We start from the raw sequence: 45,888 nt of genomic DNA on the forward strand, positions 1-45,888 counted from the left end.
GCCTGTCCTACAGGTTCAATTTTTACTACCCTCTTTTTAACTGATACTGACTTTTTTGCCATAACTTAACAATTATTTAGTCGCTTTTTTCTTGTTAGCAACTGTTTTTCTCTTACCTTTTCTAGTACGTGAGTTGTTTTTGGTTCTCTGACCACGTACTGGCAAACCAATACGGTGACGAATACCACGGTAACAACCAATATCCATCAAACGCTTAATATTCAGTTGATTTAAAGAACGTAATTCTCCCTCAACTTTTAAATTAGCATTAATCGCTTGACGAATACGACCAGACTCATCATCAGTCCAATCCTTTACTTGCTTATCGTGAGAAACTCCTGCTTCGTCTAAAATCTGACGAGCAGCACTTCTACCGATACCGTAGATATAAGTCAAGCTAATTATCCCTCTTTTATTTTGAGGCAAATCAACTCCAACAATTCTAGCCATAAATTAAAATATTTATCTATTACAATAGTTTACAAATTATCCTTGACGTTGCTTGAACTTAGGATTCTTTTTATTAATCACATACAAACGTCCTTTTCTTCTAACGATTTTGCAATCTTCGGAACGTTTCTTTACAGATGCTCTTACTTTCATTATTATTAAATTTAATTTTTGTATCTAAAAGTAATGCGCCCTTTTGTAAGATCATAAGGGGACATTTCCACCTTTACCTTATCACCAGGTAAAATCTTAATGTAGTGCATTCTCATTTTACCGGAAATGTGAGCTGTAATCACATGTCCATTTTCAAGTTCTACACGAAACATTGCATTAGATAATGCCTCGGTAATTGTACCATCTTGTTCTATTGAAGGCTGTTTAGCCATAAGCTCATTAAATTTTATTAGTTTATATCTTCAATAAATTCAAAATTGGATAAGATCTGAGCCTTTCCCTTTCGAACTACCACGGTATGTTCAAAATGTGCTGCAGGTTTTCCGTCAGCAGTAACAATTGCCCATCCATCAGCATCTTGGTAAATATCTCTTTTACCTAGATTCAACATCGGTTCAATTGCCAGGACTAGTCCTTCTCTCAATTTCAATCCACGTCCACTTTTTCCAAAATTTGGAACTTGTGGATCTTCATGAAGATTTCTCCCAATTCCGTGCCCTACCATTTCTCGAACAACAGAAAAAGAATTCTGTTCTGCATGTTTTTGAATGGCAAAACCTATGTCGCCTAAATGATTACCTTCGATAGCTTGTTCTATTCCAAGAAACAATGCTTCTTTAGTAATCTTCAACAGTCGCTGAACCTCAGTGTTAACAGTTCCCACGCTAAAGGTATATGATGAATCGCCATAAAAACCATTCATTAAAACACCGCAATCGCAGGAAACAATATCTCCTTGTTTCAGCTCATAGCTAGATGGAATTCCGTGAACCACTTGTTTGTTTATAGAAACACACAAGGTATTCGGGAATCCATCGTAACCCAGAAACCCTGGTTTACCGCCATTGTCTCTTATGTACTCCTCTGCAATTTTATCCAAGCGTAAAGTTGATACACCAGGGGCAATTTCTCTTGATAAAATACCTAAAGTCTTAGCCACCAGCTCATTGCTTAATTTAAGCAATTCTATCTCCTCTTCGGTTTTGTAAAAAATCACTGCAAAGAAAGCAAAAATATTTTAATAAGCCGCAGCTCCTCCCGGAGTTTTACCTTTTATTCTTCCAGACTTCATCAATCCATCGTAGTGACGCATCAAAAGATGACTTTCAATTTGTTGTAAAGTATCCAATACAACACCTACTAAAATCAATAAAGAAGTACCGCCATAAAAATGTGCAAATTGATTATTCACTCCAGCTATCATAGCAAAGGCAGGCAAAATTGCAACTAGACCTAAAAATATTGATCCTGGCAAAGTAATGCGAGACATAACAGTATCTAAAAAGTCGATAGTCTTTTTTCCAGGCTTTATACCAGGAATAAAACCGCCATTCTTTTTCATATCCTCAGCCATTTGCGTTGGATTAACTGTAATTGCTGTATAAAAATAAGTGAATAATACAATCATTACAAAGAAAAGAGCATTGTACCAAAATCCAGTGAAATTGGATAAAGCTGCTGCTACTCCAGTTAACGCATCGGAACTAGCATAGTTAACAAACGCCATTGGCAAAAACATAATTGCTTGCGCAAAAATGATCGGCATTACACCAGCAGCATTCACTTTTAAAGGAATGTACTGGCGAACCCCACCATATTGTTTGTTTCCTACGATTCTTTTTGCATACTGTACAGGTATCTTTCTGGTTCCCTGAACTAACAAGATTGTAGCTGCAAAAACTAGGAATAAAACAATGATTTCTAAAACCAATAGAATTAGTCCTCCTCCTTGCCCTTCAATTTTTGAAAGTAATTCTGCGAAGAATGAGAATGGTAATCTTGCAATAATACCGATCATGATGATAATTGAAATACCATTACCGATTCCTTTATCGGTAATTTTTTCCCCTAACCACATGATAAACATCGATCCTGCTGCAAGAATCATCACAGATGATACTGTAAATAGAGTGCCTTTAAGAATAAAGGCTGCTTCAGGTAGTTGTGAATGCAAGTTTAATAGATAACCAGGTGCTTGAAGTACAAGTATAATTACTGTTAGATACCTTGTAATTTGATTGATTTTTCGACGACCACTTTCGCCCTCACGTTGCAATTTTTGAAAATATGGAACCGCAATTCCCATTAACTGAATTACAATAGAAGCAGAGATATAAGGCATGATTCCTAATGCGAAGATTGATGCATTCGAAAATGCTCCTCCGGAAAACATATCTAATAATCCCAAAACTCCGTCTTGAGTTTGCGTTTTTAACGCGCCTAACTGTGCAGGGTCTACCCCTGGCAAAACAACCATAGTACCTAAACGATACACTAACACAAGACCGAAAGTTGTTAAGATTCTAGATCTTAAATCTTCAATCTTCCAGATGTTCTTCAATGTTTCTATTAAACCTTTCATATCTAAACTTACAATTTAACAACTGTTCCTTCGGCTGCTTCAATTGCTGCAATAGCCGATTTTGAGAATGCGTGAGCTTTAACTTCTAGCTTCGCAGTAATAGTTCCATTTCCTAAAATCTTAACATTGTCATTTTTTGACATCATACCAGCTGCTATCAAAACTTCTTTGTCGATTGTAGTAATGTTATTCTTTTCTGCTAAGGCTTGTAAAACTTCAACATTAATAGCTTTATATTCTTTTCTATTAATGTTCTTAAATCCAAACTTAGGAACTCTTCGTTGTAAAGGCATTTGACCACCTTCGAAACCAACTTTTTTAGAGTATCCAGATCTTGACTTCGCACCTTTATGTCCTCTGGTTGAAGTACCACCTCTACCAGATCCTTGTCCGCGACCTATTCTTTTCGAATTCTTAACAGATCCTTGTGCGGGTTTTAAGTTACTTAAGTCCATATCTATTTAATACTAAATATTAACAATGATTATTCTTCAACGGAAACAAGGTGTTGCACCTTAACTACCATCCCCTTAATTTGAGGAGTAGCTTCATGTTCAACAGTTGCATTGATCTTGTTTAATCCCAATGCTTCCAAGGTTTTCTTTTGGCGATCAGTGCTTCCAATTTTGCTCTTTACCTGAGTAATTTTAATCTTAGCCATTTCCTTATTTGTTAACCGTTAAACACTTTATCTAATGAAACACCTCTGTGTTCGGCAACGGTATGAGCATCTCTTAATTCAGCTAATGCTCCAATAGTTGCTTTCACAAGGTTATGTGGGTTTGATGAACCTTTTGACTTTGCCAAAACATCAGTTACTCCAACACTCTCTAATACTGCACGCATCGCACCACCAGCTTTTACTCCGGTACCATGAGAAGCAGGCTTAAGGAAAACTTCAGCTCCACCAAATCTTGAAAGTTGTTCATGAGGTATTGTTCCCTTATAAACTGGAACTTTGATCAAGTTTTTCTTCGCTGCGTCAACACCTTTAGAAATAGCTGTAGTTACTTCGTTTGCTTTACCAAGTCCCCAACCTACTAATCCTTTTTCGTCTCCTACCACAACAATTGCAGAAAAACTAAAAGTTCTACCACCTTTTGTTACTTTAGTAACTCGATTAATAGCAACAAGCCTATCTTTAAGATCTGCATCGCTAGTTTTTATATTCTTATTATCTGCCATAATTATTAAAATTTAAGGCCACTATTACGAGCAGCGTCCGCTAAAGATTTAATTCTACCATGGTATAGATAACCATTTCTATCGAATACAACACTAGTAATACCGGCAGCAACAGCTTTTTCAGCAATTGCTTGACCTACTAGCTCAGCTTGTTCAAGCTTAGTTGTTGTTTTCTCAGCGATATCTTTAATCAAAGAGGAAGCAGCAACTATAGTCTTTCCTGATAAATCATCAATAATTTGTACTGAAATCTGCTTGTTAGAGCGAAAAACTGACATTCTAGGTCTTTCAGCAGTTCCAGCAATTGACTTACGAATTCTTCTTTTAATTCTAAGTCTTCTATCTTGCTTAGTTAAAGCCATAATTTACTGTTTTAAGAAATTATTTACCCGCAGATTTACCAGCTTTTCTTCTAAGCTGTTCACCAACAAATTTAACACCTTTACCTTTATATGGCTCAGGTTTTCTGAATGATCTGATTTTAGCAGCAACCTGACCGATAAGTTGTTTGTCACAACTTTCTAATGTAATGATCGGGTTAGCACGCTTTTCTGTTACCGCAGTTACATTCACCTCAGGAGCAATCTCCAAGTGAATAAGGTGAGAGTAACCTAAAGCTAACTCCAAAAGTTGTCCTTTTGAAGTGGCACGGAAACCTACACCAACTAGTTCTTGCTGTAATTTATATCCTTCAGTAACACCAAATACCATGTTGTTCATCAACGAGCGATACAAACCATGCATGGCTTTGTGTCTTTTTTGCTCTGATGGACGTTCCAACACAACTGTATTATCTTCTACAGATACTTTGATGTCAACATCAATTTGTTGAGTTAATTCACCCTTAGGTCCTTTAACAGTTACTGAATTATCTTTATTCACCGTTACGCTTACTCCGGCAGGCAAATCGATAGGTAATTTTCCAATTCGTGACATTTCTATCCTCCTTTATTAATAAACGTAACACATTATTTCGCCACCAACGTTTTTCTGACGAGCTTCCTTATCAGTCATTACTCCCTGAGAAGTAGAGAGAATTGCAATTCCCAAACCGTTTAGTACACGTGGTAATTCAGATGCTCCACAATATTTTCTTAATCCAGGTTTACTAACCCTTTTAAGATTTTTAATTGCAGAAATTTTTGTTTCTGGATTGAATTTCAAGGCAATTTTAATAGTTCCTTGAATGCCATCATCAACAAATTTGTAATTAAGGATATAACCTTTATCCTTAAGAATTTTTGTCATTTCTTTTTTCACGTTAGATGCAGGAATGTCTACCACTTTGTGCTTAGCCATAATCCCATTTCTTAGACGTGTAAGAAAATCTGCTATTGGATCTGTCATTTTAAATAAATTAAATTGATCCCGATTGCTCGGGACAATATTTAACAAAACTTGTTTTTACAAACTAATCTGGTTACCAACTTGCCTTCTTTACACCAGGAATTAATCCAGAAGAAGCCATTTCACGAAAAGTGATACGACTAATACCGAATTGTCTCATGTATCCTTTAGGACGACCAGTTAGTTTACATCTGTTGTGCAATCTTACTGGAGAAGAGTTTTTTGGCAAACGACTAAGAGCGATATAATCGCCTTCCTCTTTAAGTTGAGCTCTCTTTGCTGCGTATTTTGCAACTAGTTTTTGACGCTTTACTTCGCGAGCTTTCATTGATTCTTTAGCCATCGTCTTATTTTTTTAGATTTTTAAATGGTAACCCAAATTCCTTTAATAAAGCAAATGCTTCCTCATCGGTATTCGCAGTTGTAACGAAGGTAATATTCATTCCCATAATTTTGTTTATTTCATCCAAAACAATCTCTGGGAAGATAATTTGCTCTTCGATACCTAAAGTATAGTTTCCTCTACCGTCAAGTTTTCCATTGATACCTTTAAAGTCACGAATACGTGGCAAAGCAACACGAACCAATTTCTCAAGAAATTCGTACATGCGCTCACGACGCAAGGTAACAGTTGTACCAACTGGCATACCTTTACGAAGTTTAAAGTTAGAAATATCTTTCGAAGAAAGAGTTTGAACTGCTTTTTGACCAGTAATTGAAGTCATTTCGTTTACCGAAAATTCTAAAATTTTCTTGTCAGCAATTGCCGAACCAACACCTTGATTAATTACTATCTTCGTTAATTTTGGTGCTTGCATCACAGTTTTGTAGCTGAATTCCTTCATTAAAGTAGGAACAACTTCTTCTGTGTATTGTTTTTTAAGAGTCGGTATATAGCTCATTACTTAATCTCCTCCCCTGACTTTTTAGAGTATCTAACTAATTTATTGTTGTCACCCAAACGTCTACCAATTCTGGTAGCCTTTCCGGTTGAAGCGTCTTTCACATTCAAATTAGAAATGTGAATTCCTGCTTCTTTCTTAACAATACCGCCCTGAGGATTTTCAGCATTAGGTTTAGTATGCTTAGAAATCATATTAGCTCCTTCAACAATTGCTCGTTGCTTTTCTACTAATACTTCTAATACTTTACCTTCCATACCTTTAGATTCCCCTGAGTTTACAATAACGGTATCACCTTTTTTAATATGTAACTTTTTTCGCATTGTTCTAGGTTTTCAAAGATTATAAAACTTCTGGTGCCAGAGAAACGATCTTCATATCAGAATCTCGCAATTCTCTTGCAACAGGTCCAAAAATACGGGTTCCTCTCATTTCACCAGTTGTATTCAATAATACACATGCGTTATCATCGAAGCGAATATAGGATCCGTCTGGTCTTCTAATCTCTTTTTTGGTGCGAACAACAACCGCTTTTGTTACTGTTCCCTTTTTCATGTCGGAACCGGCTATAGCATTTTTTACGGTAACAACGATTTTATCGCCGATAGAAGCATAACGCTTTTTTGTACCGCCCAACACTCGAATACAAAGAACTTCTTTGGCTCCGCTGTTATCAGCTACATTTAGTCTACTTTCTGTTTGTATCATGTTTACTTAGCTCTTTCTATTATTTCAACTAATCTCCAACTCTTGTTTTTACTAATAGGTCGGGTTTCCATGATTTTTACGGTATCACCTTCATTGCAGGTGTTTTCTTCGTCGTGAGCAGTGAATTTCTTCGACTTATTCACAAACTTGCCGTAAATTGGGTGCTTTTCTTTGGTATGCACAACAATAGTTATGGATTTCTCCATTTTATTGCTTACCACAACCCCGATACGTTCTTTTCTAAGATTTCTTTCCATCACTTGTTTACTTTTCAGTTAATTGCCTGTGACGCAACTCAGTTACAAGTCTAGCAATGTTACGTCGGGTTACCTTAATTTGCAAAGGATTTTCCAAAGGTGAAATAGCGTGATTTAGCTTGAATCGAGTTAATGTAGATTTTTCTGAACCTACCCTTTCTACTATTTCCTGTGTTGTTAACTCTTTAATTTCTGAATTCTTCATGATTAATCATTTGAATTTTCAACATAATCACGTCTTACGACAAACTTGGTAGTAACAGGTAACTTTTGAGCTGCTAAGCGCAATGCTTCTTTAGCAACTTCGAAAGGTACTCCTTCGCATTCGAATAACATTCTTCCTGGTGAAACAGGAGCAACGAATCCTTCTGGTGAACCTTTACCTTTACCCATACGAACCTCTGCAGGTTTCTTAGTGATTGGCTTATCTGGAAAAATTCTGATCCAGATTTGACCTTGTCTTTGCATATATCGGGTTACTGCCACACGAGCAGCTTCAATTTGACGACCAGTGATCCACTTAGTTTCAAGTGATTTGATCCCAAAAGATCCAAATGCTAGTTCTGTACCACGACCGGCATTCCCTTTGATTCGTCCCTTTTGTTGTCTCCTAAATTTTGTCCTTTTTGGTTGTAACATCGTACTAATTCTTTAAAATTTAAAGACTACTTCTTTTTTCTTCTATTAAAACCACCTTTTCCTTTTGGACCTCTGCCATCACGTAATCCGGCATTAGGGGTTAAGTCACGTTTACCGTAAACTTCACCTTTACAGATCCAAACTTTGATACCAAGAAGACCGTAAGTTGTTAACGCTTCGGCCAAACAATAATCGATATCAGCTCTTAAGGTATGTAGTGGAGTACGTCCTTCCTTGTACATTTCAGAACGAGCCATTTCAGCTCCATTCAAACGACCAGAAATTTGGATTTTAACTCCCTCTGCACCCATTCTCATAGTAGAAGCAACAGCCATCTTAATTGCACGACGATAGGCGATACGACCTTCGATTTGACGAGCAATATTATTAGCAACGATTACAGCATCCATTTCGGGACGCTTAATTTCAAAGATGTTAATTTGTACTTCTTTGTCAGTAATCTTTTTTAACTCTTCTTTCAATTTGTCAACCTCTTGACCACCTTTTCCGATAATAATACCAGGACGAGCAGTGTTTACAGTGATTGTAATCAACTTTAGAGTTCTCTCGATAATGATTTTAGAAATACTTGCCTTCGCTAAACGAGCATTTAGGTATTTTCTTATTTTGGTATCTTCAACAAGCTTATCGCCGTAGTTTTTTCCGCCAAACCAGTTAGAATCCCATCCTTTGATGATTCCTAGTCTATTTCCAATTGGATTTACTTTTTGTCCCATTCTAACTATTCTTTAGTACTATCGGCTTCAGCTACTTTGCTGCCCAACAATATAGTTACATGATTTGATCTCTTTTTAATTCTATGTGCTCTTCCCTGAGGAGCTGGTCTAAGACGCTTAAGGATTCTCGCTGAATCTACGCTAATTTCTTTAACGTACAATGCGCTTTCCTCAATTCTTTGGCCCTCATTCTTAGCTTGCCAATTGGCAATAGCTGAAAGCAATAGTTTTTCTACGCGATTTGATGCTTCCTTCGGACTGAAACGAAGTACATCTAAAGCTCGGTTCACCTCCATACCTCGTACCATATCGGTAACCAGTCTCATTTTGCGAGGTGAAGTAGGAACATTTTTCAAGCTAGCAAATGCTTTGCTCTTATTTTCCTCCTTTATTTGGTTTGCTCTTATTCTTTTTCTTGCACCCATTTTTACAAATTCAAAATGTTAATTAAAACCAATGACATGCTTATCGTTTTTTCTTATCTGCATGTCCTCTAAAAGTACGAGTTGGTGCAAATTCACCTAATTTATGTCCTACCATGTTTTCAGTAACATAAACAGGAATGAATTTGTTTCCGTTGTGAACGGCGATCGTATGACCTACGAAATCTGGAGAGATCATTGAACGTCTTGACCAGGTTTTAACAACAGTTTTTTTCCCTGATTCGTTTTGTCCCAATACTCGTCTTTCCAGTTTGAAATCGATAAAAGGTCCTTTTTTTAATGAACGACTCATAACAATTTAATTATCAAATTATTTTTTCCTTCTTTCAACAATATACCTATTAGAAGCATTCTTTTTAGCTCTGGTTTTGAAACCTTTAGCTAGAACACCTGTTCTAGAACGTGGATGTCCTCCTGAAGATTTACCTTCACCACCACCCATTGGGTGATCAACTGGATTCATAACCACACCACGAACTCTTGGTCTTCTTCCTAACCATCGAGTACGACCAGCTTTACCACTTCTTTCTAACGCATGGTCAGCATTCGAAACAACTCCAATAGTAGCCTTACAGGTTACAAGAATCATTCGAACCTCACCAGAAGGTAATTTGATAGATGCATATTTGCCTTCTCGTGCTACGAGTTGAGCATATGCACCAGCGCTACGAGCCATTACTGCACCTTGAGAGGGTCTTAATTCAATATTATGAACTATGGTACCTAATGGGATATCAGATAATGGCATTGAATTTCCGATTTCAGGAGCTACTTTATCGCCAGAAAGCAAAGTTTGACCTACTTCCAGTCCGTTTGGTGCGACGATGTAACGCTTCTCACCGTCAGCATACACTAGCAAAGCTATGCGTGCAGTACGGTTTGGATCGTACTCAATCGAAACCACATTGGCTGGAACGCCATCTTTGTCTCTTTTGAAATCAATAACTCGATATCTTCTTTTGTGACCACCACCTATATATCTCATTGTCATCTTACCGGAGTTATTTCTACCACCAGTTTTTTTCATTGGTCTTAACAATGATTTTTCAGGTTTGTCTGTAGTAACCTGCTCAAAGGTATTAAGAATCTTATGTCTTTGACCAGGGGTTACAGGTCTTAATTTACGTACAGCCATTTTCTAATTAAATATTGCTATAAAAATCTATTTTATCACCTTCAACTAAAGTTATGATCGCTTTCTTAAAAGAAGCAGTTCTTCCTTCAATTGCACCAGCCTTAGTAAAACGACTTTTCTTTTTACCTTGATAATTCATGGTATTAACAGCCGCTACTTTAACGTTGTACATTGACTCTACCGCCTTTTTAATTTCGATCTTCTTTGCTCTGCGATCCACAACAAAACCAAAGCAATTTAACTTTTCGCTTTGGGCTGTCATTTTCTCAGTAACGATCGGCTTGATTAAAATTTCCATCTTTTAAACTTAATTTAGTTTAAACATTTCATCGAGCCCTTTTACTGAGCTCTCTACAAATAACAAAGTTGAAGCTTTCATAATATCGTAAGTTGCAAGGTCAGAAACACGTACAACTTCAACATTCTTCAAATTACGAGAAGACAAATATATGTTTTTATTGTCTTCAGTTAGCACTAAAAGTACTTTTTTATCAGATACTTTCAAGTTATTTTGAAGTTCAACAAAACTTTTTGTCTTTATAGCGTCAAAACTGAAATCTTCAATAACCAACAAGCCGTCATTTTTAGCTTTTAATGACAAAGCTGATTTACGTGCTAATTGTTTTAATTTTTTATTCAATTTGAAACTATAGTTTCTTGGACGTGGACCGAATACTCGTCCTCCCCCTCTGAATACAGGCGATTTAATGCTACCCGCACGAGCTGTACCAGTACCTTTTTGCTTCTTAATTTTCTTAGTACTACCTGAGATCTCAGCTCTTTCTTTCGATTTGTGAGTTCCCTGGCGTTGGTTCGCTAAGTATTGCTTAACGTCTAAGTAAATTGCATGATCGTTTGGCTCTATTGCAAAAACCGAGTCATTCAACTCAATTTTTCTGCCCGTATCTTCTCCAGATGTATTTAAAATTGCTAATTCCATTACTTTTCAATAATTACATATGAACCTTTAGACCCTGGAAGAGATCCTTTAACTAATAATAAATTGTTCTCAGGAATTACCTTAAGAACCTGAAGGTTTTCAACCTTCACAGTGTCTCCGCCTGTACGTCCGGCCATTCTCATGCCTTTAAATACTCTGGCTGGATACGATGCAGCACCAATAGAACCAGGAGCACGCAAACGGTTATGTTGACCGTGAGTTTGTCCACCTACTCCGCCAAAACCATGACGTTTCACTACCCCTTGAAATCCTTTACCTTTAGATATTCCTGTTACATCTACAAAAGCAGATTCTTTCATAATATCAACGGTAATAACATCTCCTAATTTGTATTCAGCATCAAAATCGCTGAATTCAACTAGTTTTTTCTTAGGGCTGGTATTTGCCTTTTTAAAGTGCCCATCTAGCGCCTTCGTTGTTCGCTTTTCTTTCTTTTCGTCAAAAGCCAACTGAAGTGCTTCATAACCATCAGTATCAACTGTTTTGATCTGGGTTACAACACATGGACCTGCCTCAATGACAGTGCATGGAATATTTTTTCCCTCGGCACTGTAAACGGAAGTCATTCCGATTTTTTTTCCAATTAATCCTGGCATTTTCTTTATTTTTTTAAAAATAAATCTAACAGTTTATCAAACTTTAATCTCTACTTCTACTCCACTAGGCAACTCTAGTTTCATAAGTGCATCAATTGTATTTGCAGTAGAACTGTAAATATCAATTAAGCGTTTGAAAGAAGAAAGCTGAAACTGCTCTCTTGATTTCTTGTTCACAAAAGTTGAACGAAGAACGGTAAAAATTCTTTTGTGAGTTGGAAGTGGAATAGGACCACTAACCACTGCACCTGTAGCCTTAACTGTCTTTACGATTTTCTCAGCTGAGTTATCAACTAAGTTGTGATCGTAAGATTTCAGTTTTATTCTAATTTTTTGGCTCATATTTTCTAATATTATACGATATAAACTATAGTAATTCAACTTTACCCTTGGCTTTCTCAACCACTTCTTTTGCAATACCTTTTGGCACCTCAGCAAAGTGATCAAATTCCATAGAAGAATTTGCACGACCAGAGGATAAGGTTCTCAAAATAGTAACATATCCGAATTGTTCTGACAATGGAACCATAGCATCAACAACACGAGCACCGTGTTTAGACTCCATGCCTTCAATCTGACCTCTACGCTTATTCAAGTCACCAATAATATCTCCCATATATTCTTCAGGAGTAATAACCTCAATTTTCATGATAGGCTCAAGTAGAACTGGTCCTGCCTTAGCACAAGCTTCTCTGAAACCTTGCTTAGCCGCCAATTCAAAAGAAAGCTGATCTGAATCTACTGGGTGGAAAGATCCGTCAAGCAATTCAATTTTTAATGTATCAACAGTATAACCTGCCAAAACACCATTTTTCATTGCTTCAACAAAGCCTTTCTGTACAGATGGAATAAATTCCTTAGGAATGTTACCCCCCTTAACCTTATCAACAAACTGCAATCCTTCACCTTCAAAATCAGCATCCACAGGAGATAAGTTGAAAATGATATCAGCAAATTTACCACGACCACCAGACTGCTTTTTGAACACTTGACGGTGATTAACAGTACCTGTAATTGCTTCCTTGTAAGCAACCTGAGGTGCTCCCTGATTACATTCTACTTTAAATTCACGTTTCAAACGGTCAATAATGATATCCAAGTGAAGTTCACCCATACCACTAATTACTGTTTGTCCTGATTCTTCGTCAGTCTTAACCTGGAATGTTGGATCTTCCTCAGCCAATTTAGCTAAAGCCATACCCATTTTATCAACATCTTTTTGAGTCAATGGCTCAACAGCAATACCGATAACTGGATCCGGGAAATCCATTGATTCAAGTTCGATAGGAGTTTCTTTTTGACACAATGTATCACCTGTACGAATATCTTTAAATCCTACACATGCACAAATATCTCCTGCTTCCACTCTATCAATTGCATTTTGCTTATTTGAATGCATTTGGTACAAACGAGAAATACGTTCTTTATTACCTGTTCGAACATTATAAACGTAAGAACCAGCATCAATAGAACCCGAATATACACGGGTAAATGCTAAACGACCTACAAATGGATCGGTTGCAATTTTAAATGCCAATGCAGCCAATGGCTCATCTACTGAAGGTTGTCTTGAAACGATTTCATCATTTTCAGGATCTACACCTGTAATAGCTTCAATATCTAGAGGAGATGGCAAGTAAGCAATCATCGCATCCAACAAACGTTGAACACCTTTATTTTTAAATGCAGAACCACACAACATTGGAACGATATGCATACCAATGGTAGCTTTACGTATAACCGCAATCATTTCGTCCTCAGTAATTGAATCTGGATCTTCAAAGAAGCGCTCTAAAAGCTCTTCATCTTGTTCAGCTACAGCTTCAACTAATTTTTCTCTCCACTCTTTTGCATCAGCAACTAAATAATCTGGAATTTCTTCCAAGGTATAATTAGTTCCATTCTCATCATCGTACCAAATAACAGCTTTCATAGCGATCAAATCAACCACACCTTTAAAGCTTTCTTCAGATCCGATAGGAATTTGAATAGGAATAGGATTAGCTCCTAATTTCTCTTTAACCTCACGAACAGCTTTGAAAAAGTCAGCACCAGAACGGTCCATCTTATTCACAAAACCCATACGTGGTACTTTATATTTATCAGCTTGTCTCCAAACTGTTTCAGATTGTGCCTCAACACCACCTACCGCACAGAAACATGCAACAGCACCATCCAAAACACGTAACGAACGTTCTACCTCTACAGTAAAATCAACGTGACCTGGGGTATCAATAATATTAACTTGATATTTATCGCTATTGTAGTTCCAGAAACATGTAGTTGCAGCAGAAGTAATTGTAATACCTCGCTCTTGCTCTTGTTCCATCCAGTCCATTGTAGCAGCACCATCATGCACCTCACCAATTTTGTGAGAAACTCCAGTATAGTACAAAATACGCTCTGTGGTAGTTGTCTTACCGGCATCAATGTGTGCCATAATACCAACATTCCTGGTGAATTTTAAATCTCTTTTTGCCATTTCTTTAAGAATCAGTTAACGATTACTAAAATCTAAAGTGAGCAAAAGCACGGTTAGCTTCGGCCATTCTATGTGTATCTTCTTTTTTCTTGTAAGCTCCACCCTCTTCATTGTAACCGCCAACAATTTCAGCAGCCAATTTTTCAGCCATAGATTTACCAGATCTTTTACGGGCATAAAGTATCATACTTTTAATAGCAATAGACACTTTTCTTTCAGGACGAATCTCTGTAGGAACTTGGAAGGTAGCTCCACCTACGCGTCGGCTTTTCACCTCAACTAATGGAGTAATATTTTCTAAAGCTTTTTTCCAGATCTCCAAAGGAGATTTTTCAAGCTTTTCTGTTTTTGCCTTAACGATATCCAAAGCATCATAAAACACTTTGAAAGAAAGATTTTTCTTTCCATCAACCATTAAGTCATTCACGAATCTTGTCACCAAAACATCATTAAATTTTGGGTCTGGCAATAAAATCCTTTTTTTTGGTCTTGACTTTCTCATTTTTTCTCAGTTTACGAGTTATCCGTTGTAGCTGCCTGGTTCAGTCTTCAAAAATCTCACGATCATTTACTCAACTTAATAGAGAACAACACATAAACATTAACCCATAGTTTTTGAAACTAGAATTAATTACTTTTTAGCTTTTGGTCTCTTAGTACCATACTTAGAACGGCGTTGTTTACGACCTTCTACCCCTGAAGCATCCAGAGCACCACGAACAAGGTGATATCTTACACCTGGAAGATCTTTTACACGACCACCACGAATCAATACGATTGAGTGTTCTTGTAAATTATGTCCTTCTCCTGGAATGTAAGCATTCACTTCTTTTCCGTTAGTCAATCTAACACGAGCTACTTTACGCATAGCCGAGTTAGGCTTCTTAGGTGTAGTCGTATACACACGAACACAAACCCCTCTCCTTTGTGGACAAGAATCCAATGCCGGAGCCTTGCTTTTATCGATAAGCTTGGTTCTTCCTTTTCTAACTAACTGTTGAATTGTAGGCATATTAACAATTACTTTTTAATTAAATATTTTTAACAATTTGGATTGCAAAGGTATCAATATTTTTATAAAAACGGGCATCCATCTGTTTGTTTTTACAAAAACCCCTTGGAATCAGCGCACAAAGGTAGGAAAAGCCTTTAAAAAACACAAGTAATTCTCTTTCAAAAAAATAAGCTGTTAAAGTTTCCTGGGAAAAGCGCCTTGTTTTTCGGCCTAAACAAAAGGATTTCTGACAAAATCACGATCAAATTTTATCTTTCACATCAGTTTCCATCCTCAATTACTGCACTATGCATATTGCATCTAACTTAAAAGTTAACTAATTTACGAAGGCTTATTAATTATTCAGGAAGTTGTTCGAACTTTTACACAGTTAATTTATTTTTTAACCCAAAAAAATACCCTTATGAAAGTGTATCAATCAAACGAAATTAAAAACATCGCCCTCATTGGTAATGCGGGCTCGGGTAAAACTACCTTGGCTGAAGCAATGCTGTTTGAAGGCGGTGTTATTACAAGACGCGGAAACGTGGAAGATAATAACACCGTTTCTGATTACAATCCGGTAGAACATGAGTACAAAAGCTCAGTATTCTCTACTGTTCTTTATACTGAGTGGCTGGGAAAAAAAATTAATTTCATAGATAGTCCTGGAGCTGATGATTTCTCAGGAGGTGTAATTTCAGCTCTTAATGTTGTTGATACAGGCTTAATGTTAATAAATGCTCAGAATGGAGTAGAAGTTGGAACCGAAATAATTGGTCGAAGAGCAGCCTCCTTACACAAACCTCTTATTTTTGTTATTAACCAACTAGATCATGACAAGGCTAATTTTGAATTGTGTATTGAAACAGCTAAAATAAATTTTGGGAATAAAATTACAATTGTGCAATATCCCGTAAACGTTGGCGTAAATTTCAATGCCGTTGTCGATGTACTTAAAATGAAATTGTACCAATGGGGACCCAATGGCGGAGAACCAGAAATCTTAGACATCCCGGACACCGAAATTAACAAAGCCAACCAGCTTCACAACGAACTTGTTGAATCAGCAGCAGAGAATGATGAAGCCTTAATGGAATTATATTTCGACAAAGGAACTTTAACAGAGGACGAGATGCGAGAAGGGATGAAAAAAGGAATGATTGCTTGTGATTTCTTTCCTGTATTTTGCATTTCAGCAAAAAAAGACATGGGAACTCGTCGACTCATGGAATTTATAGGAAACATTGTTCCTTTCGTAACCGAAATGCCTGCCATACCAACAATTAGCGGACGAGAAGCAAAATGTGATCCCAATGCTCCAACCTCCATTTTTGTATTTAAAACATCGATTGAGCCACACATTGGGGAAGTTAGCTACTTTAAAGTTATATCGGGCAGAGTTAAAGAAGGGGACGATTTAATCAATATAAACAACAAAATTAAAGAAAGAGTCTCTCAACTATATATCATTGCAGGAAGAAACAGGGAACGAGTAACAGAACTTCTTGCTGGTGATATAGGAGCAACTGTAAAATTGAAAAACACAAAAAACAATCACACCTTAAACGATAAGGATTGTGATTTTGTATACAAAAGCATTAAATTTCCAGAACCAAAATATAGAACTGCAGTAAGGGCAAAAGACGATTCGGATGATGAAAAGCTCGGTGAATTACTGCATAGAATGCACGAAGAAGATCCCACAATACTTATAGAATACTCTAAAGAACTAAAGCAAATTATTTTACACGGACAGGGAGAATTCCACTTAAACACTTTAAAATGGAGACTGAGCCACAACGACAATATTGAAATCGAATTTTTAAAACCTAAAATACCTTATCGCGAAACCATTACAAAAATTGCACAAGCGGATTACCGCCACAAAAAACAATCAGGTGGTTCAGGACAATTTGGTGAAGTACATATGATAATAGAACCATACACAGAAGGAATGCCAGATCCTGTAATGTATAAAATCAATGGAAAAGAAACAAAAGTTAACTTACGTGGAACCGAAGTTATCGAACTTAATTGGGGTGGAAAATTGGTTTTCTGCAACTGTATAGTAGGAGGAGCTATTGATACTCGTTTTCTTCCTGCCATCCAAAAAGGGATTATGGAGAAAATGGACGAAGGACCACTTACTGGATCCTATGCACGAGACATTCGCGTAGTTGTGTATGATGGTAAGATGCACGCTGTAGATTCCAATGAAATTTCGTTTAGACTTGCTGGCAGGCATGCATTTAGTGCTGCCTTTAAAAATGCTGGCCCTAAAATACTGGAACCAATATATCTTATCGAAATTTTAGCCCCCGAAGATAGAATGGGCGATGTAATGAGTGATCTACAAACACGACGCGCCATGATTATGGGTATGGAAGCCGAAAAAGGATTCCAAAAAATAATTGCCAAAGTTCCCTTAAAAGAAATGAACAAATACTCAACTAAATTAAGTTCGCTTACAGGCGGAAGAGCTCAATTCACTATGAAGTTTGACAGCTACGAAAAAGTACCTAGTGAAATTCAGCATGAGTTACTGGAAAGCTACCAAGAAGAGGCAGCTGAAGTATAAATAAAAAGATAAAGGCCTCTTGCGAGGCCTTTATCGTATCTATAAAACCATCTTTACAACTCAATTACGAATCAGCATAAACGAGCCCTTTTTGGTATATGTCTTTTTTTCCTCTTCCTCTCCTGTTGCTTTAATTACATAAAAATACGTTCCTGGTGTTGCCAATTTCCCATTCACTTTTCCATTCCATCCTTCGTCGGGATTTTGCGAAGAATACACAACTCTTCCCCACCGATTAAAAATGGTGGCTTTAAAACTTTTTAAAGATTGAGATTTTACTTTAAATTCGTCATTCTGACCGTCGCCATTAGGGGTAAAAACATTAGGAACCTGTACTAAAGATGTATCTACTTCAACCGGCTCTATTAGTGTATACTCGTCGATACACGTTTCGGGACCTTTATCAGAAGAAACAATCAACTTCACGTAGTAATATCCAGGATGTTCATAAGTATAGGCAACAGGATCCTCATCTGTTACTATATCATCCACAAGAAGACTGTCCGCTAGTTCGGTTGCATCTTCAATACGATCAAAATCCTGGTAAAGGTACCATTCAAAATCATCAGCATTTACTGATTCATTTTCAAACTCAACCTCCAAAGGAGCTTCTCCATCCATTGGATCAATTGAAAAACCTGCCTCAACCACATAGGTAGATGAAGTAACACTCTCCGAAATAAAACTACAAGAATACGGGTCGGTAACGCGCATGGTATAAGATTTTTCATCCTCAAAAGCCTCATCATCCACAAAACTTTTACTACTTCCATCGTAATTGGATAAGCTTAAATGATCCAGTTCTTCTCCATTTCGCAATAAGGTAAAAGTATACGATCCTTCTGTTGATACATCTAACAGAGTAGCAGAAGGAATATCAAAATATTGCAATTGCAAAGGTGCAAAAGAGGCATAAAAATACAAGCCAACACAATCCATCGAACTGAGTGTTAAAGTAGGCTGTGAATTGCTATTATTCAAAACCCAAGCTTGATCTTCGAAAGAATCAGTACCATTACTTGCCTCAACACGATACAAACCATCCTGCAAGTTTGTCAATAACGATTCTGTAGAGGTATCTAAAGAGGAAACCGAAGTCGAGAAGGATGAAGAGCTAGAATTCCATTTTGTCCAATTAAAGGTCCATCCCGACGAGCCATCGGTAGGAGTAGCTGTAAGCTCACCAACACCTGTCCCAATTTCATCACAAAAAACATAGATTTCGTCCTGAGAAGAGGTAGAATACTGAGTTGTAGTTGTATAACTAGCATTACCTGCAGTTATTTGCGAGAAAAGTGGACTCGATAAGAATACAAATATCACAAAAAGTGATAAGCGAAAAAATTTCTTTGAGTGGAGTAAGCTGAACCGTATTTTCATCTTGCTATTCTGAATAGTTTTATGATATGTCTAGATCTACAATATTAAAAAAATAAAGCCGTTTTTTCTACAATTAAACAATTATCTTTATTGGCAAAACACATGTTATGAGTTAAGTTGCCTATAAAACGAGTTAGTAACAGGTAGTAGAACTCCAAAAGCAAAACATCTGAATATCACCACAATAAATAACAAATTGAAATTTTATTCTAGACTAATTTTGAATAAATGGCCTAAAATTACCTTTCAAATATTAATTTTGAGCTGCAAAATAATTGAAAACTGATTGAAAAAGAATGGAATATTTAAATGAGTTAAATCCGGTACAACGTGAAGCCGTTGAAAATATAAATGGAGCCTCACTAGTTATCGCTGGAGCTGGATCGGGCAAAACCCGTGTTTTAACCTACCGAATTGCACACCTTTTAAATCAGCACATTCCTGCATACTCCATTTTGGCTTTAACCTTTACAAACAAAGCGGCTCGGGAAATGAAAGAGCGAATTGGCAACCTTGTAGGACCACAGCAATCTCAATCGCTATGGATGGGAACTTTTCATTCTATATTCTCGAAAATTCTACGATATGAAGCAGAACACCTAGGTTTTGACTCCAATTTTACCATTTACGATACTCAGGATTCACGAAATTTACTTCGTGCCATTATTCGCGAAATGCAACTAGACGACAAGACCTACAAAGCCAATGAAGTTTTAAATCGTATTTCGTCGGCTAAAAATAATTTGGTAACAGCCAATGCATACGCTCAAAATACCAACATTCAAAAAATTGACTCAAGCAACAGACGCCCACTCATTTTTGAAATCTATAAAAAGTACAGTTTACGATGCAGGCAAGCCAATGCCATGGATTTTGATGATCTGCTATTGCAAACAAATATCCTTTTTAAAACCAAACCCGAAATACTAGCCAAGTATCAAGATAAATTTAAATACATTTTAGTAGATGAGTATCAGGATACCAACTACTCACAATATCTAATTGTTAAAAAACTGGCCGAAAATCATAAGAATGTTTGCGTGGTTGGCGATGATGCTCAAAGCATCTACTCATTTCGTGGAGCGAAAATTGAGAACATTCTAAACTTTAAAAACGATTACCCCAATTACAAGCTATACAAACTAGAGCAAAATTACCGATCGACTCAAAATATTGTGAACGCTGCGAATAGCGTAATCCATAAAAACAAAGAACAAATTCAAAAAAATTCTTTTTCAGAAAATGAGGAAGGTGATAAAATTCGGGTTGTAAAAGCACTCACCGATCACGAAGAGGGTTATATTGTTGCCAACTCAATTTACGAGGAAAGAATGCGAAATCAATTGCAATATCAAGACTTCGCAATTCTATATCGCACCAACGCACAATCGAGGATTTTTGAGGAATCCTTGCGCAAATTAAACCTGCCTTACAAGATTTACGGCGGTCTGTCGTTCTATCAGAGAAAAGAAATTAAAGATTTACTTTCCTATTTCCGCCTGACGGTGAACCCAAACGATGAAGAAGCTATTAAAAGAGTAATTAACTACCCCAAAAGAGGAATTGGCGATACAACCGTTAATAAACTTCAAAATGCAGCAATAGAAAATGGCTCTAGTATTTGGGAGGTAATTGCTGGCCTGCAACAAAGACCTTATGGAATTAATTCGGGAACCATTTCGAAACTAAGCAGATTTGCGACTTTAATTCGTGATTTTCAGCAAAAACAAGCTTCTGAATCGGCGATTGATCTGGCCAATTACGTTGCAAAAAGTACTGGAATTGTGCAGGAACTATATAACGACCGATCGCCAGAAGGAGTTTCCAGACATGAAAACATACAGGAACTTTTAAATGCGATTCAAGAATTTACCCAAAATGCTTTGGAGGAAGGTAAAGAATTACAATTGGCCAATTATTTGGAAGATGTTGCTCTTTTAACTGATCAGGATAGCGACAAGGATGAAGATCGAAACAAAATCACTCTAATGACCATACACTCAGCCAAAGGACTGGAATTTCCACATCTTTACATTGTTGGGCTCGAAGAAGATTTATTCCCCTCGCAAATGGCTACTAGTACCTCCCAAGATCTGGAAGAAGAACGCCGATTATTCTACGTAGCATTAACCCGAGCAGAAACAAAAGTAAACTTATCGTTTGCAAAATCGAGATACAAATGGGGAAACATTAGTTATCCTCGCCCTAGTCGGTTTATTAAGGAAATTGACGATCAGTTTACCGATTTTCAATATGAAAAAGAACCCGATTTCTCGGGAGCACTAGGCAGTAACTACCAGAGCAGTACAGATTCTGAAATTGTAAGCCACCCGAAAAAATTTCAAACAAAACAATCTTTTTCATCCAAACCAAAACTAAAACAACCCATCACTCGTAACAGAATAGGTACAAGTCAAACAAACGATGCTAACTTTACGCCATCTCATCCCGATCAAATTCAATCGGGTATGATTGTCGAGCATCAACGCTTTGGGAAAGGCAAGGTTTTGCAAATAGAAGGAAGCAAACCCAATATAAAAGCAACCGTATTTTTTCAGAATGTTGGACAAAAACAATTACTCCTAAAATTCGCTAAGCTTAAAATTGTTGGATAAAAACCCTAACTATTTGTATTGAAAGAAGAAATCTGTTACATTTGTCATGAGTTCTAAGATTTTCTGCAATTGTTTTAAATATAAAAAACAATTTATTTAAAGTTCTTTTCTACTTCATATCGTAAAATCTATGAAATCTTAGCTTCACAAATTATATAGATAACTATCTTCATTTTTCGTAGAGCCCTTGCGTTACAAATTAGCCATATAGCCCTTCGTATTAAAATGTTTATTACCAGATAAAAAACAAGAACAAAATAAATGGATTATAATTCTAGCAGGAAGCATCTGATTCTTCCTGAATATGGACGAAACGTTCACAAAATGGTAGATTTCGCCCTAACCGTTGAGGACAAAGACGAAAGAAATCGTGTGGCAAAAAGTATTATTGCCATTATGGGGAATATGTATCCTCACCTTCGAGATGTTAGTGATTTTAGACACAAACTTTGGGATCACTTAGCTATTATGTCCGATTTTATTTTAGACATAGACTCTCCTTACGAAGCTCCTACAAAAGAAAAGTTGGCTGAGAAACCCGAGCGACTTCCCTACAGCAATAAAAGAATTAGGTATCGTCACTACGGTAGAACTGTTGAAGCATTAATTGCCAAAGCAATTGAGATTGAAGATCCGAAAGAAAAAGAGGCTCTTCTTTTAATGATTGCCAATCACATGAAGAAATCCTTCCTTAATTGGAACAAAGACAGTGTGCCCGACGAAAAAATATTTAAAGATATTACTGAGTTATCAAAAGGACAACTTGAAATTCCGGAGCGATTCAAACTAACCGAAGTTAGAGAAAGGGAATACACACAGAAAAACAAAAAAAAGAAAAATCCCCGTTCAGATCGGAATGATAAAAACGATCATCGAAAATACAACAAACCAAGATCATAAATATAAAAACCGGTTCCCAACCGGTTTTTTTTATGCTGAAACCAATCTTACTTTCTCCATCTTACATGTTTTTTATAATTATCTTTAAGACCGAATACAACAAAACATATAACCCATGAGTACTTTTGAGATTATTGGTGGCAAATCGTTACAAGGAGAGTTAATTCCTCAAGGAGCAAAAAATGAAGCTCTTCAGATTTTATGTGCCACTCTTTTAACCAAAGAAAAGGTAAGCATTCATAATATCCCTAACATTCTTGATGTTAATAAATTAATCGAATTACTTTCAGAACTTGGAGTGCATGTCACACAAGAAGCTAAAAATTCCTACTCTTTTCAGGCAAAAAATATAAATTTAGATTACCTAAACTCTCCAGAATTTGCAAGTAAAGGATCCTCCTTACGAGGCTCAATCATGATAATTGGTCCCCTTTTAGCTCGTTTTGGCAAAGGATATATTCCACGACCTGGCGGCGATAAAATAGGACGAAGACGTTTGGACACACACTTCCTAGGCTTTCAAAAACTAGGTGCGAAATTCAACTTTAATCCAGGTGAAAATTTCTATCGCGTAGAAGCAGAACATTTAAAAGGAACCTATTTATTACTCGATGAAGCATCGGTAACCGGAACTGCCAATATTATTATGACCGCGGTTATGGCCGAAGGAACCACTACAATTTACAATGCTGCCTGCGAACCTTACATACAGCAATTGTGTAAAATGCTGATTTCGATGGGCGCAAAAATTAGTGGTGTAGGCTCCAATCTCTTGATTGTTGACGGTGTTGAAAGCTTGCATGGCTGCGAACATAGAATTCTTCCCGACATGATTGAAATTGGCAGTTTCATCGGCTTAGCGGTAATGACAAAATCGGAAATAACCATAAAAGACGTTGCCTACAACGAATTGGGAATGATTCCTAGTGCATTTAAACGACTGGGAATTAAAATGGAATTGAGAGGCGATGATATTTACATTCCGAAACAGAAGAACTACCAAATTGAAACCTTTATAGATGGATCGATTCTTACCATTGCCGATGCTCCCTGGCCTGGACTTACCCCCGATTTACTAAGCATTTTTTTGGTGGTAGCAACCCAAGCCAAAGGAAGTGTACTCATTCATCAAAAAATGTTTGAAAGTCGTTTGTTCTTTACAGATAAATTAATTGATATGGGTGCACAAATTATTCTATGTGATCCACACAGAGCAACTGTTATTGGTTTAAACAACGAACAGAAATTGCGGCCAACCACAATGGTTTCTCCAGATATTCGAGCAGGAGTTGCCCTTTTAATCGCAGCTCTTTCGGCTGAGGGGAAAAGTACTATTCACAATATAGACCAGATTGACAGAGGTTACGAAAACATTGACCTAAGACTGAATGCAATTGGTGCAAACATCAAAAGAATAAGCAATTAACTATTTATTAACACCTTAAACAAAGATATCTACTTAATTTAGTAGCATCAAAATAGTTAATAACAGATAAAACATTGAATTATGAAAAAAATAAAAGTAGCATTGATATTCTTCTCTTTTCTTCTATCAGTATCAGCTTTTGCCAGCACCGCAAATCCCGCTGAAGGAAAAGAACCAAACGAAGGCTTCGAGGTTGGAGACAGATTACCAAATATTATTGCAAAATCGATTGAAGGAAAAGATTTAAAACTAAGTTCGCTAGAAGGCAAATTAGTTCTGGTTGATTTTTGGGCTTCTTGGTGTCCTCCTTGTAGAGCCGAAAACCCACATATTGTTGAAACATACAATAAATATAAGAATGCCGAGTTTAAGAATGGAAACGGATTTACCGTTTACAGTTTTTCTTTAGATACCAAACAAGCCAATTGGAAAGCTGCCATCGCCAAAGACAAACTTGCCTGGAAATACCACGTTAGTGAATTGAAAGGATGGCATTCACCAATTTCCAACAAATTTGGAATACGATCCATTCCCTCTAATTTCTTAATTGACGGAAATGGCGTGATTCTTGCCAAAAACTTAAGAGGTGAAAAATTGGAATTGGTTCTTCAATACTATAAAAACAAGTAGTAATGCACTTAAAATAATTTTAAAGCTGACTTATGCATCGCATTAGTCGGCTTTTTCTTTTATCTTTAAAAAAGATTCTATTTCTGTAAGCTGATAACCAAAATCAGTAAGCCAATCAATAGCCTTATCTTTATCTTGAAATATCTTTGTCTTCACAGATATATTTTTCAAATAAAAAGAAAACAAATAAGCTTGAATAATCTGAAGAAACTTAGGTTGCATAATTATGGCGATACATTCTACATTTATTCTGCTCGAAAGCTTTAGAATAGCGTTATTAACTTGCTTAGAAACAGAAGGCTCAGGTAAAATCAACTCAGTTAAATCGCACAAGGCAGCAAAACGATCATGCGAATATTCCTCAATCACCTCATCAACGGTTTTTTCAAAAAAATCGGCACCAGATTCATCCTGTATCCCTGTGACTTTTAAATAGGCTACATTTTGATACAAACGGATACAAAACTCATTGTTATCAATTACTACTTCCATTCTAATTTCATTTAGCATATAAATATAGTAAAGTTTATGTTATTTAAAGCAATTAACTATGGTCTAATAAATTCCATTGCGAAGTATTTATTTATACCTCAAATGATTGAAATAATAATAAAATGGAAATAATTACACTTACAAATTCTATCTTTGTGCCAATTTGGCGGAATCTAGTACATTGGCAAACTATTTGTAATTTAAAGCCCGTTAAAAAAATCCGAACGATATAAATCATTGAAAAATGACGAAAGATAAAAGCAAATCAAAAAAAGAAAAATTGGAAGAAAAGGATATTGAAGCTACTGAAAACCAGAAAGTAGAAGAAAGCCACGAAAAGGAAAATTCGAAGGCTGAAGAAAAGCAAGAAAGCAAAAAAAACAAGAAATCTGCTAAAGAAAGTAAAGCCGATGAATTGGAAGAGTTAGGACTTAAACTTCAGGACATTAGTGACAAATATGTACGTTTGTCAGCTGAATTTGACAACTACCGCAAAAGAACCTTGAAAGAGAAGATGGAATTGACCAAATCGGCAGGAGAAAAGATTTTAGTGAATATTCTTCCTGTTATGGACAATTTCGAACGTGCTTTACAATCTATTGATTCGACCAAAGATATTGATGCCATAAAAGAAGGTGTTCATTTAATTTATTCTAATTTTAAAGATTTTGTTGCGCAAAATGGGGTAAAAGAAATTGAAGCGGTAGACCAACTATTTGATACCGACATCCACGAAGCAATTACAAAAATACCCGCTCCCACTGAGGAACAAAAAGGAAAAGTTGTAGACTGCGTTGAAAAAGGATATTTCCTAAACGACAAAGTTATTCGTTTTGCCAAAGTTGTTGTTGGAGAATAAGTAATTCTAAATCTAAGCTGAGAAAAAGATGTCGAAAAGAGATTATTATGAAGTTTTAGGAGTTTCCAAGTCAGCCTCGGAAGCCGAATTAAAAAAAGCATATCGTAAAAAAGCAATTCAGTTTCACCCTGATAAAAATCCGGATAATAAAGAAGCTGAAGAAAGTTTTAAAGAAGCTGCTGAAGCCTACGAGGTTTTAAGCAATCCAGAAAAACGTCAACGATACGACCAATATGGTCATGCCGGAGTTGGTGGAGCAGCCGGCGGCGGTTTTGGCGGTGGCGGAATGAACATGGAAGATATCTTCTCTCATTTTGGCGATATTTTTGGCGGCGGAGGCGGCGGATCCTTCTTTGGTGGCGGTTTTGGCGGCGGTGGTCGTAGCTCACAAAGAGTAAACCGCGGCAGCAACCTCAGAGTAAAGGTAAAATTAACCTTAAAGGAAATTTCGGAAGGTGTTGAGAAGAAAATAAAAGTAAAAAAACAAGTTGAATGTAAATCCTGTAATGGCTCTGGAGCTAAAGATGGATCTTCTTTTTCAACCTGTTCAACTTGTAACGGATCAGGACAAGTTACCCGTATTCAGAATACCATTCTAGGACAGATGCAAACAGCATCAACTTGTCCGACTTGTGGTGGCGAAGGAAAAATCATTACTAATAAATGTACCAGTTGTGCTGGAGAAGGCATTGTTCGCGACGAAGAAGTAATTACCATTAATATTCCTGCTGGCGTAGCCGAAGGAATGCAGCTATCGGTTAGCGGTAGAGGTAATGCAGCTCGTCGTGGAGGGGTTAATGGCGATTTGCTAATTTTGGTTCATGAGGAAGAACATCCCGATTTGATTCGTGATGAAAACGATCTTTTATACAACCTATTCATTAGCATACCTGATTCTATTTTAGGAACAGCAGTTGAAATTCCTACGATTGAAAGTAAAGTAAAAGTGAAAATTGATGCAGGTACACAGCCTGGAAAAATTCTTCGATTACGTGGTAAAGGTTTACCAGATATTAACGGGTATGGTAGAGGCGACTTACTCGTTAAAATTAATGTTTGGGTACCAAGCAGTGTCTCTAAGGAGGAGAAGAAAAATCTGGAAAAAATGCAAAGTTCAGAAAACTTTACACCTCAGCCTAGTGCTCATGAAAAAAGCTTTTTCAAAAAAGTGAGAAACTTTTTCGATTAGTACAAAAATATAGTAGTAAGAATCCTCGGAAATATCCGGGGATTTTTTTTGATCCCTTACATCCTAAAAAATCTCAACATAAACAAGTTCTTATCATATTACATCAATTTTATATCCATCAACTTCTCAAAATTGCTTACTTTAGTTTCTAGTTGAAAATCTAGTGTTACCAAACCTAACTATACATGGCATTTTTCGAAACAAAAAACGTTGTTAAACAATACGCCGAACACAAAGCTTTAAACAAAGTAAGTATCTCGGTTCCAAAAGGAAGTATTTTTGGCCTACTTGGTCCTAATGGCGCAGGAAAAACGACCTTAATCAGAATTATAAATCAAATAACCGGTCCAGATTCTGGCGAAGTTTTTTTTGATGGTAAACCTTTACTGCCCAAGGATATTAAACGCATCGGCTACCTTCCCGAAGAAAGGGGATTGTACAAAAAAATGAAAGTTGGTGAACAAGCAGTTTATTTGGCTCAGTTAAAAGGAATGAGTCAAAAAGAAGCAACTAAAAAATTAAAAATTTGGTTCGATAAATTCGACATTTTACAATGGTGGGATAAGAAAGTAGAAGAGCTTTCGAAGGGAATGCAGCAAAAAATTCAATTTGTAGTTACCATTCTTCATGAACCTGAACTGCTCATATTCGATGAACCTTTTAGTGGTTTTGATCCCATTAATACCAATCTATTAAAAAAAGAAATATTAGAACTTCGCGATAAAGGTGCAACCATTATCTTCTCAACTCACAACATGGGTTCTGTAGAAGAAATTTGCGATCACATTGCCTTGATCAATAAATCCGAAAAAATTCTTGATGGTCCTGTTGATCTGATCAAAAAAAGATATCGTACCAATACCTATCAAATAAACTATACTGGAGAATTCGATCAACTAGAAAAAATCTTAAAATCAGATATTAAAATCATCGAAAAAGTAAAAGGCATAGAATTTAACACCCTAAAAATAAAATTAAACAACGGCATTACATCCAATGAATTGCTGGAACAACTTCTTCCCTATTTGAATATCATTTCCTTTAATGAAATTGTGCCAAGCATGAATGACATCTTTATAAGAGTGGTGAATGAAAACAAAAAGATCTAACCAAAAAAAAACAAAAAATGAACAAAATTTTCATCATTATAAAAAGAGAATACCTCTCACGAGTTAAAAAACGATCTTTTCTAATATTAACCTTTTTAACACCCGTTTTAATTGCCGGTATTTATGCATTCATGATTTGGATGATGCTGAAAGATGATACCGAAAAAAGAACCATTGCCGTAATCAACGAGTCGCAATTAATAGAACCCGTAAAAAGCAAGGATTTCACGACTTTCGAATACCTGAACAATACAAGCTTCGAGCAAGCAAAATCGGAAATGGAAGAAAAGGGATACTATGCAATTTTAGTAATTCCTACCGACATTTTAGAACGTCAAATGGCCGAATTATTTTCTTACAAACAGGTTACCATAGAAGTAAAATCGGAAGCAGGCAATCAGATTCGTACTCACATCGAAAAAATCAAACGTTCAAAAATTATCGCTCAGGCTAACATGCCCGATTTGGAGGAGAAACTAGCTGCAACAGAAACACCAATTTCCATGAAAACCATTAAGTTTGGTGACGATGGCGAAATAAAACAAAGTTCAACCGAAATTGCTATGATTATAGGTTTTATCTCTAGTTTTATCATCTATATGTTTATTTTCATGTATGGCGTACAGGTTATGCGCGGTGTTATTGAAGAAAAAAGCAATCGAATTGTAGAAGTCATTATCTCTTCGGTAAAACCATTTCAACTAATGATGGGAAAAATTGTTGGAGTAGCTATGGTCGGCCTCACTCAATTTATTATGTGGATCATTTTATCGGGTATTATCATCGTAGTTGGAACTGCTATCGTTCTACCTGGTGTCGATATGGATTCGCTTCAACAGGCTCAAAACCTTTCTCAACTTCCACAAGGTGCAAACTCCTTGAATGCTGATCAATTAAAAATGGCTCAAAACTTACTGGGAACATTCGACATGGCCTATATTGCAAGTATTTTGGGTGCTTTTGTCTTCTTTTTCCTTGGCGGATATTTATTGTACTCCGCTTTATTTGCTGCTGTGGGTAGTGCTGTTGATAACGAAACCGAGACCCAACAATTCATGATCCCAATTACGATTCCATTAATTATGGCGATGTACATTGGCTTTGCTGTAGCGAAAAATCCAGAGGGAAGTCTTGCCTTTTGGGCTTCTATTATTCCATTAACCTCGCCAATTGTTATGCTGGTTCGAATTCCCTACGGAGTTCCCCTTTGGGAATTAATTTTGTCTATGTCACTTCTAATTGGCTCCTTTATTCTTGTTACCTGGATTGCGGCAAAAATATACCGAACAGGTATTTTAATGTATGGGAAAAAAGTCTCGTACAAAGAAATTTGGAAATGGTTACGTTATCATAACTAGTAATAAAAACCGTAAACATCTCATTTATTGATGCATTTTCCGCAGCATAAAGCTGCAATATTATTTTATTGGAAAACGAAAGTTTAAAAAAAACTCATCTTCGAAATATCCAAATCAAAAATAGCAAAACGAGAACAAAGTTTTTTGTATCTTCGGTTTTTAATTGGGGCCTATGAAATAGTCACAATTAAGCAATTAGAACATTAAGATCAGACAATTAACTCAACCAAATAGTAGTTCATGCGAATTTCTGTAATAGATTTAGGTACCAATACATTTAACTTGCTCGTTGCCGAGTGGGACGAGGATGGAATTCCTAAAATTCTGAATCGTTCAAAATACCCAACCAAAATAGGAAAAGGCGGAATCAACAAAAATATAATTACCGAAGAGGCAATAGCAAGAGCGCAAAATGCCTTCGAAACAATAACAGAAATCTCCAAGAATTTAGAAGTATCTAAAACGCTGGCATTTGCTACCTCGGGAATTCGCTCGGCAGAAAATGGACCCGCTTTTGTGAAAATGCTGGAAGAAAAATACAATATTAATATTGAAATTATTTCTGGAGAACGTGAAGCTGATTTAATTTTTAAAGGAACGAAGAAATCCATTGAATTAAACCACGAAACAGTTGCCATACTCGACATTGGAGGAGGAAGTAATGAGATTATTATTGCCAATAACGAAAAGGTTTTCTGGAAAAAAAGTTACCCTCTAGGTATGACTCGGTTATTGGAGAAATTTAATCCTTCAGATCCTATCAAAAAAAATTTAGTGAAAGAAATTGAGGAATATTTAAAATCGCAAATGACTGATTTATTCGAAGCTTTGGATATTCATTCGGTAAAAACCCTCATCGGATCATCAGGATCTTTCGATACTTTTAAGCAGATTTTACTCGCTAAAATCCCTGAAAGTAATGGTTTTCCGACAACACATTTTGAAATTAAACTAAAAGATTTTTTTCACCTTCATCAAGTCTTTTTAGCATCTAATATGCAGGAAAGAGAACAAATGCCAGGAATGGATCCTGTTCGTGTAGAACTAATTGTTGTAGCAAGTATTTTTATCAATTTTTTAATAAAAGAATCGGGAATTAGTAAATTGTTCCAATCATCCTTTGCATTAAAAGAAGGTGCTCTTTTTGAATACCTAGAAAAAAACACACATACTCCGAACAAAGCACAAACTGTAGAATCTAAAAATTAAGTATGTCCAAAATTCTAATCATCGACGACGAAAGAAGCATTCGCAACACCCTAAAAGAGATCTTAACTTACGAGGATTATGAAATAAGTTTGGCCGAAGATGGCATCGAAGGAATAGAATCAATAAAGTCAGATGAATTTGATGTTGTTTTGTGCGACATTAAAATGCCTAAAATGGATGGCATTGAAGTGCTTGAAAAAATGCATGAATTGGCTTTAGATACGCCCGTTATCATGATTTCTGGACATGGAAATATTGATACTGCTGTAGAATCAATTAAAAAAGGAGCCTTCGATTTTATTGAAAAGCCACTGGATTTGAATCGCATTTTAATTACGATTCGAAATGCCATGGATAAATCAAAACTAATTACCGAAACTAAAGTTCTCAAAAGAAAGGTCAGTAAAAAATACCAAATGATTGGAGCTTCTAGCGCCTTAGAATCGGTAAATGATATGATTGACAAAGTTGCTCCAACCGATGCGAGAGTTTTAATTACCGGCCCCAATGGAACAGGAAAAGAACTTGTTGCTCACCGCATTCACGAACAGAGCAAGCGATCCAAGAGCCCTTTTATTGAAGTAAACTGTGCTGCCATTCCTTCCGAACTGATTGAAAGTGAACTTTTTGGTCACGAAAAAGGTTCTTTTACTTCAGCCATAAAACAAAGAAAAGGAAAATTTGAGTTGGCTGATGGTGGAACTCTTTTCTTGGATGAAATTGGTGATATGAGTCTCTCTGCGCAAGCGAAAGTTTTGCGTGCTTTACAGGAAAATAGAATTACTCGCGTGGGTGGCGATAAAGAAATTAAAATTAATGTGCGCGTGATTGCTGCCACCAACAAGAACCTTGCCCATGAGATTGAGAACAATAATTTTCGGGAAGATCTTTACCATCGCCTTAGTGTAATCTTAATTTCGGTTCCTCCTTTAAACGATAGAACCGAAGATATTCCCATGTTGGCCAAACATTTTATAGAAAGTATTTGTGGTGAAATGGGTATTCCTCAAAAAAGCATTGAAGATGATGCTGTAAAGGAATTGCAAAAAATCAATTATACAGGAAATATTCGCGAATTCAGAAATATTATTGAAAGACTGATCATTCTGGGCCAGGAAAGCATTTCGGTACAGGATGTGAAATCCTATACCAAATCTTCCAGCTGATTATGAGAATCGAATCTGATTTTATAGGACAAAGGGAACTGCCAGAAGATGCTCTTTGGGGAATTCATTCTCTTCGAGCTCAAGAAAACTTCCCAGATAAAACACCCTTTCACAAAGAATGGTATATGGCCATTGGTGTAGTAAAACAGGCCTGTTATCAAACTTACACAAGATTTTTAGGAGCCATTCATCACAAATTTCCCAATAAAAAATTTCCTTTCCATTTACTTGATAAACAATTAATTGACGAACTAGAAAAGGTTGCTATTGAGGTTAAGAATGGAAAGCATTTTGAGCATTTCATTATTCCAGCAATACAGGGCGGAGCTGGCACAAGCATCAATATGAATGTGAATGAAATTATTTCGAATCGAGCCCTTCAAAAAATAGGGAAACAGCTTGGTTCTTATCAGCATATCGATCCTTTTGAACACGCTAATGTCTTTCAATCAACCAACGATGTAATTCCAACATCTCTAAAAATAGCAGCCATAAGTTTGCTGCAAGAACTAGAAGAAGCCATCAATACTCTGCGCTTAGACGTTGAAAAAACGGAAAGTAAATACCGGAATGTATTACGACAAGGCTACACTCAAATGCAAGCTGCAGTTCCCTCCTCTTACGACAAACTTTTCAGCACCTACAATAATGCACTTTCGAGAGATTGGTGGCGTGTATCGAAATGTTTTGAACGATTAAAAGAAGTTAATTTGGGTGGCGGTGCCATTGGTACTGGATTATCAATTCCTCGATTTTTCATCATGGAAGTGGTTCCTAATCTTCAAAAATTAACTGGCTTACCTATTACGCGCGCCGAAAACCTATCGGATGCCACGGCTAATCAGGATTGTTTTGTAGAAGTTCATGCTACTCTTAAAGCCCACGCTGTGAACCTCGAAAAAATGATTTCCGATATGCGCTTGCTAGGCTCCGATCTTTTTCAAAATAAAGAAGTACACCTTCCTCAAAAACAGGTAGGCAGTTCCATTATGCCAGGCAAAATTAATCCAGTAATTCCTGAATTTGTAATTAGTGCGGCTCATAAAATCTATGCAAATGATGTAATGATAAGCAGTTTAGCGGCTCAAGGATGTTTGGAACTAAATGCTTACTTGCCATCCATTGGTCATGCCATACTCGATAGCATTAAATTACTCATTGCTGCCAATAAAAGTATCAGTGAAAATTTATTTAGAGAATTAACAATTCATCCAAAATCTATTGAAGTAAGCCTACTTAAAAATCCATCGGTTGCTACCGCTTTATCACCTTATATTGGCTATCATCAAGCTGCTCATTTGGCTCTTGAAATGAAAAAAAATAATTGCTCTATTCTTGAAGCCAACCAAAAACTAAATTTTGTGACTGAAGAATTGCTAGATCAACTCCTTCAGCCCAAAGAATTACTAAAAATGGGATTCCGAATCGAGGAAACGCTATAACGATTGAAGAAATGGGAAGAGAAAGACGTGCACATATTGGAATTTTTGGACGAAGAAATAATGGAAAAAGTACGCTCATCAATTTTCTGGCCGCACAAGAGATTGCCATCGTCTCGGAAATTGCAGGCACAACAACTGATCCTGTCAAAAAATCATTCGAGATCACTGGCTTTGGTCCAGTTATTCTAATTGATACCGCTGGTATTGACGATACTGGCGAATTGGGAACAAAGCGCATCGCCAAGACCAACCAAGTAATCAAAACCATTGATCTAGCTATTTTGGTAATTACTAAAAACACTTTTGCTGATTTTGAATTAGCGCTCATTGCTAAATTTAAACAGTACGATGTTCCTTTTATTACCATTCACAACAAAGAAGATTTAGAAGTGTTGCAAAAAAGCACTGCGAATTTGGCTCAAAAAAATGGATCGAAAGACATTTTGACTTTTTCGAATCAGAAAGCCAATATCGAAACTATTATTGCGAGTATTAAGAAACAAATTCCCGAGTCAGCCTTCACTACACCTTCCCTTTTGGGTGATTTAATTTCTTACGGAGATATTGTTCTTTTAATTACACCCATCGATATTGAAGCCCCTGAAGGTAGATTGATCTTACCGCAGGTTCAAGCTATCAGAGACATTCTGGATAACGATGCAGTTTGTATTGTTTTAAAAGAACGTGAACTAGATGCTTTTTTGCGCAAAACAGGAATCAAACCCAAATTGGTAGTCACCGACAGTCAAGTATTTTTAAAAGCAGGAGCTTCTATTCCTGAAAATATTGCCTTAACCAGCTTTAGCATTATGCTAGCTCACTTTAAAGGAAATTTTAATGCCTACTTAAAAGGAACTCCCCAAATTGGAAAACTACAGGATGGCGACAAAATATTACTGCTAGAAAGTTGCAGTCACCACACTTCCTGCGACGACATAGGTAGAGTGAAAATTCCACGATGGATTTCTAACTTTACTGGAAAACAATTGGAATTTGTTGTGATTGCGGGTTTGGATGAGATTCCTGGCAAAATATCCGACTATGCCCTTTTGATACAATGCGGTGCTTGCATGATAACTCAAAAACAGCTCACCAACCGACTACAAGCTGCAATTGATGCAGGTATACCAGTCTCTAATTATGGAATGACAATTGCCTATGTGCAAGGAATTTTTAATCGAGCAGTTGCTCCTTTTGCAAAATTAGAGGATCACAAAACAGATTATCTATAATGATTTTTAACCCATAAATTCATTTACCTAAGTTAAACTATAGAAAATGAAAAATTTAGTCATTGCATCTCTGTTCGTTATATTGAACACTATTAGCGTCTATTCGCAAACTAAGCAATTCATTCTTACTGGAACAATCGAAGGAATTCAGGACCAAAGTCTGTTTCTTTATCAGGAAACTGGCGAAGATGTGATTTTAATTGATTCCACGATTACAGAAAATGGAAGCTTCCGTTTTAGCGGTAAAAGCAATCAAGCCTTTGTAGCACAACTAGCACTGAATAAAAATCAAAGAGCTAAAATTTTCATCTCTCCATCGGAAATGAACCTCAGAGCCCACAAAAATGATTTTACTTCTGATTTCTTACTTAAAAAATTAAGTGGATCGAAAGCCCAGGACCGTTACGAAAATTTTCAGGAACTACTAGAAAAAAACAATCAGGAAAAACAAAAACTGTCCCAAGATCTTAAACTTCCAGAGGTAATTGCAGATGCCAACACCCAAAAGATTTTGCAAGCAAAATATCAGAAAAAGGAACTTTTTAAAAAGGAATATTTTCACAACTATGCTTCCTCCCCTGTTGTTGCTTACTTAATTTTTCAAGACTATTATAGTGGCGATTGCAAGGAACAGGAACTAAAGACCTACTTACAAACTCTAAAACAAGCCAATCCCAATGGTTTGTACGTCCAAAACCTTAGCAAGAGAGTGGAAACTATCGATAAAATCTTTACACAAAAAGAGTTCCCCAGATTCAGCGCCACAAGCATAAAGGGTAAATTCTTTGATTCTAACAAACGCATAGCACCTTATCAACTTTACTACATCTGGAGGGCATGGACACCCGATAAAAACGAAGCTCACTATCAAACATTAGACAAACTGCAAGCTTTTTGCCATGAAAACAATATAGAATTAGTAAGTGTGATTCGAAATTCCTCTTTCAATAAAATACCTATCGAAGGAAAACAAAAGTGGAAAATGTGGCATCCTAACATTAGTTCAGAACATCGATACGTAGAAATTGAAAGTGTGGACAATAGCGTTCAGCTGATTCAATATCTTGATAGAAGGCTTCATGTTATTCTTGTAAATCGAAAGGGAGAAATTCTTTCTCATGAGAACACTGCCAATGCGAACCAACTTCTTGCTGATTTAACAAAACACTTTTCAACACTCTAAGTAGAATATTCTGCCCGTGAATACTTACCTTTACACAATCGAAAAATTAGAAGGAAACAGTCTGCCAAATGGTTCGATTATCTGCAAAAAGAAAGTTTTAGCTCTTTCACCAATTTTATCCGCAATAAATCATCCAATTGGGTATCCCTTTGTTCTTCCTTTCGTAATCATTCGTTCTTTTGAGATTATGTATCCAATGAACATCTCTAATGCAATCTCATTCCAGCGAATTAGGTAAATGGCCAACGGAAGCCTTTTAAGGAAACTTATTGACAAAGAAATATTCTCTATCTAAATTCATAAAAAAGAACCGAATTGTAAACAATGACTGATTTTATAACTGCAACAGATGATCTGGGAAATAAGATTCGTATTCCTATCCCAGCCAAACGAATTATCTCCCTGGTTCCTTCAACCACCGAATTTCTATTCGATTTGGGAAAAGGAGAACAACTTATTTCAAGAACCAGATTTTGCAAATACCCCAAGGATCTCATCGCAAAACTTCCCAATATAGGCGGACCTAAAAACTTGTATCTTGATAAAATTAATTTACTTAACCCCGATCTTATATTAGCCAACGAGGAGGAGAATAGTAAGGCACAAATTGAAGTCTTGCAGCAAGAATATCCTGTTTATGTTTGCAAGATTCGCAATTTTGAAGATGCGCTTGAAAACATCCTGAAAACAGGTAAAATTTTAGGAACCGAACCCAAAGCTTATCGGCTAACCAATGAAATAAGATCGGCTTTTTCAAAAATACCAAAACCCCAAAAAACAGCCAAGATCCTTTATCTGATTTGGAAAGATCCGTATATGGCTGTTGGGAAAAACACCTTTATTAATTCGATGATTGAGAAATGTGGATTTACCAATGCTATAGAAGCCGAAGATTCCAGATATCCACAACTAAGCCAGAAAGAAATTGTTCATCTCAATCCTAATATGATTTTTCTATCCTCGGAACCTTTTCCTTTTCAACAAAAACACATACAAGAAATCCAAACTCTTCTTCCAAACACGAAAATAGAACTTGTTGATGGAGAGATGTTTTCATGGTATGAATCTCATCTATTGAAGGCAGCTCCCTATATTGAGGATCTGATCGAAAAAATTAACTCCAACCCAGAATAAAGATCATTACAAATATTCTACTATTTTTGCTTAGTACTAAAAAACTATTGAATGGAACGCATTGCCATATTCCCTGGATCTTTTGATCCGTTTACCATTGGTCACGAATCGATTGTAACAAGAGCTTTACCATTATTTGATAAAATCATTATCGCCATAGGATATAATTCCGAGAAGCAACAGTTCTTCCCAATCGAGAAACGAATTCAATGGATCCAAGAAGCTTTTGCAAACAATCCAAAAATTGAAGTAGAAGCCTTTACAGGATTAACCGTTAAATATTGCAAGACTAAGAATGCAAAATTTATTTTACGAGGACTAAGAACCGCTGCCGATTTTGAATACGAAAGAGCCATTGCTCAAATCAATAAGAAAATGGTTTACGATTTGGAATCAATATTTCTTTTAACCACTCCTGAACATACTCCCATTACCTCTACAATAGTACGAGATATTATCCGACATGACGGAAATGCTTTGCAATTTTTACCTAAAGTAAAAGATCCTGACGCTTACAAACACAATCAGTAGTATTATGTCAAAATCCATCAAAATTCTCATTACTATTTCAGTTCTAACTGCGGCCTGGATGCTTCTAGCACCACAGTATTTAAGAACCAGTCTGATTTATTGGTTCGCCAACATAGACGATTACACCATATTTGAGAATCGCGAAGTATTGGTGGAAAATGGGGAAAAATGGCCGCAAAACGAAAACTACAACCATTATCAACTCGATTCAATCGACCGAAACTATTTAGAAGACCACCAAACCGTAGCTTATCTGGTAATTCAAAATGGGGAAATTTTGTACGAAGAATATTGGGACGATTACGGAAAAGAGTCGCTTTCGAATATTTTTTCTGCAACCAAAAGCATTGTTAGTTTACTCATTGGAATTGCCATCGATCAGGGAAAAATAAATTCCATTAATGATCCAATAGGAAAGTATCTTCCTGAATTTTCGAAGGATGACCGAGGCATGATCACCATAAAGAACTTACTAAGCATGAGTTCGGGATTGGATTGGGACGAAGCTTATAGCAGTCCTTTTTCCATTACAACCAAAGCCTACTATGGCAAAAACCTGAGAAAGGTTTCCACCAATCAACAATTGATTGAAACTCCAGGAGTTCGATTCCGTTACCAAAGTGGCAACACCCAATTACTTGCTTTTATTGTAGAAGCAGCCACTGGAGAAACTGTATCGAAATATGCCGAACAAATGCTTTGGAAACCCATGCATGCCACTCAAAAAGCTTTGTGGAGCGAAGATAAAAAAGAAGGTGACGAAAAGGCTTTTTGCTGCTTTACCAGTAATGCTAGAGATTTGGCTCGTTTCGGACAGCTCATATTGAATAAAGGACAATGGGAGAATAAACAGTTGGTTTCTGAAGATTACATTTTAGAGGCAACAAGACCTGCTTCGGAACTATTGAATGAAGAAAAAACTGCTCCTCTGAACTTTTATGGTTATCAATTTTGGGTACTGCCTTATCAAGGAATCAATATCCCATACATGCGAGGTCATTTGGGACAATACATCTATAGTATTCGTGAAAAAAATGCAGTAGTAGTTCGGTTAGGAAAACAAAAAGATAAAATACACAAAGGTCCAATTACGATTGATATTCCTCGATACATCGATATTGCCTCGAAAATTATAAAATAAACATCTTAAGTATTCGCCAAAATGAGAACTATTCTATTCCTACTGATATCATTAATTTCTATTTCTGAATGTGTAGCCAGTTCTGTTCGAATCTATGGCAAGAATAAAACTTATGCCGGAACGAAAATAGAAATTCGATACCACAGCAATGTATTTACCTATGCTGAAAAAGAAATTAGTGAGTTTGAAGTGAAAGAAGATGGAAGCTTCTCGGTGGAATTTGATTTGGATCAGGTTCAATTGGTCTTTCTACCTTTAAACATTTACAAAGGCTATTTATATGTTGAGCCTGGCAAAGAATACGAGATAAAACTTCCCCCTAAAATGGAGCTAAGTCCTAGTCAAAAATTGAATCCTTTTTTTGAACAGGAAGAGCTACTTATTGGTGTTGCGAATACTAGCTCTGACGATTTAAATATTGTAATTCGCAACCTGGACGATCGCATTGAATCATTCATTAGTAAGGACTTTCACAGGATATACCGTAAAAAAGAACAATCGGTGGGTATTGATTTTTCTGATGCCCTGAAAAAAGAATACGCAAGGGTAAAAAACGATTATTTTCAGGACTATCTGACTTACCGTTTGGGATTTTTGGAATACCTTGCCTATCCACAATCTTTCACTAAAATAGAAAAGACATATTTCGAAAATAAAGAACTGAAACTGAACAATTCAGCTTTTACAAGTCTCTATAAAAAACAATATGGAAATTTTCTAACGGGTTATTTCAGTCAGATGGAAAGTTCTGAACTTTCAAAAGCCCTCAAATCGGAAAATACTTACCGTGATATTTACGAATTGATGCGAAACTATCCAGCTTACCAAAACATTGAATTCAGAGAGCTAATTATTGCCACTTCGGTTTTTGATGCCTTCAACAGAAAGTTTTATGGTCGAAAAAAATCTATTGAAATTTTAAAGGATTTACAAGAACACAGCAGTAGTGATTACAACAGAGCATTGTGCGACAGCTATCTGCATAAAATTACCCACTTACAGGTCAATTATCCCGCTCCTAATTTTTCTATTGGCGATTATCAATTGGCTAATTACAAAGGCAAATACCTATACCTGAATTTCTGCAATACCGAAAGCTATCCATGCTTGCAAGATTTTAAGGAAATCAAAAAACTAAAACACCAGTTTGGTGAGAACATCGAATTTTTGAGCATTGCTTGCGATTGGGATGCAAGTAAATTTGAAGAATTCACCTCAAAGCATAAACTCGATTGGCCCATTATACCTATCGGCTCTCAAAAACGACTATTAAAAGAATACAATGTAAAAGCCTTTCCCACCTATATCCTTATCAATCCAGAAGGAAAGATCATCAAAGCACCTGCACAGGGTCCAAAAGAAAATATTCAATTGGAATTTATTAAAATTTCAAGAGAGGTAAGTCGAAAAGCCTATCTAAAATAGACTATAATTTCCACCACACTTGTGGTGGAAATCAATCGTATCAGGTCTAAGCAATTTTTTCTTTTTTCAACTTCAATTTTAAATTTACAGGAGTAATATTTCTTAAATTATCAGATACCGGACATCTATCCTCTATTGCCTCTAGCCATTTTGAAAGTTGTTCTGTACTGGCATCGCAGTCTGGCTGAATAGACACTTCGATACCTTTATAACCTGCCCTATCATCGAATGAAGTTCCCATAAGACGATTAGGATTTAAATTTCCTGCCATCTTTATTTTAACAGATCGTAATTCAATACTCATTTCCCTGGCAATTACATGCGCCATTACATTGATACAACCACAAAAAGCAGCAAGAACATATTCAACAGGATTAGCTCCTTCATTTGTGCCACCTAAATCTGCAGGTTCGTCAATAATAAGTTCAAAACCTCTTGCTTTCACAACCGTTTTAGTTGCATTTTCGCTATGTGCGTTTACTCTAAATTTTAAATCTGCCATTTTATTTATTTTTTTTTATTTAAACCTATTTATCACCTAAAAATGCCTCATATTCGGCAAGGATAAAACTATTAGAGGTGGTAAAGAATCACTATATTTGGTGGAATTTACCATCATATAAAGAAGTATCTCAGAACCATTTAATTTCCTACAATGAATTTTGAATATCAAACCGAAAGATATCAATCGGTCCAAGAGCCAATTAGAGCAATAGACTGTTTCAAAGCCTTAACTTCTGACCAGAAAACGAGAGTGGAAAATTCCACCACAATACTTCAATTCACCAAAGGAGAAACTATCCTAAAACAGGGTTTTGTTGCTTCTCATATCCTATATATAGAAAAAGGTCTGGCAAAACTCGATGTAACCAATGATTCTAAAATTTCAACTGTAAAACTATTGGGTGATGGTTCATTTATAGGTATAGTGTGCAGTTTTGCCTGCACGAACATTGATTTTTCGGCTGTTGCCCTAGAAGATACAAGCATAAAAATGATCAATATGGATGTATTTGTGAACCTAATAAAAGAAAACGGGGAATTTGCTTTCAAGCTAATTCGTCACATGTCTTCCAATACGAATAGTATTGTTCACCGTACAAGTCGCTTGTTCAACAAAAATGTGGGAGGTTCTCTTTCCTTAATATTACTCGAATTAAGTGAAGTATATCAAAGCAAGGAATTTACCCTACCAGTTACGAGAATTGGTCTAGCTTCCTTAGCAGGATGTTCAAAAGAAAGCACGATAAATACACTTGCAAAATTTCATGCCGATGAAATTATCGAAGTAAAAGACAAACACATCAAAATTCTAAAACCAGAAAGTTTAAAACTGATTGTTAAGAATGGATAAGTATGAATAGAGTTTATCAGAACACCTTCATCACATCCAAAATGGAAGCATAGGTATTTGCAATAAAAACAGGTAATTCATCAGGTGAAAACCATTTTGCCACCTGAATATCTTCTTCGGTTTGGGGCACCAATTGTTCCAAGCCTGAGTAGCTCATTTCATACCAATAGGTTCTTTTTAAAACATGCTTGCCTTTCATCCAATAGGTATGGTAAGTAGAACTTAGCTCCTTCTCAATTTTTAAATGACTCACGCCACACTCTTCTTCCACCTCTCGAAGTGCAGCCTCACGCACCGACTCACCTTTTTCTACTTTCCCTTTGGGCAAATCCCACTTTTCCAACCGATAAATACCCAATATTTGTCTTTCGTTGTTGAATACTTTCCCTCCGGCAGCCTCAATATATTTAAAACAGGAAGCAAAATGTTTAAATAGAAGCTCCACATCCTCGGCTACAATAAAAATAGCCTCTCTATTTTCTTCTTTATCAAACTGAAGCACAAGTCCCTCTAGCGATTCATCTTTGGTCCAGGCATAAATCATCCCTTGAAAATTCACACTTTCATTTTCTTCTCCTAAAAAAAGGGTTCGATCTTTAAAAAATACTTTATACATTTGCGCTAGATTTTAAATACTTGGAAGCTATTCAACTGAATTCCCGTTTTTTGAATTCATTTTACAAACCAAAAATCCATTGAAAGAATGCAAAATACTGCTAAGCAAGTCGCTGAATATTTGTTGCAAATAAAAGCAATTAAACTAGAACCAACAAACCCATTTACCTGGGCTTCGGGCTGGAAATCGCCAATTTATTGTGATAACCGCAAAACACTTTCTTTCCCAGAAGTGAGAACTTACATTAAGAAAGCTTTTGCTGAAGCAGTTTTGGTCAAATATCCCGATGTGGAAGTTATTGCTGGTGTAGCGACAGGAGCTATTGCCTTGGGTGCTTTGGTGGCCGAAGAAATGAATTTACCTATGGTTTACATTCGTTCATCAGCAAAAGCTCACGGCATGACAAATCTAATTGAAGGTGAGATAAAAGCAGGACAAAAAGTTGTAGTTATTGAGGATTTAATTTCGACTGGTGGTAGCAGCTTAAAAGCTGTTGAAGCTCTTCGCGAAGCCAAGTGCGAAGTTTTAGGAATGCTAGCAATTTTTACTTATGGCTTTCAAACAGCAAGCGATAACTTCACAAAAGCAAACTGCAAGCTAGATACACTTAGCAATTACAACGTGATGATTGATCGTGCTCAGGAAATTGGCTACGTAAAAGCCGAAGATGTTGATCAGTTGAAAGAATGGAGAAAAGATCCAGCCAACTGGAGAAAATAGTCGCCCATTTTTTAATAAAATATAATCGCAATAAGAGAGTATTCTACCTACGAGTACCCTCTTTTGCATGCTTAAAGAAGGAAGAAATAAATGTCGACAACAAAAATTATAAGTGAAGTAAAAAAGACTCCTCACCAGGTTGGTGATGTGTATTCTTTCTTTTCGGATTTCAGAAAAATTGCCAAAGTATTCGAATTGGCAGCTAATAATCCTCAAATTCAGGAACAAATTGAAGCTCAGGCCAAGAAAAAAGTCAACTTTAAAGACTATATCGAGCATTGGGAAGCTACCGAGGACAACTGCACTTTCGTAATTAAAGGGTTTGGAGAAGCTGGATTACAATTCGTCGAGAAAGAGGAAAACAAAGTTCTTAAAATGACCGGATACGGAAGAAGTCCTTTCGAATTCTACATTTGGATACAGCTAATTGAAAAGGATGCTTACGATACTCGAATCCGTTTAACAGTGCATGCAGAGCTAAATGCCATGATGAAAATGATGCTGAAAAAGAAATTGGAAAAAGGAATTGATCAATTGGCTGAAGGGCTAACTCAAATACCTTATTCTATGCTCCAAAATATTGACTAGAGAAGATGCACTCTCTCAAAAGCTGTTGAAATATTTCAGCAGCTTTTTTGTGTCTATATATTTTTTAGATAGCTTTGTGTTTAATGAGTCTAAATAACAAACATAAACTTGTAGCTTGGTTTTTATCGATCGCATTTTTACTGCCTATCCTGATAAAAAACCATCATATGATGTTCCCAAATCACGAACATCATTGCTCTAGCTGTTCACATCATTCTGCCGAAGTTGTGAATGTTTGTGCTATTCAAGACTTTGACTACTTCTTTTTTACACCTGCAAATATTGTATGCACTCCACCCCTTGTAAGCTTTTTATTGCAAGAACAAGAAGTAGAATCGGTTCAAAAATCTTACCGAGAATCAGATTTTTCCTACAGCCTTAGGGCACCACCAAGTAAGACAAGTTAAATAAGCAGTACCGATACAAAAATCGGTTTGCCTTGTATGGATACGTTTCAAAAAACATATCCTAACTATTTATGGACCTATAATTAAAGTAATCATTAGAATTCTTGTCATATCATGACCAAATATATTTTGGCAATACTACTGTCATTGCCCCAATTCTCGTACGGCTTAGGCGAAATAAAAAACAATAAATTAAGCGGAACCATAACCGATGCCGAAAATGGAATGCAAATGCCCGGCGTGAGTATTTTTATACCCGAACTTCAGAAAGGAAGCGTGAGCCAAAGTGATGGTTCCTACCTACTCGAGAACTTACCTAAGGGAAAAATAACCATTCAATTTTCCTTTATTGGCTACGAAAGCAAAATAGAAATCATCAACATTAGCAAGGAATATTCAGAACTAAATATTGCCATGCAATTTACTTCCGTAACCACTCAGGATGTAGTCGTTTCTGGAGGTTTCCCATCAGCTCAGCACGAAAATTCCATTAAAATATCCCTTCTCTCGAAACAGGAACTGGAATTGCTCGCCACTCCTTCTCTAGGAGAAAAGTTAGCAAGCATTCCGGGTGTTGATGTAATCTCTAGAAGTCCGGGAATTAGTACTCCTGTAATTCGGGGTTTATCTTTAAACAACATTCTTTTTCTGAATAATGGAGTACGATTGGAAAACTTTCAGTTCTCGAGCGATCATCCCTTTTTGGTGAGCGATCAGGGTGCCGATCGTATTGAAGTAATCAAAGGTCCAGCCTCCTTGCTTTACGGATCAGATGCCATGGGTGGCGTAATTAATATCCTACGCGAAAAACCAGCTCCTTCAAACACGCTACAGGCGGATGCTTCTAGTCAGTACCACAGTGTAAGCGAAGGCTTAGCTACCAATGTAGGCGTTAAAGCATCATACAAAAACTGGTTTTGGATGCTACGCGCCAATCAACAATCTCATAAGGATTATAAGGATGGATCTGGCGAATATGTGCCCAATAGTCGCTTCAACTCAAAAGGCTTACAGTTGGGTTTAGGCTTGGTAAAGAACATTGGAAGCTTTAAAATTTACTATGACTATCTACGTCCTAAATTAGGCTTGACCAACGCAACATCAATCGACCTTGTGAATACCGATAATCGAAAAAATTATTACTGGTACCAGAATTTAAGTCAGCATTTAATTTCCTTGCGTAATCGTTTATTCCTAGACAACTACAAATTGGAAATGAATGCCGCCTATCAGTTCAACCAAAGAAGATTGAATGGCAATCCTGAATCGGAGAACTTCCGATTGGTGGATATGAATCTGAATACCTTTACTTACGACAGCAAATTGTACTTTCCAAGTTCTGAAAGCAATCAGTTCCTAGTGGGAATTCAAGGAATGCATCAATCAAATACCAACCACGAAGCACCCAACAGAATCATTCCAGATGCACAAATTGATGATTTCTCGGTATTTACTCTTTTCAAAAAAGAGTTGAATAATATTGGCCTGCAACTTGGTGTACGATATGATCATCGCTCCTTATATGTGCCCGAACAGGAATCAGCAGGTCATTCACATGAAGAAAGCGAAGAGGAAGAAGATGATGATCATGACGAGGAAACAATTCACATCAACCGAACATTCGATAATTTGAATGCTTCCCTGGGTGCTACCTTTCACCTCTCCGAAAATTTATTCCTTCGAAGTAATTTTGCAAGCGGATATCGAGCTCCTAATTTGGCAGAGCTAACGCAAGACGGTCTACACAATGATCGCTACGAAGAAGGAGATCCGAATCTAGATCCACAAAAAAGTCTCGAATCCGATTTAGGAATTCATTATCATGCTCA

At 36.5% G+C, this 45,888-nt stretch carries 56 protein-coding genes; 23 read left to right on the plus strand and 33 right to left on the minus strand.

Translation table 11 applies throughout. The annotated features are described in order from the left end of the window. Positions 1–72: 72 nt before the first annotated feature. The 29 genes from rpsM to rpsL all read right to left on the minus strand — a co-directional run bounded on the left by rpsM (position 73) and on the right by rpsL (position 15,390). Complete coding sequence (gene rpsM, locus ABYT26_RS10135) at positions 73–450, minus strand: 30S ribosomal protein S13 (RefSeq protein ID WP_372753475.1); 378 nt, start codon at positions 448–450, stop codon at positions 73–75. A 36-nt stretch (positions 451–486) separates the two neighbouring features. Further along, positions 487–603, minus strand: coding sequence for a type B 50S ribosomal protein L36 (ykgO, locus tag ABYT26_RS10140; RefSeq protein WP_054714088.1), 117 nt, complete (start codon positions 601–603; stop codon positions 487–489). An 11-nt stretch (positions 604–614) separates the two neighbouring features. Beyond that, positions 615–836 (minus strand): translation initiation factor IF-1, encoded by a 222-nt coding sequence (gene infA / locus ABYT26_RS10145; RefSeq protein ID WP_054714084.1) that lies wholly within the window; start codon positions 834–836, stop codon positions 615–617. A 17-nt stretch (positions 837–853) separates the two neighbouring features. Then, positions 854–1,621 (minus strand): type I methionyl aminopeptidase, encoded by a 768-nt coding sequence (gene map, locus ABYT26_RS10150; protein ID WP_372753478.1) that lies wholly within the window; start codon positions 1,619–1,621, stop codon positions 854–856. 21 nt (positions 1,622–1,642) lie between these two features. Then, positions 1,643–2,986 (minus strand): preprotein translocase subunit SecY, encoded by a 1,344-nt coding sequence (secY, locus tag ABYT26_RS10155; protein WP_372753480.1) that lies wholly within the window; start codon positions 2,984–2,986, stop codon positions 1,643–1,645. 8 nt (positions 2,987–2,994) lie between these two features. Next, positions 2,995–3,441, minus strand: coding sequence for a 50S ribosomal protein L15 (gene rplO / locus ABYT26_RS10160; protein ID WP_372753482.1), 447 nt, complete (start codon positions 3,439–3,441; stop codon positions 2,995–2,997). A gap of 29 nt (positions 3,442–3,470) precedes the next feature. Next, positions 3,471–3,647: a 50S ribosomal protein L30 gene (gene rpmD / locus ABYT26_RS10165; RefSeq protein WP_372753484.1), complete on the minus strand. Its 177-nt coding sequence runs from the start codon at positions 3,645–3,647 to the stop codon at positions 3,471–3,473. Between the two features lie 11 nt (positions 3,648–3,658). Then, positions 3,659–4,171 carry a 30S ribosomal protein S5 gene (gene rpsE / locus ABYT26_RS10170; protein ID WP_372753486.1) on the minus strand — a complete coding sequence of 171 codons (513 nt, stop codon included), beginning with the start codon at positions 4,169–4,171 and terminating at the stop codon, positions 3,659–3,661. Positions 4,172–4,176: 5 nt separating this feature from the next. Continuing rightward, complete coding sequence (rplR, locus tag ABYT26_RS10175) at positions 4,177–4,533, minus strand: 50S ribosomal protein L18 (protein ID WP_372753488.1); 357 nt, start codon at positions 4,531–4,533, stop codon at positions 4,177–4,179. Between the two features lie 19 nt (positions 4,534–4,552). Then, positions 4,553–5,107, minus strand: coding sequence for a 50S ribosomal protein L6 (gene rplF / locus ABYT26_RS10180; protein WP_372753489.1), 555 nt, complete (start codon positions 5,105–5,107; stop codon positions 4,553–4,555). Between the two features lie 15 nt (positions 5,108–5,122). After that, positions 5,123–5,518 carry a 30S ribosomal protein S8 gene (gene rpsH, locus ABYT26_RS10185; RefSeq protein WP_372753491.1) on the minus strand — a complete coding sequence of 132 codons (396 nt, stop codon included), beginning with the start codon at positions 5,516–5,518 and terminating at the stop codon, positions 5,123–5,125. Positions 5,519–5,591: 73 nt separating this feature from the next. Further along, positions 5,592–5,861: a 30S ribosomal protein S14 gene (rpsN, locus tag ABYT26_RS10190; RefSeq protein ID WP_372753493.1), complete on the minus strand. Its 270-nt coding sequence runs from the start codon at positions 5,859–5,861 to the stop codon at positions 5,592–5,594. A gap of 4 nt (positions 5,862–5,865) precedes the next feature. After that, entirely contained in the window at positions 5,866–6,420 is a 555-nt protein-coding gene (gene rplE, locus ABYT26_RS10195) for a 50S ribosomal protein L5 (protein ID WP_372753495.1), read from the minus strand. Continuing rightward, entirely contained in the window at positions 6,420–6,743 is a 324-nt protein-coding gene (rplX, locus tag ABYT26_RS10200) for a 50S ribosomal protein L24 (protein ID WP_372753497.1), read from the minus strand. Before rplX ends, rplE begins: the two co-directional genes overlap by 1 nt. 19 nt (positions 6,744–6,762) lie before the next feature. Beyond that, positions 6,763–7,128, minus strand: a complete 366-nt coding sequence (rplN, locus tag ABYT26_RS10205) for a 50S ribosomal protein L14 (RefSeq protein WP_372753499.1) — start codon at positions 7,126–7,128, stop codon at positions 6,763–6,765. Positions 7,129–7,130: 2 nt separating this feature from the next. After that, a complete protein-coding gene (gene rpsQ / locus ABYT26_RS10210; protein ID WP_370877216.1) occupies positions 7,131–7,388 on the minus strand; it encodes a 30S ribosomal protein S17 in 258 nt (85 codons plus the stop codon). Between the two features lie 4 nt (positions 7,389–7,392). Beyond that, a complete protein-coding gene (gene rpmC / locus ABYT26_RS10215; RefSeq protein ID WP_372753501.1) occupies positions 7,393–7,590 on the minus strand; it encodes a 50S ribosomal protein L29 in 198 nt (65 codons plus the stop codon). Between the two features lie 2 nt (positions 7,591–7,592). Further along, the gene (gene rplP, locus ABYT26_RS10220; RefSeq protein WP_101308161.1) at positions 7,593–8,024 is read right to left on the minus strand and encodes a 50S ribosomal protein L16; all 432 of its coding nucleotides are present in this window, start codon (positions 8,022–8,024) and stop codon (positions 7,593–7,595) included. 26 nt (positions 8,025–8,050) lie between these two features. Next, a complete protein-coding gene (gene rpsC / locus ABYT26_RS10225; protein WP_372753504.1) occupies positions 8,051–8,761 on the minus strand; it encodes a 30S ribosomal protein S3 in 711 nt (236 codons plus the stop codon). Between the two features lie 5 nt (positions 8,762–8,766). Beyond that, complete coding sequence (gene rplV, locus ABYT26_RS10230; RefSeq protein ID WP_372753506.1) at positions 8,767–9,186, minus strand: 50S ribosomal protein L22; 420 nt, start codon at positions 9,184–9,186, stop codon at positions 8,767–8,769. 40 nt (positions 9,187–9,226) lie between these two features. Beyond that, positions 9,227–9,496 (minus strand): 30S ribosomal protein S19, encoded by a 270-nt coding sequence (gene rpsS / locus ABYT26_RS10235; RefSeq protein ID WP_101308159.1) that lies wholly within the window; start codon positions 9,494–9,496, stop codon positions 9,227–9,229. Positions 9,497–9,514: 18 nt separating this feature from the next. Beyond that, positions 9,515–10,339, minus strand: coding sequence for a 50S ribosomal protein L2 (gene rplB, locus ABYT26_RS10240; protein ID WP_372753508.1), 825 nt, complete (start codon positions 10,337–10,339; stop codon positions 9,515–9,517). A 7-nt stretch (positions 10,340–10,346) separates the two neighbouring features. Further along, positions 10,347–10,637: a 50S ribosomal protein L23 gene (rplW, locus tag ABYT26_RS10245; protein WP_372753510.1), complete on the minus strand. Its 291-nt coding sequence runs from the start codon at positions 10,635–10,637 to the stop codon at positions 10,347–10,349. Positions 10,638–10,646: 9 nt separating this feature from the next. After that, the gene (rplD, locus tag ABYT26_RS10250) at positions 10,647–11,279 is read right to left on the minus strand and encodes a 50S ribosomal protein L4 (RefSeq protein WP_372753512.1); all 633 of its coding nucleotides are present in this window, start codon (positions 11,277–11,279) and stop codon (positions 10,647–10,649) included. Next, positions 11,279–11,896 carry a 50S ribosomal protein L3 gene (rplC, locus tag ABYT26_RS10255; protein ID WP_372753514.1) on the minus strand — a complete coding sequence of 206 codons (618 nt, stop codon included), beginning with the start codon at positions 11,894–11,896 and terminating at the stop codon, positions 11,279–11,281. Before rplC ends, rplD begins: the two co-directional genes overlap by 1 nt. Positions 11,897–11,932: 36 nt before the next feature. Continuing rightward, entirely contained in the window at positions 11,933–12,238 is a 306-nt protein-coding gene (gene rpsJ / locus ABYT26_RS10260; protein WP_372753516.1) for a 30S ribosomal protein S10, read from the minus strand. Positions 12,239–12,263: 25 nt separating this feature from the next. Beyond that, positions 12,264–14,378: an elongation factor G gene (gene fusA / locus ABYT26_RS10265; RefSeq protein ID WP_372753518.1), complete on the minus strand. Its 2,115-nt coding sequence runs from the start codon at positions 14,376–14,378 to the stop codon at positions 12,264–12,266. Between the two features lie 25 nt (positions 14,379–14,403). Further along, a complete protein-coding gene (gene rpsG / locus ABYT26_RS10270) occupies positions 14,404–14,880 on the minus strand; it encodes a 30S ribosomal protein S7 (RefSeq protein WP_372753520.1) in 477 nt (158 codons plus the stop codon). A gap of 129 nt (positions 14,881–15,009) precedes the next feature. Next, positions 15,010–15,390, minus strand: a complete 381-nt coding sequence (gene rpsL, locus ABYT26_RS10275) for a 30S ribosomal protein S12 (protein ID WP_101259654.1) — start codon at positions 15,388–15,390, stop codon at positions 15,010–15,012. A 406-nt stretch (positions 15,391–15,796) separates the two neighbouring features. On the opposite strand from rpsL, the gene ABYT26_RS10280 reads away from it, so the two are divergent. Next, positions 15,797–17,953 (plus strand): elongation factor G, encoded by a 2,157-nt coding sequence (locus tag ABYT26_RS10280; protein WP_372753522.1) that lies wholly within the window; start codon positions 15,797–15,799, stop codon positions 17,951–17,953. A gap of 60 nt (positions 17,954–18,013) precedes the next feature. Here ABYT26_RS10280 and ABYT26_RS10285 read toward each other — a convergent pair whose 3' ends face one another. After that, positions 18,014–19,276, minus strand: a complete 1,263-nt coding sequence (locus tag ABYT26_RS10285; RefSeq protein ID WP_372753524.1) for a gliding motility-associated C-terminal domain-containing protein — start codon at positions 19,274–19,276, stop codon at positions 18,014–18,016. 353 nt (positions 19,277–19,629) lie between these two features. Between ABYT26_RS10285 and ABYT26_RS10290 the strand changes: the two genes are divergently transcribed. The 4 genes from ABYT26_RS10290 to ABYT26_RS10305 all read left to right on the plus strand — a co-directional run bounded on the left by ABYT26_RS10290 (position 19,630) and on the right by ABYT26_RS10305 (position 24,904). Further along, positions 19,630–21,948, plus strand: a complete 2,319-nt coding sequence (locus ABYT26_RS10290; RefSeq protein WP_372753526.1) for an ATP-dependent helicase — start codon at positions 19,630–19,632, stop codon at positions 21,946–21,948. A gap of 261 nt (positions 21,949–22,209) precedes the next feature. Next, positions 22,210–22,848, plus strand: coding sequence for a DUF4290 domain-containing protein (locus tag ABYT26_RS10295; RefSeq protein ID WP_372753528.1), 639 nt, complete (start codon positions 22,210–22,212; stop codon positions 22,846–22,848). 115 nt (positions 22,849–22,963) lie between these two features. Beyond that, a complete protein-coding gene (murA, locus tag ABYT26_RS10300; protein WP_372753531.1) occupies positions 22,964–24,274 on the plus strand; it encodes a UDP-N-acetylglucosamine 1-carboxyvinyltransferase in 1,311 nt (436 codons plus the stop codon). An 81-nt stretch (positions 24,275–24,355) separates the two neighbouring features. Beyond that, the gene (locus ABYT26_RS10305) at positions 24,356–24,904 is read left to right on the plus strand and encodes a TlpA family protein disulfide reductase (RefSeq protein WP_372753533.1); all 549 of its coding nucleotides are present in this window, start codon (positions 24,356–24,358) and stop codon (positions 24,902–24,904) included. 42 nt (positions 24,905–24,946) lie between these two features. Here the strand turns inward: ABYT26_RS10305 and ABYT26_RS10310 are convergent, their stop codons facing one another. Continuing rightward, on the minus strand, positions 24,947–25,396 hold the full coding sequence (locus ABYT26_RS10310) for an STAS/SEC14 domain-containing protein (protein WP_372753535.1): 450 nt from the start codon (positions 25,394–25,396) through the stop codon (positions 24,947–24,949). A 244-nt stretch (positions 25,397–25,640) separates the two neighbouring features. On the opposite strand from ABYT26_RS10310, the gene ABYT26_RS10315 reads away from it, so the two are divergent. The 13 genes from ABYT26_RS10315 (at position 25,641) to ABYT26_RS10375 (ending at position 40,374) form a co-directional block, all read left to right on the plus strand. Then, positions 25,641–26,255 (plus strand): nucleotide exchange factor GrpE, encoded by a 615-nt coding sequence (locus tag ABYT26_RS10315; RefSeq protein ID WP_372753537.1) that lies wholly within the window; start codon positions 25,641–25,643, stop codon positions 26,253–26,255. A 28-nt stretch (positions 26,256–26,283) separates the two neighbouring features. Beyond that, positions 26,284–27,444, plus strand: coding sequence for a molecular chaperone DnaJ (gene dnaJ, locus ABYT26_RS10320; protein ID WP_372753539.1), 1,161 nt, complete (start codon positions 26,284–26,286; stop codon positions 27,442–27,444). 185 nt (positions 27,445–27,629) lie between these two features. Further along, positions 27,630–28,553, plus strand: coding sequence for an ABC transporter ATP-binding protein (locus tag ABYT26_RS10325; protein WP_372753541.1), 924 nt, complete (start codon positions 27,630–27,632; stop codon positions 28,551–28,553). Positions 28,554–28,570: 17 nt separating this feature from the next. Next, positions 28,571–29,911, plus strand: a complete 1,341-nt coding sequence (locus ABYT26_RS10330) for an ABC transporter permease (protein WP_372753543.1) — start codon at positions 28,571–28,573, stop codon at positions 29,909–29,911. A 240-nt stretch (positions 29,912–30,151) separates the two neighbouring features. Then, the gene (locus tag ABYT26_RS10335) at positions 30,152–31,120 is read left to right on the plus strand and encodes a phosphatase (protein ID WP_372753544.1); all 969 of its coding nucleotides are present in this window, start codon (positions 30,152–30,154) and stop codon (positions 31,118–31,120) included. 2 nt (positions 31,121–31,122) lie between these two features. Continuing rightward, entirely contained in the window at positions 31,123–32,286 is a 1,164-nt protein-coding gene (locus tag ABYT26_RS10340) for a sigma-54-dependent transcriptional regulator (RefSeq protein ID WP_372753546.1), read from the plus strand. A gap of 2 nt (positions 32,287–32,288) precedes the next feature. After that, on the plus strand, positions 32,289–33,728 hold the full coding sequence (locus ABYT26_RS10345; protein WP_372753548.1) for a lyase family protein: 1,440 nt from the start codon (positions 32,289–32,291) through the stop codon (positions 33,726–33,728). An 11-nt stretch (positions 33,729–33,739) separates the two neighbouring features. Then, a complete protein-coding gene (gene hydF / locus ABYT26_RS10350) occupies positions 33,740–34,960 on the plus strand; it encodes a [FeFe] hydrogenase H-cluster maturation GTPase HydF (RefSeq protein WP_372753550.1) in 1,221 nt (406 codons plus the stop codon). A gap of 46 nt (positions 34,961–35,006) precedes the next feature. Further along, positions 35,007–36,143 (plus strand): DUF4369 domain-containing protein, encoded by a 1,137-nt coding sequence (locus ABYT26_RS10355; protein ID WP_372753552.1) that lies wholly within the window; start codon positions 35,007–35,009, stop codon positions 36,141–36,143. 324 nt (positions 36,144–36,467) lie between these two features. Continuing rightward, a complete protein-coding gene (locus ABYT26_RS10360) occupies positions 36,468–37,277 on the plus strand; it encodes an ABC transporter substrate-binding protein (RefSeq protein WP_372753554.1) in 810 nt (269 codons plus the stop codon). A gap of 51 nt (positions 37,278–37,328) precedes the next feature. Next, a complete protein-coding gene (gene coaD, locus ABYT26_RS10365) occupies positions 37,329–37,808 on the plus strand; it encodes a pantetheine-phosphate adenylyltransferase (protein ID WP_372753556.1) in 480 nt (159 codons plus the stop codon). A 4-nt stretch (positions 37,809–37,812) separates the two neighbouring features. Next, positions 37,813–38,949 carry a serine hydrolase domain-containing protein gene (locus ABYT26_RS10370; RefSeq protein ID WP_372753558.1) on the plus strand — a complete coding sequence of 379 codons (1,137 nt, stop codon included), beginning with the start codon at positions 37,813–37,815 and terminating at the stop codon, positions 38,947–38,949. A gap of 21 nt (positions 38,950–38,970) precedes the next feature. Next, on the plus strand, positions 38,971–40,374 hold the full coding sequence (locus tag ABYT26_RS10375) for a TlpA family protein disulfide reductase (RefSeq protein ID WP_372753560.1): 1,404 nt from the start codon (positions 38,971–38,973) through the stop codon (positions 40,372–40,374). A 46-nt stretch (positions 40,375–40,420) separates the two neighbouring features. On the opposite strand, the gene ABYT26_RS10380 is transcribed toward ABYT26_RS10375, so the two are convergent. Then, the gene (locus tag ABYT26_RS10380; protein ID WP_372753562.1) at positions 40,421–40,876 is read right to left on the minus strand and encodes an OsmC family protein; all 456 of its coding nucleotides are present in this window, start codon (positions 40,874–40,876) and stop codon (positions 40,421–40,423) included. Between the two features lie 153 nt (positions 40,877–41,029). Here ABYT26_RS10380 and ABYT26_RS10385 point away from each other — a divergent pair, with 153 nt between their 5' ends. Beyond that, complete coding sequence (locus ABYT26_RS10385) at positions 41,030–41,728, plus strand: Crp/Fnr family transcriptional regulator (protein ID WP_372753564.1); 699 nt, start codon at positions 41,030–41,032, stop codon at positions 41,726–41,728. A gap of 16 nt (positions 41,729–41,744) precedes the next feature. On the opposite strand, the gene ABYT26_RS10390 is transcribed toward ABYT26_RS10385, so the two are convergent. Next, complete coding sequence (locus tag ABYT26_RS10390; protein ID WP_372753566.1) at positions 41,745–42,344, minus strand: NUDIX hydrolase; 600 nt, start codon at positions 42,342–42,344, stop codon at positions 41,745–41,747. Between the two features lie 87 nt (positions 42,345–42,431). Here ABYT26_RS10390 and pyrE point away from each other — a divergent pair, with 87 nt between their 5' ends. From pyrE to ABYT26_RS10410, 4 genes are all read left to right on the plus strand, one after another. Next, positions 42,432–43,064 carry an orotate phosphoribosyltransferase gene (pyrE, locus tag ABYT26_RS10395; RefSeq protein WP_372753568.1) on the plus strand — a complete coding sequence of 211 codons (633 nt, stop codon included), beginning with the start codon at positions 42,432–42,434 and terminating at the stop codon, positions 43,062–43,064. A 90-nt stretch (positions 43,065–43,154) separates the two neighbouring features. Further along, positions 43,155–43,652, plus strand: coding sequence for a hypothetical protein (locus ABYT26_RS10400; protein WP_372753570.1), 498 nt, complete (start codon positions 43,155–43,157; stop codon positions 43,650–43,652). A gap of 167 nt (positions 43,653–43,819) precedes the next feature. Next, the gene (locus ABYT26_RS10405) at positions 43,820–44,059 is read left to right on the plus strand and encodes a hypothetical protein (protein ID WP_372753572.1); all 240 of its coding nucleotides are present in this window, start codon (positions 43,820–43,822) and stop codon (positions 44,057–44,059) included. A 114-nt stretch (positions 44,060–44,173) separates the two neighbouring features. Then, positions 44,174–45,888: TonB-dependent receptor domain-containing protein (locus ABYT26_RS10410; protein ID WP_372753574.1), on the plus strand; the 1,715-nt coding region annotated here is incomplete at its 3' end.

The organism is Labilibaculum sp. (assembly GCF_041595635.1).
In the GTDB taxonomy this organism is placed as follows: Bacteria; Bacteroidota; Bacteroidia; order Bacteroidales; family Marinifilaceae; genus Labilibaculum.

Excerpts from the sequence above, each read along its gene's own strand:
- ABYT26_RS10305 (WP_372753533.1), top strand. The coding sequence starts at position 24,356 with ATGAAAAAAATAAAAGTAGCATTGATATTCTTCTCTTTTCTTCTATCA.
- ABYT26_RS10310 (WP_372753535.1), bottom strand. The coding sequence starts at position 25,396 with ATGGAAGTAGTAATTGATAACAATGAGTTTTGTATCCGTTTGTATCAA.
- ABYT26_RS10380 (WP_372753562.1), bottom strand. The coding sequence starts at position 40,876 with ATGGCAGATTTAAAATTTAGAGTAAACGCACATAGCGAAAATGCAACT.
- rplC (WP_372753514.1), bottom strand. The coding sequence starts at position 11,896 with ATGCCAGGATTAATTGGAAAAAAAATCGGAATGACTTCCGTTTACAGT.
- dnaJ (WP_372753539.1), top strand. The coding sequence starts at position 26,284 with ATGTCGAAAAGAGATTATTATGAAGTTTTAGGAGTTTCCAAGTCAGCC.
- rplB (WP_372753508.1), bottom strand. The coding sequence starts at position 10,339 with ATGGCTGTACGTAAATTAAGACCTGTAACCCCTGGTCAAAGACATAAG.
- rpsG (WP_372753520.1), bottom strand. The coding sequence starts at position 14,880 with ATGAGAAAGTCAAGACCAAAAAAAAGGATTTTATTGCCAGACCCAAAA.
- rpsL (WP_101259654.1), bottom strand. The coding sequence starts at position 15,390 with ATGCCTACAATTCAACAGTTAGTTAGAAAAGGAAGAACCAAGCTTATC.
- pyrE (WP_372753568.1), top strand. The coding sequence starts at position 42,432 with ATGCAAAATACTGCTAAGCAAGTCGCTGAATATTTGTTGCAAATAAAA.
- murA (WP_372753531.1), top strand. The coding sequence starts at position 22,964 with ATGAGTACTTTTGAGATTATTGGTGGCAAATCGTTACAAGGAGAGTTA.
- fusA (WP_372753518.1), bottom strand. The coding sequence starts at position 14,378 with ATGGCAAAAAGAGATTTAAAATTCACCAGGAATGTTGGTATTATGGCA.
- rpsH (WP_372753491.1), bottom strand. The coding sequence starts at position 5,518 with ATGACAGATCCAATAGCAGATTTTCTTACACGTCTAAGAAATGGGATT.
- ABYT26_RS10280 (WP_372753522.1), top strand. The coding sequence starts at position 15,797 with ATGAAAGTGTATCAATCAAACGAAATTAAAAACATCGCCCTCATTGGT.
- rpsM (WP_372753475.1), bottom strand. The coding sequence starts at position 450 with ATGGCTAGAATTGTTGGAGTTGATTTGCCTCAAAATAAAAGAGGGATA.
- rplN (WP_372753499.1), bottom strand. The coding sequence starts at position 7,128 with ATGATACAAACAGAAAGTAGACTAAATGTAGCTGATAACAGCGGAGCC.
- ABYT26_RS10405 (WP_372753572.1), top strand. The coding sequence starts at position 43,820 with ATGATGTTCCCAAATCACGAACATCATTGCTCTAGCTGTTCACATCAT.
- rplV (WP_372753506.1), bottom strand. The coding sequence starts at position 9,186 with ATGGGTGCAAGAAAAAGAATAAGAGCAAACCAAATAAAGGAGGAAAAT.
- rpsC (WP_372753504.1), bottom strand. The coding sequence starts at position 8,761 with ATGGGACAAAAAGTAAATCCAATTGGAAATAGACTAGGAATCATCAAA.
- ABYT26_RS10360 (WP_372753554.1), top strand. The coding sequence starts at position 36,468 with ATGACTGATTTTATAACTGCAACAGATGATCTGGGAAATAAGATTCGT.
- coaD (WP_372753556.1), top strand. The coding sequence starts at position 37,329 with ATGGAACGCATTGCCATATTCCCTGGATCTTTTGATCCGTTTACCATT.
- rplP (WP_101308161.1), bottom strand. The coding sequence starts at position 8,024 with ATGTTACAACCAAAAAGGACAAAATTTAGGAGACAACAAAAGGGACGA.
- rplR (WP_372753488.1), bottom strand. The coding sequence starts at position 4,533 with ATGGCTTTAACTAAGCAAGATAGAAGACTTAGAATTAAAAGAAGAATT.
- hydF (WP_372753550.1), top strand. The coding sequence starts at position 33,740 with ATGGGAAGAGAAAGACGTGCACATATTGGAATTTTTGGACGAAGAAAT.
- infA (WP_054714084.1), bottom strand. The coding sequence starts at position 836 with ATGGCTAAACAGCCTTCAATAGAACAAGATGGTACAATTACCGAGGCA.
- ABYT26_RS10315 (WP_372753537.1), top strand. The coding sequence starts at position 25,641 with ATGACGAAAGATAAAAGCAAATCAAAAAAAGAAAAATTGGAAGAAAAG.
- ABYT26_RS10385 (WP_372753564.1), top strand. The coding sequence starts at position 41,030 with ATGAATTTTGAATATCAAACCGAAAGATATCAATCGGTCCAAGAGCCA.
- ABYT26_RS10290 (WP_372753526.1), top strand. The coding sequence starts at position 19,630 with ATGGAATATTTAAATGAGTTAAATCCGGTACAACGTGAAGCCGTTGAA.
- rpsS (WP_101308159.1), bottom strand. The coding sequence starts at position 9,496 with ATGAGTCGTTCATTAAAAAAAGGACCTTTTATCGATTTCAAACTGGAA.
- ABYT26_RS10355 (WP_372753552.1), top strand. The coding sequence starts at position 35,007 with ATGAAAAATTTAGTCATTGCATCTCTGTTCGTTATATTGAACACTATT.
- ykgO (WP_054714088.1), bottom strand. The coding sequence starts at position 603 with ATGAAAGTAAGAGCATCTGTAAAGAAACGTTCCGAAGATTGCAAAATC.
- ABYT26_RS10345 (WP_372753548.1), top strand. The coding sequence starts at position 32,289 with ATGAGAATCGAATCTGATTTTATAGGACAAAGGGAACTGCCAGAAGAT.
- ABYT26_RS10370 (WP_372753558.1), top strand. The coding sequence starts at position 37,813 with ATGTCAAAATCCATCAAAATTCTCATTACTATTTCAGTTCTAACTGCG.
- rplX (WP_372753497.1), bottom strand. The coding sequence starts at position 6,743 with ATGCGAAAAAAGTTACATATTAAAAAAGGTGATACCGTTATTGTAAAC.
- rpsE (WP_372753486.1), bottom strand. The coding sequence starts at position 4,171 with ATGGCAGATAATAAGAATATAAAAACTAGCGATGCAGATCTTAAAGAT.
- rpsJ (WP_372753516.1), bottom strand. The coding sequence starts at position 12,238 with ATGAGCCAAAAAATTAGAATAAAACTGAAATCTTACGATCACAACTTA.
- ABYT26_RS10295 (WP_372753528.1), top strand. The coding sequence starts at position 22,210 with ATGGATTATAATTCTAGCAGGAAGCATCTGATTCTTCCTGAATATGGA.
- secY (WP_372753480.1), bottom strand. The coding sequence starts at position 2,986 with ATGAAAGGTTTAATAGAAACATTGAAGAACATCTGGAAGATTGAAGAT.
- ABYT26_RS10335 (WP_372753544.1), top strand. The coding sequence starts at position 30,152 with ATGCGAATTTCTGTAATAGATTTAGGTACCAATACATTTAACTTGCTC.
- ABYT26_RS10330 (WP_372753543.1), top strand. The coding sequence starts at position 28,571 with ATGAACAAAATTTTCATCATTATAAAAAGAGAATACCTCTCACGAGTT.
- rplF (WP_372753489.1), bottom strand. The coding sequence starts at position 5,107 with ATGTCACGAATTGGAAAATTACCTATCGATTTGCCTGCCGGAGTAAGC.
- rplD (WP_372753512.1), bottom strand. The coding sequence starts at position 11,279 with ATGGAATTAGCAATTTTAAATACATCTGGAGAAGATACGGGCAGAAAA.
- rplW (WP_372753510.1), bottom strand. The coding sequence starts at position 10,637 with ATGGAAATTTTAATCAAGCCGATCGTTACTGAGAAAATGACAGCCCAA.
- ABYT26_RS10340 (WP_372753546.1), top strand. The coding sequence starts at position 31,123 with ATGTCCAAAATTCTAATCATCGACGACGAAAGAAGCATTCGCAACACC.
- ABYT26_RS10400 (WP_372753570.1), top strand. The coding sequence starts at position 43,155 with ATGTCGACAACAAAAATTATAAGTGAAGTAAAAAAGACTCCTCACCAG.
- rpsN (WP_372753493.1), bottom strand. The coding sequence starts at position 5,861 with ATGGCTAAAGAATCAATGAAAGCTCGCGAAGTAAAGCGTCAAAAACTA.
- ABYT26_RS10375 (WP_372753560.1), top strand. The coding sequence starts at position 38,971 with ATGAGAACTATTCTATTCCTACTGATATCATTAATTTCTATTTCTGAA.
- rplE (WP_372753495.1), bottom strand. The coding sequence starts at position 6,420 with ATGAGCTATATACCGACTCTTAAAAAACAATACACAGAAGAAGTTGTT.
- rplO (WP_372753482.1), bottom strand. The coding sequence starts at position 3,441 with ATGGACTTAAGTAACTTAAAACCCGCACAAGGATCTGTTAAGAATTCG.
- ABYT26_RS10325 (WP_372753541.1), top strand. The coding sequence starts at position 27,630 with ATGGCATTTTTCGAAACAAAAAACGTTGTTAAACAATACGCCGAACAC.
- rpmC (WP_372753501.1), bottom strand. The coding sequence starts at position 7,590 with ATGAAGAATTCAGAAATTAAAGAGTTAACAACACAGGAAATAGTAGAA.
- ABYT26_RS10390 (WP_372753566.1), bottom strand. The coding sequence starts at position 42,344 with ATGTATAAAGTATTTTTTAAAGATCGAACCCTTTTTTTAGGAGAAGAA.
- rpmD (WP_372753484.1), bottom strand. The coding sequence starts at position 3,647 with ATGGCTAAGATTAAAATTACTCAGGTAAAGAGCAAAATTGGAAGCACT.